This is a genomic window from Bacillus sp. Xin1 (genome assembly GCF_013314535.1).
Taxonomy (GTDB): domain Bacteria; phylum Bacillota; class Bacilli; order Bacillales; family Bacillaceae_G; genus Bacillus_A.
Genome location: NZ_JABUAE010000014.1, coordinates 57,672 through 112,689, shown reverse-complemented (window position 1 = coordinate 112,689; position 55,018 = coordinate 57,672). Strand labels below are relative to the sequence as shown.

Sequence of the window (55,018 nt, the reverse complement as noted above, 5' to 3'; positions counted from 1 at the left end):
ATTATCAAAGATTCTTCTTCGCCTGTTTAAACTCCTACAGTGAAACGGACGAAAATCTCATCGATACAAGAAAAAACAGTCTTTGATATATTAGGTGTCGTTTATAATTGTACCATATCTAAAGATCTAGTTATTTAATTGAAAAAAGACAAAACCCATTAGGGTTTATTTCGTATGCGAATTTTTAAATAATCTACACTGATCCCCTATAAAAAGAAAAAAACTCTCTTGAAAATTTCGTAATGCAGTCTTAGCTTTATAGAGATGGGATAGAACCAACGAACCATAATTTTCGTACGCTAAGGCATTATTCAGAAACTAAAAACCTTTATTTGCTTATGATAATTAGAATAAGGAATTCATTATTCTAAGAAGGGCAAAATTCAAACTAAAAACTTACTGATTTATATACTTTTGTTCGTTACGGCTGGTTTTGAACCATTGCAAACAAAAAATAAATATGAGAATAATATCAATTGCATCCCCACCATAATACATTAGCATTCCACCCAGTTGAGCCTGGTCCGTGGGGATGCCGTTAGGTGGGTTCGCATAAATATATTTTGATAAAATACCATGACTTGCCAAAGCAATCACTAACACAATTGCTCGGTATATAAAACTAGACTTATGTGGTGTTGGATCAATATAAATCATCGATATGGTAAACAGGTAACTTGCAATGAAAACATGAAAGTGTACGAACAAATGAAGAAGTATGTTTTGATGCATCATAGAGTACAGTTTTGTCGTATAAAGAACCCATAGTCCACCCAAATTGAGCAGGGTTGCTACAATTGGATCACTAAGAGTTCGTATGGGCCAACTTCTTAACACACTTGAAAGACGTCGAGCTGTTTTAACATTGAGTGTTCGTAAGACAAGGGTCATTGGTGCAGCTAGTACCATAAGGATTGGGGCAAGCATTCCAAGGAATAAATGGCCTAACATGTGCGCCGCAAAATCAATATGGGCACGATTTGCTAAAGGTCCTACAAGTGCCGTAGCCGCACAAAGAACCCCTAAAATCCAGAAGGTAGTTCGATATAATGGCCATTTTTTGCGACGATGACTTGATAAAACTACAGCTACAATATAAAGAATTAATATCATGGCAATCAGGAACAAAAGTATAAACTTTAAAGGATTTCCATCTCCATGATAAATATGGTCATTGTTCATCTACAATTTTACCTCTCAATGTTTTTGATTCTCTTCGTGTTCGGAAAACTATTAAAATGCCAATTAAAGTGATTACACTAGCAAGTATATTCCATATCAAGTCGTAAATAAGTACATTTTCCACGTAGCGAATTTGATGTATTTTCATTACCTTGTGTTGGATTATGCCATCGTATAGCTGAAATCCACCACCACCAACCATTATCCCACCCCACCATCTTTTCAACCAAAATGCGTTTTTACGACGAAGGTCAGCAAACATAAATAACGAACTGATTGTTGCAAACCAACTAAAAGCATGAAAAAAACCATCTGAGACCAAGCCAATATCTGTTGTGGATTTGTCATAAAAGTGATGCCAATGCAATAGTTGATGAAAAATAGTTTCATCTATAAAAGCGACTAGGCCTAGTCCAAACAGGATGCCTGACCATAAATTACGGGTTAAATAGATAGAGTGAGCTATATAAAGTGAATTTTTAGTTTCAGTAGCCATCAAATCATATCCTTCCTACACATGCACGTTCTTAGCTTTTCCAAGATAAATAACTACTAAACATGCCCTGTTGGTTTATAACCTTTATTCGTAATTGAGAAAATGGAGGTTATAATAAGGTAATACAATCAATTTATTTTTTAATTTGAACGAACATACGATACACAAAATAGATTATAAATTTATTCTAACTATGAATAAAAAAGGGAGAGATTATTTATCTCTCCCTAATACCCATTTACTATATCAAGTTATCGAGTAACTCCACCGCCAAGTTGTTGTTCAGCTAATGCTACTAGGCGTTTTGTGATTTCACCACCAACAGATCCGTTTGCACGAGCTGTTGCGTCTGCACCAAATTGTACACCAAATTCTTGTGCGATTTCAAATTTCATTTGGTCAAGAGCTTGTTCAGCTCCACGTATTAATAATTGATTGCTGCTTCCACTGTTATTGTTTGACATGCTATGTCACCTCCTTCACACTTTTTAATATGTAAAAAAGCTTTCGAAAATATATAGTCCTTTTTTGGGTTTTAATTTTTTTTGTTTTAACACATAATTAATACTTATATTCCACAAAATAATATTGTGTAGGAGAGCGAAAAAATTCCTTGCCATATGAGTATCATGTAATGAGCAAATCTCCTGAACACGATGAAATGGGTTGTGCTTTATGAAAGTGCAACCCATTTTTATTGAAAAGTACTTTTCCTACATGAAAGTTAAAAGATAGGAGAATCATTTATGAAGCATATTGTTGCATTATTAATTAAATATACCGCTATTAGTGCCGTATTATTGATGATTTTAGGGATTTCCCAGGATATTTCGCTTCCAAGAATATTACTTATTTCATTAATAATTACAGGATCGGCCTATTTAATAGGAGATTTATTTGTTCTACCTAAGTATGGGAACATGGTTGCTACAATTGCAGATTTTGGGTTGAGTTTTTTAGGAATTTGGTTGTTAACTTATCTTCTTACAGACAACGATTACACTGGTAATATTGGCGCACCTTCATTTTGGGCGGCGCTTCTTATCAGTGTGATAGAGGTGTTTTTTCACATTTATATAAAAAAAGTGGTTTTACATGGAGACAATGATTCAAGAGAATCAACTAACATACATCATGATAGATATGCGATGGAGATCTCACATGAATATTTAAACCGTTCTGAAATAGAAAAAGTACGATCCATTCAAAAGGAAAACGATACAAAGAATAAAATGAAATAAAAAAGTGGCTTTCAGCCACTTTTTTATTATGCTTGTTCAGTATTTTTAACATGTAATGGCGGAAGAACTACCCAGCCTTTTTTCTTACTTAGACGTAGTAAAGTTGCCCCAGCTTGTGCTTTTTTCATATGAAATTGTCCAAAGAGCATTCCTACATCTTCTCGAAGACATTTTCCCATTACTTGACTACAAGTTACTAATCCAGCCGCAAGACCTGCAGAAACAGCTGCTGCAATTTCAGCATCATTGATGCGTGCCCCAGGTGGAATATCTTCAATAGATGCAACCGGTCTTTCTGGAGGTGCTGGTGGTAATTCCACTCCATTCACCTTTAAAAGAGCTTTTAGTTCTTCTATTTCAGAATTCATATCATTCTCAATTAGATTTTCTAAGAACTTCTTTAAATCTTCATCACCCGTGTGGTTAATATAAACTTGGTGGCCAGCAACTGCTCCTTGTGCTGCAAGAAGATAACTCCAAATATCAAATACTTCTCCATAATGTAAAGGTTCATTTTGAGGATTTCCACTTAGTACACCCATTTTAAGATGCCTCCCTTTTGTAAATATCATAGTTAGTATGCTTTTCAATATTGAAAATAAATTTTTAAGTATACTTGTTCCTATAAAAGACTTTTTAACATTCATGGGGAACACCTTCCCCATAAGATATGTGTTTGTAATCTAGAAAAATTTTTCAAATATAATACTCAAAGATTATTATTTTAAATTATCAACAATCTTTGAGTACAAATGCATTCATTATGAGAGTTTATTTTATAAATTAAATACAAACAACATGGAAAGATTTATATGCTAACTACTGTAATCTGCTATGTTTTCATTAATCAACAATACCACTTTCCCTAACCTTTTCTATTTAAGGGTGAAGTTAACGAGTAAACCCACCACCAAGTTGTTGTTCAGCCATTGCTACTAAACGTTTTGTGATTTCACCACCAACAGATCCGTTTGCACGAGCTGTTGTATCTGCACCAAGTTGTACACCAAACTCTTGCGCGATTTCATATTTCATTTGATCAAGTACACTTTCAGCCCCTTGAACCAATAATTCATTACGATTTCCACTTTTATTGTTTGCCATATGTATCACCTCCTATGTTTTTAATATGCTACGAAACATGAAAAAACAATTATTCCTTTTTATAGAAATTTTCTTTTCGGGATTTGAGTATAAGTTTTCCCTTTCTCCTTAAAATATAGTTGAGAGAGCAAGAAGAGGAACTGTTCTAATAGCTTTTCATAACAAGGTTGGTTAGAAATGATTGCGTTATCCTCCTAATCCTCTTCTTTTCTCTACTTGAATTCATATGTAAAAGGAATGGTAAGCAAGTGGAACCTTATACATAAGGTGTTCATGAAATAATGAATCAATTTATACAAAATATCACAGGTATAGGACCTATAACAGATCAGGTTATCACAATAAATCTATTACTTGGTTCTAAAACAGCTGTAAGAATCTATACATATGCAAGTACAAAAGTTACATCTGATCAAACTCGCGAAGTATTACATCAACATTTACAGGATGTAATCGAAACACATAAACAAGTAAGTTAATATATGGTTAATAAAGAGTATTACTAACCAACTAATGTACAAAAACAACTACAAGTAGGTTTAGTGTCTACACAAAGAGCTCTAGACGTAGCACAAAATCAACAACAATCCCTTTATAAACTAAAAATACGAACGAAATTCTATTTGATGCATAAGAACATACTCTGCTTTTTACAAAAAACAGAGTATGTTCTTTATTGATTATCTTATGTAAATAAATAATTAGAATATAAAAGCAATATAGTAATAAATCTCCTGACTTTGGGAAATATAAAAATTGTTGTTCATTCCAAAAAGAGAGGTATTTTCTATGTATTATTACAAAGAAGAATTGATTAATATTATTAAGCCAGACAAACCAGATCCCGCCGCTGCGAAGGTCTTACAAGAAATACTTGGCGGACATTTTGGTGAAATGCGTACGATGATGCAATATTTCTTTCAAAGTTCAAATTTTAGAGGAAAAGCGAAGCAATATCGTGATTTACTTCGAGGTGTTTTTCTTGAGGAAATTAGTCATGTAGAGCTCGTCCAGAATACAATTAATCAATTATTAAATGGATCTGGTAAGCCTACGCCAGGTAATGCTGGTATGGATAAAGCACCGCTTGATGAGGCGGTCAAACATGCAAATCCTCACCATTTTATTGTAGGTGCTCAAAGCTCATTGCCAGTAGATGCAGCCGGTAACCCATGGAATGGATCGTGGGTATACAGTCATGGAAATTTAATTAGTGATTTAATGGATAACCTAGTTCTTGAATCAACTGGTGTACTTCAAAAGACAAGGATTTATGAAATGAGCTCAAATCAAACTTTTCGTGAAACACTTGCCTTTTTAATTGTGCGTGATAATGCACATCAAAATGCATTTGCGAAAGCATTAGAAACTTTAGGCGTTGAATGGGGGAAACTCTTCCCTGTACCGAACTACGATATCAATAAATATCCTGAGTGTAGAAAGTACGTAGAAATGGGATTTCATAATGCACAATTTAATTTCAGGTTAGATGAAACAAGAATCGGGGAGATCTTCCAAGGTGAATCACCAAGTAGAAACAAAGGAATGTTAAGTGTAACGGAGCCACCAAAAGGTTTTCCTGTACCAGAACTTCCTGAAATGCCAAATGAGCATAGTCCGGGATTAAAAGATATGGAGCTTTGAAATTATTATGACCAACCATTTATAAATGGTTGGTCATAAATCTAAATTAGACAATCTCAATATGGATTCAAATAAGCTAGGATGTTTTCAAAAAGGAGGATATTCATTTTGAGTACAATAGAAAATACACTATCCATTTTTGCTTTAGGTGGAGTTAATGAAATAGGAAAAAACATGTATGCAATACAATATTCAGATGATATTGTGATCATTGATTGCGGTTCTAAGTTTCCAGATGAAAGTTTATTAGGAATAGATTTGATAATACCTGATATTGCATATTTGCAAGAAAATAAGGATAGAATTCGAGGTTTAGTCGTTACACATGGGCACGAAGACCACATTGGAGGTATTCCGTATCTATTAAAACAATTGAATGTACCAATTTATGCAACGAAATTAACCCTAGGATTAATTGAAATCAAATTAAAAGAACATAAACTTCAAAATCAAACACAGTTATTTGTTATTGATTCTGATTCATTAATTGAGTTTGGACAAATAAATCTAACATTTTTTAAAACCAATCATAGTATTCCAGATTGCCTTGGAATTGCTTTTCATACCCCAGAAGGTACAGTAGTTCATACAGGCGACTTCAAATTTGATTTAACTCCTATTAATAATCAATATCCAGATATTCATAAAATGGCTAAAATCGGATGCAATGGTGTTTTAGCTCTACTCTCGGAAAGCACGAATGCTGAACGTCCTGGATTTACTCCTTCAGAACAATCAGTAGGTGGGCGAATTGAAGAAGCGTTTACCAAGGCGCGTAGAAAAGTTATTATCTCTACCTTTGCATCCAACGTGAATCGTGTACAACAAATAGTAGATGCTGCTTTAAAAACAGATAGAAAGCTTGCTTTATTAGGGAGAAGCATGGTAAATGTAGTTTCTGTTGCATTGGAACAAGGTTACTTAGATATTCCTGACGGAATGTTAATTGAAGCAAATGAAATCAACCAAATGGCTCCAGAAAAAGTAGCTATTCTTTGTACTGGTAGTCAAGGTGAACCTATGGCAGCTCTAGCTCGTTTAGCCAGTGGAAGCTATCGGCAGGTAGATATCTTACCTGATGATACTGTCATTTTATCTGCAACTCCTATACCAGGAAATGAACGCAATGTTTCAAGAATTATAGATAATTTATTTCGCTTAGGAGCTAATGTTATTTATGGAATAGGAAGTTCAACAGGAATGCATGTTTCTGGGCATGCCTATCAAGAAGAATTAAAATTAATGCTTACTTTAATGAAACCTAAATATTTTATTCCTATTCATGGCGAATTTAGAATGTTACATCATCATAGTCTATTAGCAGAATCCGTAGGTGTTAAGAAAGAGAACATCTATATCATTAGCAATGGTGAAGTTGTCGACATTAAGAATCAGATTGCTCATCAAACCAGAAGAATACCTGCTGGTAATATATATGTAGATGGATTAGGAATTGGTGATGTAGGTAATGTTATATTACGTGACCGTAAGCAACTTTCTGAGGATGGTATGCTGGTAATAGTTATTACTCTTAGTAAAACAGATGAGAACATAATTTCTGGTCCAGACATCATTTCTCGTGGATTTATATATGTTCGCGATTCAGAAGATTTTTTAGAGAAAATCAATCAACTAACAGTTGAAACTATTAATAATATAAAAAAGACTAATATTAACCAATGGAATGTTTTAAAAAGGGAATTAAAGGAAACACTGGGCCACTTTATATATTCACATACAAAAAGAAAACCAATGATTCTTCCCATCATAATTGAAGTTTAAAATGATGATTTTCTGTGCCGATTAAGTAAGTTTTGCGATGCTTTCATCCCATGCCTAAAGGTAGATTAAAGTCATGCAGGGGCTTTCTTGTATCGCAAAATCTTTTAGTCTAACGTCAGTTCTACAAGCAGATTCAGTTTTAGGCATTTGTTGTACTTTTGTTTCGATAAGGATAGATACAAAATATTTACCACTCGGTTACGTCGAATCATTGCATGCAAGATGCGCACTTTTACTTTACGACTTTTAGCAAAGCGAACCAAGCCAAGTTTAAGTAATTTCATTTTGTTGTCTATAATAGCAATATTTCCGTTCGTTTTCTTGGTCGTGTAGGATTAAACTTTATTCTTTTTAGACTTGAATCGTGGAATAGCATCTGTGAAATTTTTCGATGTTGATTGAAGAGTAATACTATCGACTTCTTTTAACCAAATTGTATCCAGTTGCTTCTTTAATTGAGCTAGCCGGGTAAGACATGTATTAATGATTTAAATTATATATATTTATATTAAAAATTTATTCAGTATTTATTTTCAAAGTAAAAAGATAAGATCTTGGAATTGAATCTTATCTTTAGCATAAAGAATAATTAAAAAGGATTAATGAGAAATGACGGATTTTTAAGGTTTCAGAATAACTTTTATACAATTATCCTCACGATTATTAAAAATTTGATAACCATAACTCGCTTCTTCAAGAGGGAGTTTGTGTGTAATGATCTCCTTTGGATCAAATTCATTTTTTGTTATTTTTTCAAACAATTCGGGCATAAAATGAATGACCGGTGCTTGTCCCATTCTAAGGTTAATATTCCTAATCCAAAATGCGCCTAGTGGAAATGCGTTATAGTTGCCACCATAAACACCTGTCATTTGAACCGTTCCATATTTTCGTACGGCTTTTGTAGCAATTTGTATAGGACCGAGGGTTCCCCCTTGTAATTTTAATTTTTGTTCAACAAATTCCAAAGGCGATTTCTTTCCATCCATACCTACACAATCGATGACGACATCCGCTCCACCATGCGTAATTTCTTTAAAATGTTCTCCCATATCCGGGTATTTTGTAAACTCAAATATCTCAACATTGTTAATCTTTTTTGCATAATTCATTCGATAATCCAAATAATCAACTGCGATTACACGCTTGGCACCTTTCATCCAAGCAAATTTTTGTGTCATTAACCCAACAGGTCCACAACCAAGCACGATAACAGTATCGCCTGATTTTACACCTGCATTTATTACACTCCAATAGGCTGTTGGTAAAACATCGGATAAAAAAAGTAGTGACTCATCATCAAGCTCGCATGATTCTGATATAACAAAGGGAGTAAAGTTACCAAAAGGAACTTTTAAATATTCAGCTTGACCACCTGGATGGTTACCAAATTTCTCTGTATAACCAAAGTATCCACCAGAATCATAATGAGGATTTGAGTTATCACATTGACTTTCCATTTCATGTTGGCAATAAAAACAATGCCCGCAAGCTACATTAAAGGGGACGACAACACGATCTCCTTTTTTTACTTTAGTGACATCAGGACCCACCTCTTCAACAATTCCCATTGGTTCATGACCGATAATGTATCCTGGGGGTAAGGGCATATTACCTTGATATAAATGTAAATCGGATCCGCAAATAACAGTTGAAGTAATCTTTACAATAATATCATCTTTTTTTCTAATCTCGCATCATCAACTTATTTAACCTGTACCTGATTTGGCCCTTGATAGGTTACAGCTTTCATAATCACATGCCTCCAAAAATAGCTTTTATATTTATTTGTACTACAGCAATCATTTTCCTAGTTAGTGAATGAACCCTCCTTAACACTCTTACAAGTTGTTTGATTATAAATTGCTTAATAGTTCCTTCTATCGGTCGGTGAAAAAGGATTTCTATTTCTCCCAATCGTTTATTGTATAATTTTCCGTTCTCTGCAAATGACATCGCCAAGCAGTGTTTTCCATTTGGTTTGAATCCAAATTGAGGGAAAGCAAGAATATTATAGTCTTTATATTTTTTCAGTTTTGGATAGTTAGCTTCCCCACGAAAAAAGCCATCAAAGGCCTTTTTGAATCGTAAAAATACTTCTTGCTGTGCACGACCAACATGCATCCCCTTCCTAACACATGGACTATATCCTCCACGGGCTTGAGGAAGGGGATGCATGTTGGAAATACTGTTAAATATATCTTCCGTAATCAGGAATAGCTACTTTATCAAAATTTTTTACTAAATAACTTAATCCATTTCTTAATTCTTCCCCAAACATAGGTAGGCCATGCCCTGTCACTACAGATTTAGGATTCAACTCCTCAAGTTTTTTTACAGACTCCCAGGCGTTCTCCCAATCGGTAGTAAGATATCTTGGTGGACCATTTAATTCTTTTTGTTGAATTAATACTTTATATAATGAATCTTGCCTTACGGTAACAAAAGCATCTCCAGCGATTAAAAAATGGTCCATATTTCGAAACAGAGATATATGTCCAGGAGTATGCCCTGGCGTATGTATCCAACTCCATCCAGGCATATGAGGAACACTACCATCCGGAGGCAACTCATGTATACAGTTACCTAAATCAATGCCCTCATTTGGAAACAAAGGAGAAATTTTCGCTACAAATCCACCCTCCACAGAGCCATCTGGATCCGGATAGTCTTTTTCACCATTTAAATAGGGGATTTCTAGCTTATGTGCATAAACTGGAACATCCCATTTTTTTACTAATTCAATTACAGAACCAACATGATCAAAATGACCATGAGTCAATATAATTGCTTTGGGTTTACTATGTTTACCAAATTTTTCTTCTGCAAAATCTATGATGAGATTCATCGATTTTGGCATTCCTGCATCAATTAGAACCCATTCGTTTGGCTTTGTAGATTCACCAACAAAACATACATTAACAATTTTTATACATAAACAATAGATGTTGGATGCAACTTCGATGCTACTTCCATTGTCAAAAGAAGTTAAAGGTAAAATTGTTTCATCTAAATTACTTTTCAATTCTTGATTCAACTTTTCATTCATAAGAGCAGACTCCTTTTTACATTATGCTCTTTAGTATGTAGAATTAATAAAATAATATTACCTTCAAGCTGATTATCAACGTATGCTTTTGTATAGACTTATTCTTGTTCTGGTGCAAAGATAAAATAAAAGAGAATATAGCTCATATATTTCTAGTGAAATTCTATTTTATGTTGTAAGCCCAAACAATTGATGGATGAATTCTTTTTGGTTTTGGACAGACTGATCCCGTAAATCAATCTGTTCTTTTTTAATCATATGCATAGCTTCGTGTGCGGAAAAACAGGAAAAAGTTCGGCATATAACCGAACCTTTTTCATCTGTTTATCACTTCAATAAAAGATGTATTCCCATTGTTCCTAATTGTAGAATGGAATTTTTGATTTTCTAATGTCTCAGCAACTTGTTCTAATTTTTGTACATCAGTGATAGCCAAGGACAGACAATCCCCGCTGCAGCATCCGTTGCCTGCCCTAAATCTTGACGATCAACCAATGGAACTCGAGCTCCTGCTTTTGCAAGATGATAAGCAGTAGATGCTCCGAGAATCCCATCCCCAACTACAATATACGTTTTCATTTCTAACACCTTTTCCTTTTTCATTCTTTCATACGTTCCAAAAATTTGATCTATAAATGATCAAACACACTTTTATCTTTAAGATAAATTTCTTTATTCAGTATACTGGAAGGGGATTTTTTTCAACTATATGTAGTATGTAAGGAGATTTTCTCATGGGTTATTTACAAATGACAGGTGGGGAATATTTGACGCTTACAATCAACAAAACTTCCAACTTCCTCTTATACAATTCATAAAAAACTCTCCAAATTGAAGAGTCTCATTTTATATACTTACATCTATAGAAACACTTTTTCTAGAACTACATTTTAATAATTGTTCCTAATGACCATTCTCGTTACATCTATGAATTGCTGCAAGGGCGAAGTGATCCATTTATCTTTATGCCACGCAATTTGTGTAAAAATAGGAGCGATTGTATTCTCTAAAACTAACTCCTTCATTACACCTTGTTGTATATCTTTCTCCACTACCATCGCTGGTAAAATCGCTATACCTAAACCCGCTATAACACATTGCTTAATTGCTTCCACACTAACAAACTCAATTTTATTTGCAGGATATACATCTTCTGCACGGAATAATTCCTCAAATATAGTACGATAAGAACAACCAAGTTCTGTTAAGAGAAGTGTTTCACTTTCTAACTCCTTTGTAGAGATGATGGATTTTTCTAGCAAAGGATGATTAGGGAACGCTACTATTTTTATTTCTTCTTGAACTAACGACTCTACATGTAAAGCCTCTTCTACTTTGCATTCGTCTAAAATAAATGCTAAATCTAGTTTTCCTTCCAATAGTTGCTCTTTTACAGCTTCATTTGAATGAGCAGGCTTAAATATTAGTTTTATTTGCGGAAATTTTGTCTTAAATTCCTTTAATATGGAAGGAAGTCGATATGTACATTGACTTTCTTGCGCACCAATCACTAATGTACCAGATGTTGTTTCCTCATCTTTCACAACCAGTTTCGCTTCGTAACTTAACGCAATCATTTTTTCTGCATATACTTGAAACTTTCTTCCTGCTTCCGTTAGAAAAATACGTTTTCCTAATCGTTCGAACAATACTGTTCCTAACTCAGCTTCCAATGCTTTTATTTGTGCTGTTACACTTGATTGAGCAAAGTTCAATATTTTTGCAGACTGTGTAAAGTTCAAGTTTTCAGCCACTGTTTTGAATGTAATTAATTGTTTTATCTCCAAATCCCTCTCCTCCTTATAATCGATATTTTCGATTGATTCCATCTAAATAATTCTCTTTGACGATTGATATATGTATTGTATGATAAGAACCAATAACAAACAATATCGGTGTACTACTGGAGGTATTTCAAATGAAAGCACTTTGTTTCAAAGAATTCGGAAATGCGGATGTATTACAGTATCAAGAAGTATCTGATCCAGCTATAAAACCGAATGAGATTCTTCTTCGCACAAAAGCAATTGGCTTAAACTTTGCTGATATATATAGACGTAGAGGTAACTATCATCTTGTTGGTAACCCTCCCTATATATTAGGATATGAAGGTTCAGGAATTGTAGAGCAAATTGGTACTGAAGTTACCGCTGTTACGATTGGAGATCGCATTGCATTTGCTGATGTACCATTCGCAAATGCGGAGTTAGTAGCTGTTCCAAAAGAAAAAGCGATTCCACTCCCAGACTCAATTTCCTTTGAGACAGCCTCTTCCGTTTTATTACAAGGGTTAACAGCACACCACTTAACACAAGACAGCTATAAAGTAAAAGCTGGTGATATTGTATTAGTTCATGCAGCAGCTGGAGGCGTTGGCCAACTTCTCATACAAATCATTAAAATGAAAGGCGCACAAGTAATCGGTCTTACTTCATCTAAAGAAAAAGCAGACGCAGCCTCTTCAGCTGGAGCAGACCATGTATTTTTATATTCAGAATCATGGTGTGAAGAAATACTACAAATCACAAAAGGTCATGGCGTAGATGGTGTATACGAATCAGTAGGTTCTACATTAGAAGAGAGCTTTAAAACCACAAAAATTGGTGGTACCGTCTTATTTTACGGAATGGCTGGTGGCGATCCTGCCCCTGTTGATCCACGAATGCTGATGGACACTTCGAAAACTTTAACTGGCGGGGATCTTTGGAATGTACTCACAACGTATGAAGAACGAAAAACACGTTCACAGCAACTATTTGATTGGATTACTGTTGGAAAATTACATATCCAAAATCCAACTACATTCTCTTTAGAAAATGGTGCTGACGCACATCGATTATTAGAAAACCGAAAAAGTACAGGGAAGATTTTATTAATACCTTAACGATTTCAAATCAAAAAGGTAGCTAGAGGATTTCTTCTAACTACCTTTTTGTATTACTCAGAAAAAGCTTCCGAATACTGCACAATTCCTTGCACATTTTGAAGAGCGTTTTCCTTTAACTCCATTGCCATAAATACTTCATCCGGCACATCAAATGGTGCACGTATATGCCATAGGCTAGCAGGTTTAAAGCCAAATTTCGGATAATAATCTTTATGCCCTAGTACGATTACAGAATGATATCCTAGCTCTTTTGCTTTTCTTAACACACTAGAAATCAACAAACTTCCAATTCCCTTTTTCTGATACCCTGGTGCAACAGATACTGGAGCAAGTGCTAGCGAATCTACAGATTTATCACCATCTACTATTTGAATTTTAGATAAAAGGACGTGACCGATAATTTCTTTATCCACCGCCACTAATGATAACTCTGGAATAAATGCATCACATTTTCTAATACGATTTACAAGTTCATGCTCTTTCTGATCGCTAAACTCTTCATGTAAAAATGCTTGTTGTACAACTTCTTCTACCTTGCTATAATCTTTCTCCATTTCTTGTCTAATCTTTATATTCATAGCTTCTTATCCTCTATTCTTTCTTATTTCTTTTTGAATGTTACGAAGCGCTTTTTTCGATCCTCGCTCTATGTCGTGCTGCATTTTCCGCTCTTTATAATCCACAAACAAAGTTTCTACATCATACCCTTCCGGGTATAATTCCTTTGCCTGTACTTCTAAAGAAATTCGCTTCACGTTTACTTCAATGAATTCACCATTATAAAATACAACGACATTGGAGAAATTGTCTTTTTCTTTATATACAATACCGAAGTCATCATAGTCTAATAATTTCACACGGTCTCCCTTTTCATATTCATGTTTCTCTTCTATTTTCTCTTTCACAACCTTAGGCTTTCTTATTCTACTGTCATTCAGTCTCTCTAAACGATACTCTTTATTTTCCATATAACCTTTTGCTCTTTGCAGTACAGTTTCTTTCACATTCATTTTTCTAGAAATCCATAGAGCGTTACTCTCCCCCGACTTCCCAATCATTAACTTATACATCGGTTCCAATGTTTCACTATTAAATTGCATCGCTGCATTCATAAAGTCACTATGCATTTCTGAAAAACGCTTAATTTCACCATAATGAGTAGTCGCAACGGTAATACAGCCCATATGATAAAACTCTTCTAAAATAGAAATCGCTAGCGCAGCTCCCTCATTCGGTTCCGTACCGCTGCCTATTTCATCAAATAATAAAAGCGTGTTATTATTTGATACTCTCATAATTTCTGAAAGATTTTTCATATGAGAAGAAAATGTACTTAGTGCATTTTCAATACTTTGATTATCACCAATATCTACAAAAACATTTTCAAAAACCGCAATCTCCGTTTCCTTATCTGCTGCAATATGAAACCCAGACATTGTCGCTAACGTTACTACACCTATTGTTTTCAAAACAATCGTTTTCCCACCAGCATTAGGCCCTGTAATAATTAAACTTCGGTAACCTTTCCCAATTTCAAATTGAAGTGGTACAACATCTCCCGATAAAAGTGGGTGCTTGCAATTCACTAACTTTACATACCCATAATCATTTAATTTCGGCTCTATCCCGCCAATATGTTTACTAAATTTCGCTTTCGCAAACACCATATCGTATTGACTAATTAGTTCCATATTAATCTTGATGTTATAAATGTCCTCTAAAATCATTCCTGATAAAGTGGCTAATATTTGATATTCTTCCATCGCTTCTTCCGCTTTTAAACTTGCTAACTCCACATTTAATTTTGTCACTGTATGTGGCTCTATAAAAACGGTAGAGCCTTTAGAAGAAACTTCAACAATCGTTCCAGCAACTTGATTTTTATAGGAAGCTTTCACTGGAATTGTATATCGATCATCTTTTTTACTAATAAAGAACTCTTGAATATACTTTTTATTTGTACTACTATTTAAAAATTTATTTAAACGTTCTTTAATTTTTCCTTCTACTGATTCAATGCTATTTCGGATTCGTTTTAATTCTTTACTTGCAGAAGAGTCTACGCTATTTCCTTTTATCGAATAATTAATTTCCTCTTCTATACTTTTAAATTCGGACATGGAATTCGCATATGATGCCAATACTGGTGCAAAAAATTCTTTATCGAGCATAAACTTCTTAACCTTTCGGCATCCTCGTAAAAAATCTGATACACTAACTAGCTCGGCCGGATCTAGAATCATTCCCTTTTCCAATTTTTGAATTGTACTATCGATATTAGAAATTCCGAAAAAAGGTATATGCCCTTCTGCATCTAATATCGCTCGCGCTTCCGTTGTTTCATTCAAACGATTTTTCACTACTTTGATACTTGCGCTAGGCTCCAATTTATCTAATAATTGTTTTCCTAATCCACTCACACAATACGATTTAACTATTTGCTTCAACTCGTTATATTGCAACTTTTCAAAAGTCATTTTATTCAATTTCTATTCTCCTCACTATGATTTACTCACATCAAAAATGAAGATACCTACCCATTAGATTTCAATGAGTTGTAAATAATTAAACTTTCATATGATAAAAACAAACACAAAAAAGCTGCGGAGACACCGCAGCTTTTTACATTTACAAGGCCTGTGCAAAATATAAGGAAAGAAACCATCTCCAAAAACACATGGCTATTCCATCATCATTACACGCTTTATAAAGTATTGTAGGTATCTTCATAGGTATTCGAAATAAATCCATGACAAAGTTAGGGGTATGAAGTATATAAAAATCCCCTGTTCTCATCAGATTTATTTCATTAAATTTTTCCTATTTAGAACCTACCGCACTCACAAAAAGCACCTCTCATTAATTTATAATTATGTTCATTGAAATCTAATTTATTGAAATCATCATACTATATGTTATAAAAGATGTAAAGGTGTCATGACTATAATACTTTAGTCGTAAATATATATATGGATTTTCTATTCAACGTATTGCGGATGTTTTCTTGATTGATTTCGGTACAATGATTACATAGATAAGTAAAAACAAATAAGGAGTGATCCACATGACAGATTTCCAAAAACAATTCTTCTCTAGATTAAATATAGAACCAAAAGATCCTATTTCATTTGAAGATTTAAATGAAATTCTTTATGAGATGGCACAAGCGGTTCCATTTGAAAATTTGGATATTATTCAAGGTACAGTGAAAGAAATATCAAAAGAACATCTCCAAGAAAAAATCTTAGTTAATAATCGCGGTGGTCTTTGCTATGAATTGAATCCAACGATGTATTACTTCCTTAAAGATTGCGGTTTTGATGTTCACTTAGTATCAGGAACAGTTTATAATACCGCTTCCGGTACCTGGGCTGTTGATTCAGGGCATGTGGCAACCGTTTTAAAACATAATGATGAACTTTATTTAATTGAAGTAGGTTTCGGTTCATACCTACCCGTTTCACCCGTCCCTTTCTCAGGTGAAACGGTTCACTCTGTTACCGGAGACTACCGTATCCGAAAAGAAACAACTGAAAAAGGAAATTATATTTTAGAAATGAGAAAAAACAATGAGTTTCTAGATGCCGCTTCCTCTCAAGACTGGACATTAGGTTATGCATTTTATAAGGAAGCAGTTGACGAAAGAAAATTAAATGAAGCACAAAAAACAATTGTAGAACATACAGACTCTCCTTTTAATAAAGTACCTCTTACCGTAAAACTAACTTCTGATGGGCATGCTACTTTAACAAAAGATCATTTTACAGTAACAAAGCAAGGAGAACAGAGTAAAGAAGAGATTACAAAAGAGCAATATTCAAACCTATTACACTCGACATTCGGTATACTATTATAATCGACACGATAAAAAATCTTGCCAATGGTGGCAAGATTTTTTATTTCCTTCTATTCACACAGTTTTTTTATCTCGAATTCTACCATTGTTAAAATACAGAAAGATAGGTAGCGGAATAACGATAAAACCTAAGCTTTTAATCATTGTATTTTTCGCTTCCTGCTTGACTGTTTCTTTTCTATCTTCTACATTCCGATCATATTCTGCACGAATTTGCTCTTCACTTACCGTTTGTTGTGAATCTTTCGCTTCTACTAATTTCATCTTTTGAAATGAATCATAAGATTCGTAGTAAGAAGGTGGACTGATATAATCTGATAGTCCCATAAATATGCCAATTCCGCCTCCAATCGATAACATCAAAGTCGCAAATAATACTAAATGTACATATAATTGTCTAAACACATCTTCCTCCCCCTCTTTTTTCCATTTCATGATCGCTAACAAAATAAATACGATAATCGCAAGCGGTAAACCTAACAGAATGAATGGGATTAGAATCAATACACTCTCCTCCTTACTTAAATATATTTTCCGTCTATATATACATGCACAATCCTTTAACAAATAATTACTTATGATATAACTACACCTATGTTCTCTATTTTTCTATAGTGCAGCAGGGATTCTTTGCAATTTGTTGTATTTCATAGTTAGATAGAATATACAAAATACATATTTGGGGAAGGAAATGATTATGACAGAATTTAAAAATAGAATGGACGTACCTAATCAGGAAAAGTGGGATTTAACAGATATTTATAAAACAATGGAAGACTGGAAAAACGACTATGAAAAAATTGAAAATTTAACAGAGGACTTAAAAGAATTCAATGGAAATATCCATGATGGTCAAAGTTTACTTGCTTACCTTACAAAAAGTGAAGAAGTATCCAGTTTGTTCAGCCTCGTTTATGCCTATGCAAGGCTGCAAGCAGACCTTGATACACGTGATACGGAAGCGCAATCTCTTGTAGATCAGACATCACAATTACACGTTAAAATAAGCGCGGCTCGTTCCTTCTTTTCTCCATTTTTACTAAGTATCGATGAGAAAACATTACATTCTTATATAGAAGAAAACGAAGGCTTACAATATTATAAAGAAGACTTATTAGAATTATATCGATATAAGAAACATGTGTTAAACAAAGATAAAGAAGAAATTTTATCACAAATGGGCGAGGCTCTCTCCTCTCCTCAACAAACATACGGAATGCTCAATAATGCAGATATAATATTTGGAGAAGTGACAACCGATGATGGAAATAAAGTAAAGTTAACACGCGGCATGTACGCAAAATTAATAAAAGACGAAAATAGAGAGAAGAGAAAAGAAGCTTACAAAGCATACTATCAACCATATGTGCAACTAAAAAATTCTATCGCTTCTACTTTAGCAGCGGCTATTAAAAATAATGTTACCATTTCCAAAATTAGAAATTACCCATCTGCTTTAGAAAAATCTTTATTTGGTGATATGGTTCCGAAAGAAGTATATGATAATTTAATTCATACAACGAAAAAGAACATTACATCTCTACATACATATAATCATTTACGAAAAGAAAAACTGCAACTAGATGAATTAAGACAGTATGATCTAGGCGTGGATTTAGTAAAAGGTGTAAAACAAGATATTCCATATGATGAAGCCTATGAAATTATGCTTTCAGCCTTAGCTCCATTAGGTAACGACTATATTCAAGTACTTCGAGAATTTAAAAACAAACGCTATATAGATGTGAGAGAATTACCTGGTAAACGTTCTGGGGCTTATAATTTCGGAGTATATGGCATTCATCCATTTATCCTTTTAAATCACCATGATGACTTAAATAGTCTATTTACACTAGTTCATGAATGTGGACATGGCATGCATACTTATTATTCGCATAAGTTTCAGCCAAGAATTTCTGCTCACTATACAATCTTTGTAGCAGAAGTCGCTTCTACGGTGAATGAGGTTCTTTTAATTCACCATCTATTAAAAGAAGCAAAAGAGGTAGACATACGCAAGCATTTAATCAATCATTTCATTGAACAATTTAAAGGAACGTTCTTTACACAAATTATGTTTGCTGAATTTGAAAAGATTATGCATGAAATGGCGCAGCAAGGAAAACCACTAAATGTGCAATCCTTTAGTGATGTTTATGAAAAATTATTTAGAGAATACAACGGTGATACACTCGTATTCGATGAAGAAGTAAAATATGGATGGGCTAGAATCCCTCATTTTTACAGACCATTTTACGTTTATAAATACGCTACCGGATTTGCTTCTGCAATCCAAATTGCAGATCAACTGTTAAGCGGTGACCCTATCGCTAAGCAAAATTATATCGAATTCTTAAAAGGCGGAAGTTCAGATTATCCACTCAACCTTTTAAAGAAAACAGGTGTAGATTTAACAACACCACAGCCAATTGAAAGTGCACTAAATCGTTTTAATAAACTAGTTGAAGAGTTTTCTTCACTGTAATAAAAAAGGCCTCTCACGCTAGAGGCCTTTTCAAATTCATTTTTCTTCTAATAAATCTTTTGTCATCTTTCGAAACTCCTGATTAAATGCATCATTCATTCCGTTTTGGACATTCGAGAAAAGAATGACAAAAATTTGCTTATTCCAATCGAAATTATTAAATGTATTCCATCCAGCTAATACACCATGATTATGATAATAATCTGGATAAATATAAAAACTAAATCCATATTTCCTTGCGGGTGATACAGTGAACATATATGCTAAACTTTGTTTTGAAAGAAGTTTTCCTGTCATAATCGCTTCATCTAACCTTTTCATATCTTCTACAGTTGTATACATTTCACCACAACCATATAACCAGTTCATTCTTAACTTAGGAGTAGATACGAATTCATTATCTTTCTTTGTATAGCCTTCTGCAAAAAATATATCTCCAGGGAACTTTGCACCCATACCAGATTCATACATTCCAACTGGATTAAAAACATGTTCTTTTACATATTCAGCTAATGGTTGCTTCGAAATTTGTTCTACAATATAAGCAAGTACCATGTAATTATAGTCTGTATATCTCCAGCCGGTCCCTGCAGGGAATTCAAGGTTTTGCGAACCAATCCATGCCACTAATTTTTGGCGCGATGCTGCATCTACTTTTCCTTTCCCTTGCTCTGGTAGCCCGGATGTATGTGTTAATAAATGTCTCAAAGTAATATTTTTATCCACTGGGAATGAAGGGATATATGTATTCACATTATCTTCTATATTCAACTTCCCTTTTTCTTGTAACTGCAATATAGATACTGCCACTACTGTCTTCGTTATAGAACCGATACGATATTTCGTTCTTGGTGTTGTTAAAACTTTATCCTCCATATTTGCATACCCATAGCCTTTTCGTAAAATCACCTTATTTTTATCAGTTACAAGTACCGTTCCGTTAAATCCTTTTTCTTTTAAATATTGATCTAATTTTTCCGCTGCAACCTCATAACGGGTACGCTGCTCTGTATTTACTTTTAGCTTATCATTTTCTGTTTTACTATTAAAATCTGAAAATACTTTTAATGTCTGTATCTTATTTTTATTTGTTTGCATGAACATATATACACTTAAACAAAAAATTGCGATAATAAAGAAAATGGTTACATATTTCTTAAACATACAAGAGCCCTCTTTTTATTCATTTTGTATTGATTATCATTCTCATATATATATTCATTCTACCTCTATTCATTGAAAAGAAGACCTTAATTTTTGCTTAATTCTATAAATGAACGAACCTACTTCTCTACCTCCCAAAAGAATTAACCATATCGGAAAGTTGTTTAAGGTTAGCTTTCCATATTCAAATTTTTCACCACTTTTTATTGTATTTACTTTCTTTTAAAATTTCCAACCTACAATCTAATTCGTCTAACTATAATTTCGTTTTTTTATGTAACATTCATTACAATTAGTATATAAAGTAAAGCTTTCATCACCGGAAGTATACTACCCCACAATAGCGAGATAAAGGAGGAACTCTATTGGGAAACATCGATAAACGAAATCGACTAGATCTCGAAATGTTCAGTTATCGAACAAATAAAAATAACATAGTTTTTATTGAATATTACGGAAAACAAATTATGATTTTAAAAGGGAAAGAAGCAAGTGCTTTTCTAAATAAAATACATCTTGCAAATAATGAAAAAGAACGACAGCTCATTATGGCCAAGATAACAGGGAATTTCAAAAGAGGAAATGAGCGGAAAAGAAATACTACTAAGGATTAAGTTTATTTATTTCACTATTTATCAGTACTCCCATTACGACAAAAGTTTCTATTGATATGTCGTGATATCATTCCTTTCAAAATTGATTATACAGCATATTGTAAAAAAATGTCACTTGAATAGCATTTTTTTCAATAAACTTATCACTGAAGTAAACAGCAATATCACTAACCCTATCCATGCCCACATATATCCTTTTACATCGACAATGAGTCCAAAAATAGGCGGAGCTAACATGATTGCAATTTGATTAAGCGTAAGTGCAAAACTAACCGTCATTCCTACTGAATCCTGCCTTGCTGTTTCAGCAATCTCAACCATAAAAAGACTAAACCATCCAATGCCGAAGAACCCTAATAAGCCACTGAACAAAAACAATCCCCATACCGAAAAATTATGTATGTTCAGTATCAAAATAAAGATTAAAATAAACGAAGCAACTACAGAAATAAATAGTGGTTTCTGACGGTTACCTTTATAAAAAGAATCACTAATTACCGCTAACACAATTCGTCCTAGCATTCCCAAAAACAACGTAACCGAAAATATTTGTCCTGCCAAAATTGGAGATATAGATTCAGCAGTAATCAAAAAGTTTATAAGATGTCCAATCAACACCATTTGTAATGAAATCATACAAACCCCTGTAAACAAAACAGGATATAATTCCTTGTTACTCATTATCTCTTTTAACTGTTGCCAAAAAGAAATTCCTTTATTATTTAATGCAGGCTCATGATGAACAACAGGCTCTCTATAAAAAATGAAAAACAGTACTCCTCCCGCAATACATATACTTGAAAGAACATATATCACGAATGACAAACTAAACTTTACAGAAAGAATCGGAATCATAGCTCCCGCCACTGCACCGCCTATTGGAATGCCAGCTTGCCTAATCCCCATAGCTAGCCCTCTATTTTCTTTCGGGAACCATTTTAAAATCACTTTGCTCCCTCCTGGTTGTGCAGTACTATAAAACACTCCCATTGCCACAAGCACAAATAACAATCCCATAAATCTATCTACTACATGAATAAACAATATAGATCCACCAAGCAATATAGAACTAACTCCGATTAATAGCCTTTCATTATATTGATCAAGTAATCTCCCTACAAAAAGCATGCAAAAAAACGGCCCAATATTAACAGCGGTTAACAACATTCCCATTTGCATATTAGTAAGATGATATATTTCCTTCCAAAAAAACGCTAAAGGTCCTATCCCATATGTTATTAACGTTGCACTTGCTTGCACTGCTGTTGCTAGCATAAGCACAATCCATTTATACGAACTACTACACTTCATTACCTTTTCTTGACTTAACAATTTTATCCCCTCCATACATTTTAATTGTATCGAAATTCAGATATCATGTGAAATGAGCATTAATGATAAAAGACATCAAAATAATTGATATCTTTAGGAGGGGATTGAACTGGATATAAAAGATTTAACTGTTTTTTATGAAGTAGCTAAGGAAGGTAGTATCTCACATGCGGCCCGAAATTTAAATTATGTACAATCCAATGTGACAATGCGCATTAAACAATTAGAAAATGAATTAGGCGCGCCTTTATTTTATCGAAATGGAAAAGGTGTGACTTTAACTTCAAATGGGGAGGTTTTATTAACGTATGCGATACAAATCCTCTCTTTAATGGAGCAATCTATTCAAGCTGTCCAAAATAACAGTACACACCCAAAAGGAACATTAAAAATTGGATCTACAGAATCTACAACTGCAGTCCGTCTTCCTTCTATTCTGACATCGTACTATGAAACGTATCCTGAAGTTGAATTCATTTTAGAAACTCATTCAACAGAAAAATTAATTCAACTTGTTTTAGAAAGAAAACTGGAAGGCGCATTTATTGCTGGCAATAGACATCACCCTGACCTCAATTCAATCTTATTTCAAGAAGAAGAATTATTGCTCATTAGTAAACACCCTCTATCCTCTTTCAACGATTTAGGAGAGATGAACTTGTTGGCCTTTAGTCAAGGTTGTTATTACCGCAACCTATTAGAAAACTGGCTTCATGAAGAAGGAATTTATCCAAAACGAGTATTAGAGTTTGGAACAATTGAAGCGATACTTGCGTGTGTAAAATCAGGTATGGGCATCGCTATCATGATAAAATCAATTATACGAGATCATGAACATTCTTTAGCACTAACTCCTTTACCCGAGAGCTTTTCAAGGGTACCCACTACTTTTATTGTTCGGAAAGATATTTTTTATTCGGGCGCTTTACGTAGGTTTATTGATAGGGTTACAAATACATCCTACTTAATTGATAAAAATCACATTCACCCTCATGATTATTTAAGTTAGATACAGCTATATATAACAAATATATTTCTTATAATAAATTTCCTAAACCAAAAAAACCTAAGTCATTTTAATTTGACTTAGGTTTTTTAGAAAATCATAATTCGCTTACTTTCAAGTTAGTTCTTATTTTCCTTTTAGAACACTATGTAATCGATCTGGGTAATTTGTAAACATACCTGTAGCGCCCCATCCAATTAAAAGTCTCATATCTTCTTTCTCATTAATCGTATATGGATGAACTAGCAATCTATTTTCCCTAGCTTTTTTAATAAAAGTTTTATCAATAATTAGTTCTCCATTATCGTCACGTAAGTTTGGTCCAATACCAACCGCGTACTCTTTAATCGTTTGGAAATCTTGAGTTGCTACGCTTTTAGGAGCATGAGTAAGCCCTGACCATTCAATAATCTCATTGTTTTCATTTGGATAATACCAAAGCAGTTGCACCAGTGGAATATTTTTATTCATACTATGAATCTTTTTTAAACTTTCTTGACTAAATGATTGAATCATAACACGACTTGAAGACATATTTCGTCCAATTAAATTATATTTCTCTAACAATCCTAATAATTTTTCTTCCATTCCTGGATATACATCAGGCGATTTCGTTTCAATATAATATTTCATACTTCTTCCATACTTTTGAAATATCTCTTCAAGTGTTGGAACTTTTTGTCCCACATATTCTTGCTTCGCCTTCTCTGGATAAGCCTCATTGAACCAAGACCCTGCATCTAAACTTTTTATTTCACTTAATGTTTTTTCTCTTACTTCCCCAGTTCCATTTGTAGTACGATCCACTGCTGTATCATGCATTGCAATCAATTGGCCATCTTTTGTTAATTGAATATCTAATTCTAAATAATCCGCTTTCATTTTTTTCACAAGATTATATGAAGCAAAAGTATGCTCAGGGGCATGTCCACTCGCTCCTCGATGAGCAATATTTAAAAACTTATTCGCATTGAATTCATGTTTCTTTTCTGTTTTCGCATTAACTGTTCCCCCGTAAAAAGAACTCCCTATTGTAAAGAAAATAACTAAAAAACTTATTATCTTTTTCATGCTTTTTATTCCTTCCCACGTTGCAAATTTCAACAAGCTAATGAGATTTACACAAAATAGAAGAAATACCCTATATACTTTTTATAAACCTATAATAAAATTGCAATCTTGCATCAAAATTTGAATCTACTACTCTATTACTGCAACTTTCTCTATGTAACAAAAAGCTACTTATTCAAGATTTTCTTTTTTATATCACACCTTTCCTTATCGCAATCGTATTCTCTATTGTGCTTTTTGACCCCAACAAAAAAACCATAAAACATTTTAAAATACACTACTAGTATCCTAAAATTGTCTTATGGCTTTTCTCAAAATCTCCGGCCCTCTATTAACTTGTTGGATTTCATCATACCAAATCTATGAAAATTTGTGAATATTTTTCATCAATTAATAGGAATTTTTCATTTTAAGAAGATTTACATAGTATACACTTCAACACCTCTTCAAGTACTAGATCGGGTGTTAATACTTCTTCTGTACGCCACCCAATAAATCCATCTGGCCTTACTAATACAGCTCCTTCAGTATTTATTTCATATAACATCTCAAATATGTTATCTTGCACAATAAAATCACCTTTTGGACAAATTCGATATACATCAATACTTATTTTTAAACGTGCAGCAACAGTATGTGCAGCAACTAACCAAAAATCGTGTTCTGAACCCGTAAATAACACAAAATTCCTTCCCAATAAATCAAGTATTGAAGTCCGCTTCCCTTGATAAATCCCCCACATATGTGGAGCTCGTGTTCCCGGCCTTCCCTTGAGCTCTAAAATATCCATTCTGTGCGGATTCTCATCTTGATCTATTACTGCCGCGGAACAGTACTTATAACCCACAGTAACAGCTAAACTATCCATAGTATTCAAATTAGCTTCTTCTCTATTCGCAGCCCGCAGTAGAATGCTGCTTGCGTAATCCGTGGTTAATTGTACAGCAGGATGCCTCTCCACATGATAAGTTTCTAATAACTTGGGATTCGCTTGTCCATGGATAACAGCAGCTAATTTCCAAGCTAAATTATGAGCATCCTGAACACCTGTATTTGAACCATAGCCTCCTGTGGGCGGCATAAGGTGAGCTGCATCGCCAACTAAGAAAACACGATTATCTTGAAAACGTTCAGCTGTACTATCTGTTGCTTCCCAAGGTGTGATACTTAATATTTCCACATTTAGATTTGATTTTCCAATGACTTTTTGAATAATTTCTTGACAGTGCTCCACAGAAAAATCTTCTGGAGCTTCTCCTTGTAAAGGATTATAGGCTACATGATAAATCCAGCAATCCTTATTATTGACCGGAATCAATGCACCAAAAACTTCAGGATTTGTAATCATTGTGAAAGCAAAAGCATCCCCTTTTATGAAATCACTCAAATCTGCTTTAAAGTAGATGTTTATATAATGGCCCCCTATCGTACCACGACCATTAGTAGGAATGCCAGAATGTTTACGTATCAGACTTTTTGCACCATCTGCCGCAATCATATACTTACTATATATAATTTGTTCCTCTTTCGTCTCACAATTTCGCACAATAGCAGTTACTCCCAGTTCATCCTGTTTGTAAGAAACAAGTTCATGATGAAACCATAACTTTCCACCTAATCGCCTAGCCTCTTGCAGTAACATTGGTTCTAAAGTAATTTGGTAACACGAAGTCGGTTTTGATGGACTAATGTTTTTAATCAACTCGGACAAACTTTTATCATTTTCATCCTGAACCATCTTTACTCTTTTTAATTCTTCATAGTCTGCTTCAGCGATTGTATTTACATTAACCCTTCCACGACAGTTCTCCAGCATCTTTCCAGCAGTGCGAATATCCTTTTCTAAACCTAATTCCCGAAATAATTCCATCGTCCGAAAAGTAATCCCTCCTGCTTTTGGGTGAATAGCAGTTGTTGGATGTCTTTCAATGAGTAAATAATCCACTTTACGACGAGAAAGAAATAATGCAGAAGTTAACCCCGTTAAACCTCCTCCAATAATTAAAACTGGAACATGAATGGATTTCATGCGTATTTCTCCTTTCATATAAAACACACATAAATTTTACTGAGCTCAGTAGTTTAACTATAATAAGGAAGTTCAGAAAAATATAGACTTATTTTCCCGAATCATTTATCATATAGATAGAGTACGCCCCAAAAAATGTATTCTGTCTATATGATACATTTCTTTTCATAAAATAAAGCATAATCACAAACTATATACTATTAACTTAAAAATTAAACGAGCTATAATAACAAAAAAGCCACACTCATTATAAATGAGCGTAGCTTTTTCTTTTCTTAATACTCCACCCCTATATGTTAGGGATTGTTCACCAAATATAAATCTTCATTTTATTATCAACCTTTTTATGATGAGCCTTAAAGTTTTCAATTCCTGAAAATTTACCCCGCATTCACAAACCGTAGAAATCCCACTGATTAACGTTTCACTTTATCTAGAGATTCTATATTTCAACTTGCTGTCTTAATGTTCCAACATCGACTAAAGACATTTACCTAATGAAAAATGTTTACGTTTTGGTTCTGCAAATAAAAGTGTTACTATATATATCAGGACCATTTGAATACAACTCAATTACTAGTGCATTTTTTATTTACCATTGATTAAAGTTGTATCATACATATTTACAAGTAGATCACAAAAACGAAGGACAAAGACGCAACAAAATTAAACCCTTTCCTTCTATATCCCACAAATAAAATGGAGAATATTATGAAATACTTTTTATATTATGCTTTAAACTAGAATGAACAAGAAAAGGAGATACAATGGAAAAGAAAAAAGAAACACAAGAAACTGGATGGAACTTTGACAACAGTTATGCTCGTCTGCCAGAATCATTTTTCACAAAAAATTCTCCAACGCCCGTACGTTCACCAAAGTTAATCATTCTTAACGATTCTGTAGCAACATCTTTAGGGTTAAACGTAGAGCTACTTCAAAGTGAAGAAAGTGTGGCAGTATTTGCTGGGAACAAAATACCTGAAGGCGCTTCACCACTTGCCCAAGCATACGCTGGACACCAATTCGGGCATTTTAACATGCTAGGGGACGGACGTGCTCTACTAATTAGTGAACAGATTACACCTTCAGGTAAACGATTTGATATTCAACTAAAAGGGGCCGGCCGAACACCATACTCCCGCCGAGGGGATGGACGCGCTGCACTTGGTCCAATGCTCCGTGAATATATTATCAGTGAAGCAATGTATGCACTTGGTATTCCTACTACTCGTAGTTTAGCTGTGGTAACAACGGGTGAGTCAATCTTGCGCGAAACAGCTTTACCCGGTGCAATCTTAACACGTGTAGCCAGCAGTCATATACGCGTCGGCACATTTCAATATGCAGCAGCAAGCGGCTCAGTTGAGGATCTTAAAGCTTTAGCTGATTATACGATTAAACGTCATTTTCCAGCTATTCAATCAGATAAAAAACCATACTTAGCGCTACTTCAAGAAGTGATGAAGCAACAAGCAAGCCTAATTGCAAAATGGCAACTCGTCGGTTTTATTCACGGAGTCATGAATACTGACAATATGACCATTAGCGGAGAAACAATCGATTACGGCCCATGTGCTTTTATGGATGAATATGATCCAGCAACTGTATTCAGTTCTATTGACACACAAGGACGATATGCCTATGGCAACCAGCCTTATATTGGCGTTTGGAATCTTGCCCGTTTTGCGGAATCATTATTACCACTGCTACATGAAGACGAAGAACAAGCTGTCCAATTAGCCCAAGATGAGCTTTCAAATTTCGATGCATTGTATGAAAAGCATTGGCTTACTGGAATGAGAGCAAAACTAGGTATATGTAATGAAGAAGCAGAAGATAAAGCGCTTATCGATGAGCTCCTTAAATTGATGGAGAAATACCGCGCAGATTATACGAACACCTTCCTTGCTTTAACTTTTGATACTGATAAAGATACCGATTTATTTACAAGCCAAGAATTTACGGCTTGGAATGAAAAATGGCAAAAACGACTAAGCAGGCAGCAAGAATCAAACTCTTCTTCACACCAGTTGATGAGAGACAACAACCCTGCGATCATTCCACGAAATCACCGTGTGGAAGAGGCACTAGAGGCCGCGGTGAAACAAGGGGATTACAACGTGATGAATCGACTTCTTGCGGTTCTTTCAAACCCGTACGCCCATTCACCTGAACAATGTGAATATGCTACATTGCCTGCCGCTTCATCTCGTCCTTATCGAACTTTTTGTGGTACGTAAGAAAAGATGCAGTTAACACTTTCTCATGATTTACTATTTATATAACATAATGCTATCCCTCAAAATGGAGGGATAGCATTATGTTATGAAAAAATCATTCCTCATTCTTTATAAGATTTTCTTTCATCAACATAGCAATCGCTTTATGATTCTCACTATCCATTTGTTCAAGTTGCTTCACCACTAATTCTTGCCGCTCCGCTGAATGATTTTGACTTAGCTTCCATTTCCCCTCAATTCTATTAATCTTTATTTTGAATCCGACAATTCCTTTACTTAACCCTTCAATATAACTAGGTTCTACTTCATCTAGTGAATAGGAGCTCGCCTGATCTTCATATTTATTTACTAAATCACGAAGAGAATCGATTAATTCTTGTTCATCGACTACAATTTCCATTTCACCATATACATGAACTGCTACATAGTTCCACGTTGGTACTGCTTTGTTTGTTTCATACCATGACGGAGAAATATAGCAGGGTGGACCTTGGAAAACCACAAGTACCTCTTGATTCCCCATGTCTTTCCATTGTTCGTTCGGGCGCGCAAAATGACCATATAAGGTGCGCTCATTTCTATTTAACAGCAAAGGAAGATGCGTTGCATATGGTGCTCCATTATGCTGAGAAAATAACGTTGCAAAGCTATTTTGTTCAATCATTTCATATTTTGTTGCTTCATCTTTTACATCGAAGTATTTAGGTATATACATATTCTTTCCTCTTTTCTCATCATTTTATCTTCCCATTATATTTAGAAGAAAGCGAACCCAACAGGGACAGATAATGATTATTTTATAAGGGCAGTACTACTTCTATACATCATAAAACGCCTTTCAGTATTTGAACTGAAAAGCGTTTGAAATAGGTATGCACTCACCTTTCTACACTCGTTTGAATACTTTTTCTCTGCAAAATATCCGCTGGCTTTTTCGACCAAAACGTAGCAAGGATAGGTCCTGCGATATTATGCCATACCGCCGCTAAAACACTCGGTAAAGCTGCTAATGACCCAAAATGTGCAGTGGCTAGTGCTACACCTAAACCAGAGTTCTGCATCCCCACTTCAATCGAAATCGCCCGTCTCGTTCCTTCATCAAGACCAAGTACGAATGCCGTTAAATAACCGAGTAAAAATCCAAAAGCATTATGGAGCATCACTGCTGCAAAAATGAATAATCCGGAAGAAGCAATGCTACTTACATTCGCTGAAATAACCGCTGAAACGATAATAATAATTGCTAACACTGAAATAAGAGGTACGACTGTAATCCCTTTATTCACTACCGCTGGAAAGAACTTTCTCACTGCTATCCCTAAAGTAATTGGGACAATAATGACTTGTACGATAGAAAGAAACATCGACATCGGATCAACTGGCATCCATTGCCCTGCTAATAGTAATAAAATAAAAGGGGTAGCAATCGGTGCAAGTAATGTCGATAATGATGTCATCGCAATAGATAAAGGCAAGTTTCCTTTCGCGAGATACACCATTACGTTTGACGAGGTTCCACCTGGCACTGAACCTAGTAATACTAACCCCGCTGCTAGTTCTGCTGGCAAATTCATCATATAAGCCAGTGCATATGCAACGAGAGGCATAATAATAAACTGAGCGCACACTCCAATAGTGACTGGTAACGGCTTCGTTACAATCATTTTAAAATCAACCGCTTTTAGCGTCAGTCCCATTCCAAACATAACAATACCTAGTAAAATTGTTATGTACCCATTGAACCAAATGAATGGTGTTGGAATAATAAAAGCGATAACTGCGATACAAATAACCCAAATGGCAAAATATTTCCCTGCTACATCACTAATTGCTTCCAACGTTTTCATCGAACCACCCTTTATTCTTTGATTTTAAAAATCTTATTCGGATTCAAAATGTTTTTTGGATCAAGAGTTTGTTTTATATTTTTCATCACAAGAAGTGCTGCACCGTGCTCTTTTTCTTGATATTTCCGTTTACCAACCCCTACCCCGTGTTCACCTGTACATGTACCGCCGCGCTCCAGAGCATACATTACAATTTTTTCATTGACCGCTTCCGTTTTATGTACTTCCTCTTTATCATTTGGATTCACCATTAATAAAACGTGAAAGTTCCCATCTCCGACATGTCCAAGTATTCCCCCAATGATTCCTATCTCATCTAACGTCTCTTTTGCATATTGTATTGCATCCGCTAACTCTGAAATAGGTACACAAATATCCATACTCATTAGTTTCTTCCCCCGATTGCTGTGAACATAGGCGTATGCTAAATTGTGTCTTGCTTCCCATAATTTATTTCTTGCTGCTGTTTCTGTTTCAAATGAAATACCGTTACATTTATGATCCTTCACAATTTCTGTTGTGAAATCAATATCTTGTTTTAACCCTGCTTCATTACCATGGAACTCTAAAAACAACGTCGGCTCTTCTCTATAGTTTGTTTCACTATATTTGTTAACCTGTTTCATAGATAGTTCGTCAACAAGTTCAATTCTCGCGATTGGAATGCCCGCCTGTAAAATATCAATCACAGCTTCTACCGCATCATTCACTGTCGGAAAAGATGCTCTCGCTGCCATCGTATGCTCAGGTATTCCATATACTCTAAGCGTCAATTCCGTAAAACAGCCAAGTGTTCCTTCTGATCCAACGAAAATACCATTTAAATGATAACCAGATGATGACTTTGCAGCTAACGTCCCTGTATGTATAATCGTTCCATCTGCCAATACAACTTCTAAATCCCGAACTTGATCACGCATAACGCCATACTTTACTGAAGTTGTTCCACTCGCATTTGTAGCAGCCATTCCCCCTAATGTAGCATCAGCTCCTGGATCGACACTAAAAAACAACCCATGCTTTTTTAATTCTTTATTAAGCTGTAAACGAGTTACCCCAGGTTGCACTTTAACTAAAAAATCCTTTTCCCTTACTTCTAACACTTGATTCATAAGTGAAAAATCGATTGTAATCCCATTTTCATACGGAATCACATGCCCTTCCAAACTTGATCCTACTCCGAATGGTACAACCGGTATTTGATACTTGTTTGCTAGTTTCATTATTTCACTAACCTCTTTTGTCGTTGTTGGAAATACAACAACATCAGGTAAACTTTTAGGATGGTAAGATTCATCTTTACTGTGAAGTTCTCTCACCGTTTCATTTACTACTACTCCTGTTTCAGGAAGCACCTCTTTTAAGGCAATTATCAAATTTGCAGTTTCAGCTTTCATTTCATTCTCTCCCATCATTCTGTTACAGATTTGATATACAATTTAGGATCGTTTTATAACGATTCATCTGATGAACTATTTCATACATAATAATCTGAAAAGTTGAATAATTCAAGGTTTAATTTAGAAACAACTCCAAATTCTTCCTATCATGAAAAACGAAAAAGAGCCCACTCATATTGGACTCTTTTGTATTTATATGAAAAAAGTTTATTCATTTAGAGATTTTGGAATTCCTTTTCCATTTATATATATCTTGACTGGCAGCAATACTTCCAAAAGCACTCCAATTAAACATGCAAACCTTTCTCTTTGAAATAGCTTAACATTTTCCGGTAATTCTCTCCGTACTTCTCTTGAAATTCTTTTCCAAAATCTTCTTCGATATGTTGCATCATCATATCATGGTAAAAAGCATTTTTTATTACTTCAATTACTGCTGGGTGATTCGTCTCTAATGCCGATGGCTTCATATCTCCTTCGAAACTACCAATTAAAGCTAAACTAGAATCACAGAGAATCGAAAATTTCTTTTCTTCTGTAGGCCATTCTTCATCCCTATAATGCTGAAATACATGTTTAAGAGATGTTTTACATGCTCCCATTGTAATTAAGATCACACTAATCCCTTTACTTTCCGCTACAAGTAACGCTTCCTCTATACGATACAAATCTTCTGACCAAATATCTACAACTATAGATGTTTCTGCATTTGCAATAACGCGACGTACAACCTTATCTAGCGCATGACTTCCTTGCCAATTATAAAAAGCAGGTGTAGGTCTAGGTGGAGTTTTTAATTGATTCATAAGATCCTTCGAATTTTGTTCAAATTCAGCTTGAAAAAGGCGGATTAATTGCTCAATTGGAACAGCATTATAAAGAACGGTCTCCCCTTCCATACTTCGGCAAGCTCCTTTGTCTGTTAATGACCATAATGCAGCATATACATTTGTTCTTGAAACAGATACCCGTTTTGCAACTTCATACCCGGATAAATCTGACTCTTCATGTAACGCCAAATAGCATCTTGCTTCTAAATCAGACAAACCTATCTTTTTCAGTAAATCAATCATGCGAATCCCCCTTACTAAACAGTCAAATTAAATATTCTTTAAGTAGTATTTATCAATACTCCTAATTTGATATTACATTTAGTTTAAACGAAAACAAACAAAATTTCATCTGCTTATCTTCATTAATTAACATGGTAAAATATTGAAGGTAAGTTTCAAATGTAGAATCACAGTATTACGTACAGATTCATTAAAGCAATGAACAACATTTGGACATCCCAATCTATAGTCTCTAAATCCATAAACGTTATTATCCGCAAGTACTTTATTCCTCTAATATCCAAATTATGTTAGTATTATTTTAATATTTTAAAAATTTTATAAAGGAGTTTAATTAAGATGAATGTCTACTTAACTGAGCCTACAATCGACTTACAAGAAGAATATCTAGAATTCTATCAAGAATGGAAAAATAGCGGTGAAACAATGGTTCCTTGGGTTATTGCAAAAGATCCTTCTAATTTTCCAGAAATGATTCAAGAGCTACTCGATGCATCAGAAGGAAAAAATCTCCGTAAAGGTTGGGTACCTGACTCTACTTATTGGCTTATTGCAAATAATAAAAAAATTATTGGAGCCGTAAATATTCGCCATCAGTTAACAGAACATCTATTCAACGCTGGTGGACATATTGGTTATGGCATCCGCCCTTCCGCAAGACAAAAAGGGTTCGCTACAAAATTATTAGCATTATCATTGGAAAAAATAAAAGAATTAGATGTTACAAAAGTACTTGTCGTTTGCGACGAATGGAATGTTGCTTCTGAAAAAACAATTTTACATAACGGAGGTCTTCGTGACAACGACTTTGTCGAAGCAGATGGGAATGTTGTAAGGCGGTATTGGATTGAACTGTAATCGTCCATTCATTAATGAAAACGGAGGAATTCACATGTCTACATTAGCAACTCAACTAGAAAATACAATTCATACAGCTTCTCAAAAAATGATACTCATTTCTGACATGGACATAAAACTTACCCCAACAAAATGGTCTAAAAAAGAAATATTAGGACATCTTTGCGATTCCGGTACAGTCAACCATAAACGTTTTGTTGATATTCTTACTTCAAAGAAAACTATTACACTCACTGGTTATAATCAAGATTCGTGGGTGTATGCACATAATTATCAACAATCTTTTTCATCAAATGAAATTCTAAAATTATGGGAAGCTATTAACACACAGATTATAAAATTACTAAACAATGTAAAAAATGAACAATGGCAACTTACATGTAAGTTAGAAAACCAACAGGAAGTAACTTTAGAGTGGCTTATCAAAGATTATATTGATCATATGAATCATCATCTTACTCAAATATTTGCAACTCGAAAAAAATAAATCTCTTTTCATCCTTTGCTGTCCTAGATTACATATCAAAAATAAAGAGGAAAGCTCACCGTCCGCTCTCCTCCTTATTTTTACTATTCTACCTCTACTTCAAACTGCACCGTAATTCCACTGGGGTCCACAACTGTAAACCCATTTACTTTCTCTGTTAATTCATGATGTTTTCTCTACTAATCTTTCTCTCACTTCATTCAATGCCTCTTTATACGGTAATACAATTGTATTTTATAACAGAAATGAAATTTAACTCTAACTATACGAATGGATATTTAATTTTCTCAACTTGTAAATCAGCATCAAACTCTATAAACAACTTGACGAAGCGAACGTTTGTTTGTATTATGAAATTAATTCAAAATAGAAAGGGGAACTGTAATGAAAAGCTGGACAGAAGAAATTATCATTCACACGCCTATTGAGCACCTATTTTCTTATTTAGATGGTTCATTATCTCAAATGCAAAAGCTAATGCCTCAAGTGATAGAGAATACACCGCTCAAAGAAACCGATGCAATCGTTGGGAATGTTTATCGCCAAAAATACAAAGAGGGCGAAGAAATTCAAGAATATGATGTAGAAACTCTTGATTACATCAATTTACCAACTCGAAAAAATTTGAAGTTCGGTTTTACTCTTGCTAATATGTTTAATATTACTGCTACATACGAATTAAGACAAATAGATGAAAATCAAACATTATTTAAATATACCGCTACAAATCAGCCATTGACTGAGCAAGCTGAATTATATATGAAATCTGCTACAAATCAAGTTGTAGTTGGCTTTGTTAATCGTGTTAAAACGATTGCTGAGTCTGAATATAGTAAATAGATTGTTACTTAAGTAACATAATAAAACATTAAAGGAGTGTTACAAATGCAACAACAAATTACCCCATACTTAACATTCAACGGCAATGCAAAAGAAGCACTTGAATACTATAAATCGGTATTTGAAGGAGAAATTCAAGGAATCCAAACTTTCGGTGATGCTGAATTCCCAACGCCACCAGAGATGGATAATCGCATTATGCACGCTCGTTTCAAGAAAGATGGTTTATTTTTCATGGTATCCGATGCATTTTTAGGTCAATCCGTTGAAGTTGGAAATCATATTTCATTAGCTCTTGAATTAGATAATGAAGATGAGATTCAAAACATTTACGATACATTAATCGAAAAAGGAACTGTACTTATGGAATTACAAGATACATTCTGGGGAGCAAAATTTGCAAAAGTGAAAGATTACTTCGGTGTTATTTGGGATTTAAATTATACAAAAGCTTAGTCTCCATAGAAAAAGGTGCCTCTATACATAAGCACCTTTTTCTATATTATTTTACAATACGATTTATTTATCTTCTTTCTTCTTCCTTCTATTGACATCTTTTAACGTTTTACTAAATCCTAAAACCACAATGATGAATATCATCCCAGAAATTGCCACGGTTTCCAAAATGAATTGCACAGTTCCTCCTCCTTTGGTTAGCACTACATGTCCATCAAGTTACTATTTCAAAGTATCTATCACCTTCAAGCTGAGAAAAATAGCTATTTTTTCACTTTCTAAATTTAAGAAAAACATAAGTAATACTATAATTGATATTACATATAAAATGTGAAAAATAAAAACCCTATAAAAAATGGAAAATCAGAAAATTCAACTACTCACATATTCCTCCTTTAGAATACCATATATTTCTAAATCAACAACTCCTTTTCCAGACCATAATGAAGCTTGTCTTAACAATCCTTCTTGTATAAAACCATTTGTTAAGAGGACCTTTTTTGAAACCTCGTTTGCAGGCATGACCTCTGCTTGAATTCTGTTTACATTTACTTCTTCAAATAAAAATTTTACTAGCCTACGAACGGACTCAGTTGCAATCCCCTTCCCCCAATAATCCTCTGCTAAAAAATAACCGATAGATACCATGTTCACTTTTTTGTTAAAATCCATAGATTCTATAATTCCTACCAATTTATTAATTTCATTCTTCTGAAAGATTCCCCACTTAACTCTACTTTTTTTATGGTAATCCCTATCAAAATGACCGATCATTTTACTTACCGTTTGTATGTTATGCTTAGGAATGATCCCACAATATGCAAATACATTTTCGTTATCGTAGATTGTAAATACTTCCTGTAAGTGTTCCTCTTCAATTTTTCTTAAAACTAGATTCGTAGATTCTAATACTGGAAAATCTTCAAAAATCATTTCTAGATTCATGTTATTCTCTCCTTAAGTTATTCTTTAATAGATATGTAAATTTTCATTTTCATCTCCTTATTTTATAATGTAAACAAAAGATTTTTTTGATAATTCTCGCTAATTTCCATATTTATATGGTAATCTATGCATTGTTTTTCTTTATGAGGTTTGAGCGTAGTAAAAAAAACAGTTCTCCTTTAGCGTACGGAAGGCCTTCTTTTTAATTTCATCAAAGCAACTACAAACAAGAAAATTCCCATTACTGATTTATCCCGCATTAACGGGCAGTAATACTCCCACCTCAAAATTTTGCGGGAGCAAAGAAGTTAGGTGGGAGTATTACTGCCCGTAAAAGCCCGATTGGTTCAACTAATAATCAGTGGGGGATGAACCCCCCACTGATTAAAGTTTCACTTTATGTGTATACAAAAAGCCATCCTTTCTACAAAAATACTAGAAAGAATGGCTTAAACAATGATAATGCGAAACTTCTATTAGTGATTATTTTTCTCCCACCACTAATAGCTAGTTGAAGCAAGCTGGCTTTCTTGAGCGGTAACACTACTCTTATCTTGCTGCACGTACCTCAGCAACAAGCTTTCCACCTTCTACACTCATATAAAGCTTCACAGGCACATCATTTGTATTTTCAAATACTAAATCTAAATATGGATATGCAATTGTAGCATCTCGACCTTTTGGAACGTATCCTACTGTTTTAGAGTGTGTTGTTCTCTCTACCATTTTTAAACCAGCTTGATCGGCTGCATTATAAAGAGTAGAAGATGTTTGACATACTCCACCACCATAACCATCAACTAATTTCCCATCAACAATTTCTTTCCCTAACTGATACCCTTTATCCGGTGTTGTATCTCCGATTAGCGCATTAAAAGAGAAGCGATCTCCTTTTCCTAGTACTACACCACTAATGCTATTTGCAGACAAACGGATATTTTCAATTCTACCACCTGTAGAACCACCTAAGTTTGTTTCATATCTCCCTAAAACTGCACCACTTCCACTTGCATCAGCCGGTGTCGCTACTGGTTTTTTCTCAACAATCGGCAATTGATAAGAAGAATCCCACATACCTACGTTCATCAATTTGTCTACTAGTTCTTTTTCCATTAATTCATAAGAAGGCTTACCTTCTTGCCATGTTCCATCACTTGCCATACGGGACGGAACCATCTTTTGATCAATGCTTTTTCCTACTTCCTTAGCAACCTTCGTTACTTCTTTTTTAAATTTATTTTCATCTTCAAAATAACCTAAGCTTGCTAGATTCACATTTTTTACTTCTTTCCCACTTCTAGCATCAACCAAACTTACACTTTCACTGACACCAGTCTTAGCTTCTACGACATGCTCTCCTATACCGCTTACTAATGAAACTTCACTTACCTTTGTACCACACCCACTCACTACCCCTACACATAGAGCCCCTATTACCACACTTTTTACTTTACGTAACAATACACTCTCTCCTTTACCCTACTATTACTCTTTGTTTTTAAAATTATGTATGTATAATTACATGACTTTGCAATATGACTACAAAATATTACAATCTGATTTCCACTATATTAAAATTACTCTTTTCTTTACGAAATGTCTACACATATTTACTTAAAAACCTTAAGTTTGTTAAGAATGTAATCTTCCTCTTATTTAACCAGTATATACCAAACGATAATCCAAAAACAATTTTAATACATTGATAATTTGGAATTTTTTATAACAAATTAAGATTCATAAAAAATTCTTTACAAATTCTCTTACATACGTTTGATGAAACGCTCTATTCAAAATAGGTATTTGCCGTGCCACCCATCCGCTCTTACACATACATTATGATGAATTCAAACAAATTTAAAGAACGGAGGATGTTTATGTATCCCTACAATTCATATGATCCATACAACCCTTATGTATACCAACAACAATATGATGTACACCCGCAACATCAACCATATATAGAACAAACAGAACAACTCGATCCATATGATCCAAACAGACAATTTCAAATTCCAATTTCATTTCCTGGTGGTGGCGGCCGTCAACTAGAAAGACGAGTAAATGAGCTAGAACAACGAGTAAATCAATTAAATCGGCAAGTAAATCAACTTCAAAACACAGTAGAACGGCATACACGTAGACTCAATCGATTAAATCAACGTTTACGTACTGTAGAAAATCGACTCAACATTCCATTTTCAGCACTTGAGGATGGATTTTAATTCGTAATACAAAGAACTATAGGAGGGGACTCTCCCTTCCTATATTCTGAATTAGCAGATAGCAAATCCCCAATATTCGTTTTACTTTATAAAATTGACGAAAGTTTTCTCCATCTCTATACTGATAAGAGTCAATGAAATGAAACAAGGTGATAAATATGGATTTTGAAATAAATTTCCTCTCCTTCTATGTCGTACAAGTAGAAGGAAAAGGCGAACAAGCAGATAAGCGATATAAACATTTCCAAACGTTAGATGCCGAAGAATATGAAGACAGCTCTTTAAAGGAATTCTTAGATGGCGAATTACTAAAAATATCTAAGCGAAAAGTAGAACGTCACGCAAAGACCGAACAAGCCCCAACAAAGATTGGTCGATTTATTGTAGAAACTGGGCACGAATTCGATTCAAACCCTCATTATAATTTGTTTAATCGTATCCGCTTTGCAGAAACGAAAGAGAATTTTAAAGATATGAGTGAACCTCTCGTTTATACATATATCGATACAAGTGCAATACGTGGTGGTGTATTTTTAGTTGCCCAGGCAAAACTACGTAAATATTTTGACGATCCATTTGTATTCGTTATGAAGTGTGACTTCGAACCAAAAGTTGCTTCCATTTCTGACGAAGCAACACTTATTCATAATGTTGAAATGGCAATTACGACAAAAAACATGAAATCCATTCAATACCCATACATGCCAGAAGAAGGCATGGTCGAAGTTGGCGAACTAAAAATCCACCAAGCATCACACGCCCGCTACTTCGAGGATTTCTTAAAATTTGTTGAATATGAGCGCTCTATGCCCGAAATTATGAAAACACAAGTTATGGATATGGTATATGACCAAATTGAAGATGTCTTCGAAGAAGGTACAGAAGAACGCGAACAATTCGACCAAGTAATGGAAGTATGGGCGGCAAGTCCGAAGCGTGAAATTATGGAACAATTTACAACAGAAGAAGTAATGGAAGCAACAGCACAAATTGTGGAGCATGCTCCTGAGGTTGAGCTCAAAGTAAAAGCAGACCATATTTCTGTGAAGGCACTACTTGCGGATTTTGGTGACCAGATTCATATTGCGAAGGTAAATGATCGATATGTACTCATGATTGAGGCGGATACACTGACGTTTGAGAAGGGATTCTCTCCGATTGAGTTTTTGAAGCCAGATGAGCTGCAAGATGTGATTGAGCGGATTGAGAAGAAACAACAGTATGGATATGGTATACAAGAAGATGCATAGGTCACAAAAACGTGATTTAAAACGTTTTTGTAACCTATATCTATGAATAAAGGTTTCCGTTTTCTTTTTATTTATCTTAAAGAAGATTTAGTCCTGTTTTGGATTTCTTTTTTAAAAGGGCATATTAAATATATTGTTCATTTCTCAAAAGTCAGTGAAACCGACTTTTGAGAAATCCCTCTTTTCACTTACAAAAAAATCGCTTTCTACTTCTAAGTAACCAAACCTACAAAAACAAACTACCAGGATGTTTTAGATTGTTGAATTGCATCAGTTGTTTTATCAATATCTTCCATCATCTGTTTTAATTGAGATAAACCATCTTGTAACTGATTTTGACATGAGTCAATACGATAAGCAAATGCCCGGATTGACTCTCGTGATGGTGGATTTGTTGACTGAGACACGTCAATGATTTCTTTCTCGATTGTGTCGAATCCCTTCAGGGCAGACTCTAACATTTGAATGGCAAGCTTAGCCTTGTCGGCCACATGATCAATTTTAAGAGCTGTTGTTTTTGTATTAGATGTCCCCCAATCCGAAGACATATAATTTGGTGATGGGTTTGGTGTATATGACATAATAAATTCCTCCTTACTTTTGATATTTATCAGTAATTTCATCGATTTTATTTGTTAATTTATCAATTTCATCTGTTAGCTGATCAATTTCATTGGTAAGAATATCTACATCTTTAATATTTTTTTGTACTTCTTGTAAGTTATCCATTGAACTACTTACTTTAGACATAATTTCTGTTGTGATTGAACCAATTAGAACTTGTACATGGTCTGGCGCATTACCACCAATTTGCTGAACTAATCGATCTACTAATGGTTTGATTTGACCAAGTGTACTTTGAGCGCTGTTTAGCTCGCGTCCACAAGAATTTAATTCTGCATCAATTTTATCTGACGTTCTATCAATCTTAGATTGCGTAATCTGATCAATATCACGAACCACCTTATCAATTTCATTACAAACCTCACGAACTGCACCTTTACCTACGATCATTTTAAATTCCTCCCAATTTGATTTTATCAATGAATCTCTTTACATTTACAATTTGTCCGAATATAGGATATTATCAAATCTCCTTTAGTCACTCATTCGCAAATGGGTTCATTTACTGTGCAGCCAGTCAACCTCTTTTCGTGATATCTGGGATAACCAACTATCAGCTACTTCAACTGCCATCAACTTTATATAGACTACTCTCTTTTTCAAATAACACCCGTGCGTTATCACTGTGTTTGCATATCCATAAGGAGTAAATAAAATGTTTAGACTACCTATGTGGAAAATTTAATTTCAAATCATGTTTATTAATCAATCATTAATAAGCATCAGCTTTTGATTAATAATTTCTATAACTTTTTCTTTCCGTTTTTTGGATAAAATCAAAATCCCATAAAATTCTCTCATAAAAAAACTAATACTAATAAGACTACTACATGAATTAACGGTGTCAAAGTACATTCTCTACTCTAAGGAATATGTGTGATGCCAATGATATCTTTTAAAATTCGAACAAAACTAGTTAAATATATCCATATTATTATAATTAATTTCTTAATCTTTCGCAAACTAATTATGTTAGAGTTTGTAATGATTTAACAAGCAACTATACAGCTTATATTCTAAAGAAAACAAGTCAATCATTTTATCAATGAATCCAAAAATATCAAGTTTTTAACACGCGTCTATATCGGCTATGTACATTCACTTCTAACAGAAGTAAATTATGGCACTGAGATAGGGCGATATAGACTCCAAGAGAAACATAATTTATAATGTCGAAGTTGGCGAACTAAAAATTCATCAAGCATCACACGCCCGTTACTTCGAAGATTTCTTAAAATTTGTTGAATATGAGCGCTCTATGCCCGAAATTATGAAAACACAAGTTATGGATATGGTATATGACCAAATTGAAGACGTATTTGAAGAAGGCTCAGAAGAACGAGAACAATTTGACCAAGCGATGGAAGTATGGGCTGCGAGTCCAAAGCGTGAAATTAAGGAACATTTCACAACGTAAGAAGTAATGGAAGCAACAGCACAAATTGTGGAGCATACTCCTGAGATAGAATTAAAGCTAAAGGCAGATTATATTTCTGTGAAGGCACTACTCGCGGATTTTGGTGACCAGATTCATATTGCGAAAATGATAGATATGTACTCATGATTGAGGCGAATACACTTACGTTTGAGAAGGGATTCTCTCCGATTGAGTTTTTGAAGCCGGATAAACTGCAGGATGTGATTGAGAGAATTGAGAAAAAAGCTTCGAATCCACATGAATATTAAATCAATCACTAAAAATTACAGTCCTATTCACAAAGAACGTTATGTTCTCTCATTCAATTTAATAATGTTCAAAGACGTCCATACCCTATTTTTTGTTGAGCGCTAATCTGTAGCGCTCTTTTATTTTCACTCATAATCCTGCGCTCATACTTTAGTTACGAATCATATCCGTATTTAAAATGGACCAACATGGTTCGACCTTAAATAAAAACTAAAAAGAGTACCAAGAATAAAAGAAAGGACTATGACAAGGAAATAGTGTTTTTTTCTCATCTTCACAACATGTAGAAACTTTCTGTTCGTAAAGATGATTATCGGAAAAAGAATAGCACTCATGATCAAAGTAATAACTGTCCCCACCATAAGACCTACCCATTCTTCCCCTACCATATCTGAACAACCATTAAATAGACAATCGACTGAGTAAACAGCTACTAACACACCTAAAAGAGCATACGTAAAAAGAAAACCAAAAATAAAATTTAAAAGTACACTTATTGCTAAGTACATTCTTTTCATCTGTTCCCCCAAAAAACTGTAGTAAATTGAGTTCTGAAAAATACATGTACGTATAATTATTGTTAGTCTAGTTAAAGAAGCTTGATCAAGAAATAACTCTTTACAAATTAACCCTTTTTAACTTTTTACTACGATTACACATCATTCATCTTGTTATTCATTTCCTGTAACACTCGTAATTGCTGCTCCCCTTTCTGTACAGCAATAGTAAAATAATTTTGTAAAAGTCGTATCGTGTTATTATCAATATAATATCGTTCCGTTATATTCCCCCATGTCTTGCTATTTTTAAAATCTCCCCAAGTAAATTGAACATATTCTTTTTTCTTTAATTCTTTAAATACCCATCTCTTCATTTTCTTTTTTGCTTTTTCAGTTAATACACCATTCTTTGTAAGTATGAGTTCTTCATTTCTTTTATATCGCTTATAAATATCTTTTTCCTTGGATACTTTAAGAAAGATATTTACGGTGTTCTTAGCGTCTGCATAAGCACGGTGCTGTTTCCCTTCCCATTCTAAAGCGAATTGTTCCACCGCGAATTTCAAACTTGGTGTATGTATAAATAATTGCTCATATGCTTGAAATACAAATTTTTGCAAATCAAATTTTCTTTCATTCTCTATATTAGGACATTCGATATTATGCAGCTTACAATCTTGCGCGAGAAATTTGTAGTCTTCCTTCCCCCATGTTATAAACATGCCATCATCTCCAGCGAATTGAAGGAATCGCTCCATTACCTTCGGAAACGTTTCCACCTCTTTTAAATCTCTCTTTGTAATTCCTGTTAATTTTGTTGTATGGCGGGTTAGAGGTGCAGTTGGTTTAACAAGTGAAGAAAATCGTCCTATAATACGCATTGTACTTACTTCTACTTTGATTGCTCCAATATCAACTACTTCTAACGGATCTTGTGATTTATAGGGTCGAAAATTTCTCTCAACATCAAATACAATATAACATTTAGGTTCATTCAATTCACATACCCCTTCCTTATTTGATTATATTTATAACTATATAGTCTCCACTGTACAAATGCACAAAACAAAATTCCTAAAAAAGATTATAGATTATTTTTTGAATATTAAGACAAATACAAAAGACAAAAAAAGGAGAAGGGCAAGCCCCTCTCCTTTTAATTCAATTACTTCTTAACTACGTTAGTAGCTTGTGGTCCACGGTTACCTTGTTCTACTTCGAAAGTAACTTCTTGACCTTCTTCTAAAGTTTTGAATCCTTCGCCTTGGATAGCTGAGAAATGAACGAATACGTCTTCTCCGCCTTCAACTTCGATGAATCCGAAACCTTTTTCTGAGTTAAACCATTTTACTTTACCGTTTTGCATGAAAAAATCCTCCTACAATGTACCTATATGTACATATTCATTTTCGACCACTTTACACAATAATAAAGACATTAAAAAACTGCAACCGCAGAGGAGATTTAACATTGCTATCCTCCTCTGAAGTTACAGCTCATTTAAATCTCTATATTATTAAAAGTAAAATGGTTTATAACCACTATATCATATCAATATAATAAAAGTAAAGCGATTTTTATTTTCTACACATTTTACACAATATTTCTTTGCCACTCCATCAATTTTGATTCTCCTGATCCAGCCAGCCACAACATAGCCTTCCTCCTGATTAACAATGCGCCACCCGTGACCTTTAATAGATCCCCATACCGTTACCGTGCCTTCATCAAGAAGGACACGACATACTGTACTAATTCCAGCTTTATTCTGTGTAGATGTTGTATATAATACTTGTTGATCAACACTCAAATCTAAATAGCTACTTGCTTTTTGTTCACTTTGACATGTATGCCAATTTAATTTTTTCTTTTTAATAATCTCATCTACCATACAAAAAGAAATATTTCCACTTATTCCTCTGCAAGATCCACTTGCTGCTACTAAGTAGGAGTTATGTAATGTCAACGCAGAAATCATTTGGTTTGTGGCTATTTTGATTCTTTTTAACTTACGCTTTTGCAGATCAAAAAGCCAAACACCACCATACTTCGCATGAATTTTGGTACCAATAAATAAGTAATGCTTGTATAAAAATAGCGAACGAATAGACGGTGCACCACTACCATAACAAAGAAATGGATGAATAGTTTCCCAAGTAGAACCGAAGTTATTAGAAAGATATAACGTTTTATCTCCATGTGCAATAACTGTCCCACTCTCATTACTACATACATTCCAACTTGTTGCCTTTGTTGGAAAACGTTGAATCGTCCAATTGTCACCACAATCCATACTACGAATAAAAATCCCTTCGTCACCTACACCATAAATTACATTACCACTACTCTGTAAATCCCGAATTCTTTTTTGAAACCCGCTTAAAATCCGTTTCCATTTCCCATTTTGTTCAATGAATAATCCATCATATGTAGTTGCTAACATGAGTTTCCCATCTTCTAATTTCGTTACGGCAGTTGCACTTAACATTGTTTCCACGATGACACTCCCATTCCTAGAACTTTTCAGCAAATGCGATTGCAAAGTTACTGCATTTCTCGATGTCTTCTTCCTCTTCTGGAGCTAACTCAATTTTCAATCCTTCTTGTACAAGTTCTGCCCCGCATTCTACAAGACGTTCTTCAAAAATTGTTACTGCCTCACAAAATTGCTCATAAGCCGTATCACCAGATCCAAATACAGCAACTTTTTTTCCGGCTAAATCTACACTTTCTAAATCATCATGAAAATCTTCTGCTTCAAATGGCAGTTCCCCATCTCCCCACGTATACGATCCCAAAATGATACCATCATACGCTAATAACTCTTCTGCATCCATTCCTTCCATTTCCTTTAATTCCACTTCATGATTAAATGCATCCAAACTCACTTTAATTAAATCAGCAATACTTTCTGTATTTCCTGACATACTTGCATAAGCTATTAAAATTTTCGCCATATCAACATCCCCTTTTGCAATTGATTCTTATTCTCATTATATTAATAATGAGAATCAATTTCAATTATATTTTTGTTTTTTCCTTGCTTCAAATAAACCTTTCTATCAATATTGGTACAATCAAAAACTCAGCTATCCATTTGTATAAAAAAACACGAATGACCATTCTTGTCATTCGTGTTTTTCATTCTTATTTTTTAAAAATGCCAAACGGCTTTCCTACTGGTAATACAACTTTTCCAAAATGAACATTTAATACAGCTGCTGCTGAACCGTAGAAAGATAGTAATGAAATACATAGTTCCGAATACGCTGCTAAGTTATGCATAGCATGTGGCATAACACCTAAAGTACTAAATGCAAGACCAATAAATAAGAAATCAATAAGTACAAAAATCATAAATAATACTTTATGTGTTTCCATTGCGCCAATTGTCATAAAAATCGTAAAGATTAAATATCCAATAAAGGCTACACCAAGCTGCTTCGGATCTACAGATTGGGCTAATTTTTCGCCAAATACTCCTAGTTGAATTAACCAAGACGTTCCAACACCTAACCAAAATAGGCCATATGCACCAAATGCAGTTGTACCGAACGTATTGTTATGCTTCGCATCGTGAATACACGCAAAGAGTTGTGCAAATCCTCCTAAAAAGATTGCCCACGGCAATACAAATGAAACACCATCCGTTAATCCTAATTTTTGTGATGATGCTACAAGTGTTACCATTGCTAATCCAAATAGACCAATTCCAGATGGATCCGCTGTTGTCATTTTCACATGATGTGTAGTTTGATTACTCATAAAAAACCTCCTGATTTTGAACACATACTTAAATACAATACTGAAATCAGAAGGCCCTGTCAATGGTTTTTATTGTATGTCGTCAGACTTTATGCTTTTGTAAAAATGAACGATCATTTTTGCTATTTCATATGGCTTAATATTTAGATTAAATAGCTCTTGTATAGGAATCCAAACTGGAATGTATTGTCCTCTATCAACCGTTGTGAATTCTTCAGCTTTTCCTGTACCCAAAACACCACCCATGATACGTGCTTCATAGAAATATTGCGTGCCTTTATATTCATACTTCGTAACAAGTTTTTGAATTTCAATATGCACGCCTAGTTCTTCGTATGCTTCGCATACGGTTGCCTCTTCTGGTGTTTCATCTTCTTCAATTCCTCCACCTGGAAATACAAAGTATACTTCATCGTTTCGAATACGTTTTATAAGGGCAATTTTATCACCCTGTATAATAATACCCGCGCCACGATTTCGAATCATGCTATCACTTCAATCCCAATTGCAACGGTTCCCCACTTCTGCTCTTGTTCTTTCATATATATTTCATATGTACTTGCTAACATTTCTTCTAGACTCCAGTTGGCACAGTCCATCAGCTTTTTATTAATATCCTTATACATTTCTTCAAATGTTTTATAACATTTCAATTCCGTTACCTTTACACAAATTGTTTCTTTTGTTGCTAAATTTGTAAATTCGATTTCATCTTCTATTTGTATATTTTGACGCTTCTTATCATATAAGCGTCAAACACTTTTTTCCAGATTGAATAGATTGAAACGGTTCATTATATAAACTCATTTTATGTTTCATTTCCTCACCACCTTGAGTCATTATAACATGAACATTTCAAACGCTTTTTTTCATTTGCTACTGAAAATCCAACCAAATTTATCCCGCATTAATGGATAGTCCCCCACACGTACAAAACATTCATGAATTCTTCACCATATTTGTGATTATAATCACTTCCATCTTTTTTCTAAAACATTATGCTAAAAACATACAAATGAACAGAGGAGTGTTTGATATGGCTATACCTTTTACAAAAACATCTATTGTAGGTGAAATTGTTACCGTTTTTCCACAAGCAAGTGATTTATTTAAGAAACATCGTATCGACTTTTGTTGTGGCGGAGACAAGACAATTGAAGTAGCGACACAAACAAAAGAAATTTCTCCTGATGAACTTTTAAAAACATTAAATGAACAATATACTTTATATCAATCGAAAAATAATGAATCTACAAACTGGAATGAAGTTAGTTTTTCTACACTAATTGATCATATTATCCAAACACATCATCGCTATGTTCAAGAAGAATTACCACAACTGAGTCCGTATGTAACAAAGGTATTTCGCGTACATGGTCAAACAGAGTCGCATTTAAGTGACGTGCACAGACTGTTTCATGAATTAAAATTAGAACTTGAACAACATATTATCAAAGAAGAAACTCTTGTATTCCCGCTTATCAAAAAATATGAACAAAATCCTACTCAAGAAAATTTAGTTTTAGCAATCGAAAAACTTGAAGAATTAGAACAAGAACATGATGGAGCTGGCGATCTTATAAAAGAATTGCGAAGTATTACAAATGATTTTACTCCTCCAGAGCATGCATGTCGCACATATCGTATGGTTTATAATCGTCTAGAAGATTTTGAATCTGATTTATTCCAACACGTACATCTTGAAAACAACATTTTATTCAAGCGATTACTTTCTATCAAATAAAATGAATAGGCAGCGAGGACTATTTCTCGCTGCTTATCTTTCTCCTTAACTCCAACTATAATCTGTTACTAATTACTCCATTTCTACAAAAGAATCCTCTATACTATATAAGTAGATTACGCACACCGCATAATCAAAAAAATATACATAGGAGAGGAGTTCAACAAACGATGCGCTATGTTATTGTAACAGGTACTTCGCAAGGATTGGGCGAGGCAATCGTCATACAATTACTAGAAGAAAATACAAATCTCATTTGTATTTCTAGAAGACAAAATGAAAAACTTATTGAAAAAGCAACACAAAAAGGTATTTCTTTTATTTTTCACTCAATTGATCTCCAAGATGTACATAATCTAGAAACTCATTTTGAAACCATCTTTTCATCCATTGAAGAAGAGAATGTCTCATCTATTCATTTAATTAATAACGCAGGTACACTTGCACCTATGAAACCGATTGAAAAATCAGAGAGTGAACTTTTAATTGCAAATGTGCAAATTAATTTAATTGCCCCAATGATTCTTACCTCTTCTTTTATGAAACATACGAAAGATTGGAAAGTAGACAAACGTGTAATCAATATTTCCTCAGGCGCTGGTCAAAAACCTTACTTTGGGTGGGGGGCTTATTGTACAACGAAAGCTGGTGTAAATATGTTTACACAGTGTGTTGCTACAGAAGAAGCCGAAAAAGAGTATCCAGTAAAAACGATTGCCTTTGCACCAGGTGTTGTGGATACAAATATGCAACAACAAATCCGTCAAACGAAAAAAGAAGACTTCACAAACTTAGAACGCTTTATCACCTTAAAGGAAGAAGGAAAGTTACTTTCTCCTGAATATGTCGCTAAAGCTGTTGTTCACCTATTAGAAACTGAGGACTTTGAACAAGGTGGCGTCATTCGGATTGATAAACAGTAGTTTCATAACAAAAGGCTCGCTTGTATGCGAGCCTTTCATTACATCGGTTCTAAAAATAGTAAGACAGATTCCATTATGAATTCATACCCTACTTCTTGATAAATCTTATTCGACGTTGGATTTGCTAAGTCCGTATATAATGTAGTTGTTTTATAACCTTGATCTAACATGTACTGACTAAGGGCAGCTACACAGTTAGAAGCGTACCCTTTCTTTCGTGCTTCTTTTGGCGTATATACAAAGTTAACTGTAATATTACTCTTAGTCGGTCTCGTTATGGCAGCTACCGAAACTAATTCTCCATCTACTTCCAAGCCGAATAACCGCTTTGTACTTACTAATGCATATGCCGTTTGTTTCGCATCTTCTGCTGTAGTAGGTAAATAAACATCTTCACAAAATTGGTACACCCATTTTTCGATTAATGGTAGTTCTCCGTTATCTATTTGACGGAAGACACCATGATTATCCCATTTTTTCTTTACTTTTTTTAATTCATAAATCCCTTGATTCATACGGATAAAAAATTTCTTTTGTTCTATCTGCGCGATTTCTTCAGCTAGTTGTGTTACAACTCTCTTTTCCCCGATTAATCCAGGTATATTTGGATACACCTTCACTAATTGTTTCGCTATTTCTTTTATGTCCTTCTTCGATGCTTCAGATTTAGCAACAATCATTTGCTTTTTCTCAGTTTGAAGAAGTATAATTACAATGTTTTCATTCTGCTTTGCCGCTGCCATAAATTGTGGACTTTCTACGGAGTGTAGCACCCCTAGTATTAAATTATTTTCTTGTTCATTCATTTCTAAAATTGGAACAAAATCCTTCTTAAAATGAGAAATATCTTCATACACCTGCAATTGAACCATCAACATTCTCTTCCTTCTATTTATATTTTTGTAGAATATTGGCGATTCATTCGTAAAATCCTTCTTTTACGATTCAATAATATTCAACACTGTCGTCATTACTTCTTTTTCAGATTGCTTGATTCGCTGTTTCTCCATTTTAAATTTAACTTCTTCTTGCTTAAAACGCTCTCTTCTCTTTTGAATCATACGTATCATTTCTTTTTTACTTGTTCCCCCATATACATTCCTTTTCTCAACAAATGCTGCCGGTGATATAATATCATCCCACTCTTTTTCTGAAAGTATTACGTGCAAATTTTCTTGTAAGTACTTATTTACTTCTATGAGTTTTAATTCATGCAGTTCTTTTTGTTGCCTCATAGACACTTTTGCAATATCACTTGCAGCATGATGAGCACGCCGGAAAGGAATATTGTAATTCTTTGTTAAGGTATCCGCAAAATCTGTTATCGTAATCGAATGTTTAAACGAGCGATTTCTTAAAACCTCATCTTCCACCTTCATTGTTCGAATCACTGCATTCATTATACAGAACACACGAATCGACTTTTCGATTCCTCCATACAAATAAGGCTGCAAATCATCTTCTGTATCAACAATATCTCCAAACGGTGTATTATGGATCATTTGAAATGCAGTGAAAGCTTCACCAAATGCACCGCTAGCGAGCGCACGAGCATGTTCAATTGAAACAGGGTTCCGTTTTTGTGGCATTATACTGCTGATTTGTACATATGGGTTTGCAACGGTAATTCCATTGTATTCCTTTGTTGCTAGGAGTAAAAAATCATGAAGCCATCTACCCGTATTCGTCATTGTCATCATCAGTACGGAACTGACTTCTAGTAAATAATCAACACCTGCGACTGCATCATATGAATTTTCAATAACACCTGAAAATCCAAGTAACTGAGCAATTCTCTTTCTATTAATGGGGAAACTTGTTGTAGAAAGAGCTGCCGCGCCCATTGGCGAGCGATTCACAAGATCATACGTTTTCCAAATCCGCTCAAAATCTCTTTTCATCACATCATAGACAGCTAACATATAATGACCAAATGTTGTTGGTTGAGCAGGCTGCGTATGTGTATAAGCAGGCATAATTGTTTCCATATGATCATCAGCAAGTTGCAATATACTTTCTTGCAATAAGATATAATGCTCCATAAAACGTAGTAGGTAACGACGTAAACTCATTCGATACATTGTCACTCCCATATCATTACGACTTCTACCAATATGCATATTACTTACTAAATCATCATTCGCTTCTTTTACAATTAAATGTTCCATTAAAAAAAAGAGATCTTCATGTTCCTGCTCATACAATAATCGACTTTTTGGAATTTGCGCCACTTTCTCTAACGCTGTTAAGATAACTTTTGCATCTTCTTGCTTCATTAATTTTTCTTCCATAAGCATGATAATATGGGCACGATGAATCATAAACATCTCTTGCAATAAATAATCTCGCTGAAATTGAAACACATGCTGTAACACGCAGTTTACATAGGTTTTTCCAGGGAAATCAGCGCCTTCACTCTTAATAAATTCTTCCTTATTCCATTTCATCACCTTTTCCCCTTTCGCCCAGTTATTTACTAACCATCATACCCAGAGCTGCTGAAAAGGTGCTTGTATGAAGTGAAACTTTCATTGACGAAACAAAAATAAACCCGCTGCCACGCGCATCGGGTTTATTTAATAACAGTTGCATCATATTTTTCACTTTTTAGTACCTGGAAATGTAAATTACGCAAGTGCTTACGAAGCTCTGTACTATCATCTTCATCTAATTCGTTTGCTAAAAACACAATTTCTGTACAATTCCCAAGTTTATCAGTAGCATAAACAGCTTTTGCTAACGTCCACGGCGTATATCCATTTTTTTGCCCAGCATGTCTAAATGACTTACGATACTTCTTTGCTTTCATGTCCGTTTCAACGAGGTTTGCCCATTCTTTTTCTTCAGCCTTTGTAAAACCTTTTTTGTGGTTCGCTTTTTCTAGAAGCACCATATAATCATTCGCAGATGCAGCTGGAAACTTATCTGACCATATTTTTTCATATTTTTCTTCTAAATACAGCGGGATTTCTTTTTGTAATAACGGCCCTTTCTCTTTTAACCGTTCATGTATTAACATCGCATACCGACGATATTCTTCTTGAGACATTTCTTTTAACTTTTTCTCTAATTTAGATTTTGGAACATGCAATTCCTTATGCAAATATCCCGGAATATATAGAGAAGAAACGATAGGAAATAACGGTTGATGTGAAGGAAGTGATAGGTTTTGTAAATTTTGATTAATATGCTCTAGCCCGAGTCGTTCCATTAAATATTCTGTATTTGCATTTGAACTAAACTTCACCATTCCTTTCGCAACTTCTTCTAATGGTACTGCATTTCCATCTATTTTATCAGTTTTTATTAAATACTTTTGCCAACGATCCTGTGCACTACCATCTGTATTTGGAACATAATAGCGATTTACATCATCAATTGAAACATAACTATTCGGGTCAATTCTCCCATCTACAACTTGTTTCGTAAATTCAAATGCGACAATTAACTTCATCGTGCTCGCAACTGGCAACATAACATTTGAATTTACAGAATAAACAACTTTATCATTTCGCTTTATAAGTAAGGCACTATTTTTTTCATCTTTATGTTCTTCAACAAATGAGGCAATAAACTGAGCATCATCATTATTAGAGCTCCAAACTTTTTTCGCTAAAAAGTTACCGGATATAAGTAAAATGAATACACCAATGATTCCCGCACATATTATAACTTTTCTCAAGTGAATTCCCTCTCCTAATTTATATCTTTCATCTGTTATATATCGTTATACACAAAATAATAGAGACGATTTTCTAAATAATCGTCTCTATTATTTTAACTTGTCATCTATTATTATGTCTATGTCATAATTCGAACAAAGTTTTCAACAAATTTCTTATAATTTAATTTCCATCCAATCCTCACCCAATCTTTAAGAGCTTTTGCATCAGGTTGTGGCCTAAAATCAGCAATACTTTCACCTTTTGCACTACCTTCTAAATCAACATCTACTTTCCGATATACATATTCAATCATAGAAGGATTTACAACTGCCATCATCGTAAGCACATCATGAATGGGGCTTCCGGTAATTTTCGGATTTATTTTCTTATATGCTTTATAATAATATTGAAATATAGGTTCAATTAATTTGTTAAATGCAGTTTGTGAATGTTTTTTTATATATTGTACAGTTTCAGGTGTAATGATTGATTCACTTGTAACATTAAGAGGGATTAATGTTACGTTTTTTGCATACTGCATGACTAAATTTGCAGCAAGTGCATCCCCATGAAAATTTGCCTCCGCTACAGGTGTTACATTCCCTGGAATAAGGAAGGCACCACCCATGATGTAATATTCTTTTACATCCTGCATTACATCTTTTCCTAATATAAATGCAGTTGCTAAACTTGTTGCCCTCCCTGCATCAACAATAATAATTTCTTTTTTATAGCGTTTAATAATGTCAAATATTGTGCAAAACGATTTAATATTTGGTTGAATAGTTTTTGGAGGGCGAATTGGCCCCAACCCTTCCGCTCCATGAATTTCAGGATAATATGTTGTAAATTCACCCGACAACGGCATTTTCGCTCCATTTATAATCGGTATATCTTCTCTACCTGCTAGTTGCATTAAATACGCAGCATTACTTGTTGCTTGCTCTTGTGTTACATTTCCATACCCAGTTACAACCCCAACAATTTCAATTTCTGGATGTAACAGCCCATACATGATTGCTAAAGAATCATCAATACCAGGATCCCCTAAAAAAAGCACCTTTTTCATGATACTTTCCATCCCTTCACTCCTTATTACCAAAAGCACATTCTTTATCGTTTATACCATACACATGAAATACGAAATTTGCGCACTGATTTTTGAACAAATAATGAATCATACAAAAAAAACAACCAAATCAAACTATTTGTTCAAATTTCGTTCATTGTGATTCGATTCACAAAAATACATAATAAACTTGTAAATACATTTTATTATGTATGGGAGGAATTTATTATGTTTATTCATTTTTTACGTAGTAACACGAAAGCATTATTTATCCTTTTGCCTCTTCGCTTATATTTAGGGTATGCTTGGCTAGCTGCTGGATTAGAGAAAATTTTCGGTCAACAATTTGATGCAAGCGGCTTTTTAAAAGGAGCAATCGCAAAGGCGGGTGGAGATCATCCAGCTGTACAAGGTTGGTGGGCTGATTTTCTACAACATGTCGCTCTTCCACATGCTGATTTATTTAGTTTTTTTG

51 protein-coding genes and 8 pseudogenes (1 of these 59 running past the window's edge) are annotated in these 55,018 nt (G+C 34.3%); 20 read left to right on the top strand and 39 right to left on the bottom strand.

The annotated features are described in order from the left end of the window. Nucleotides 1–396 precede the first annotated feature (396 nt). The 3 genes from HRG09_RS14655 to HRG09_RS14645 all read right to left on the bottom strand — a co-directional run bounded on the left by HRG09_RS14655 (nt 397) and on the right by HRG09_RS14645 (nt 2,142). Nucleotides 397–1,182 (bottom strand): cytochrome c oxidase assembly protein, encoded by a 786-nt coding sequence (locus tag HRG09_RS14655; RefSeq protein WP_174101487.1) that lies wholly within the window; start codon nt 1,180–1,182, stop codon nt 397–399. Further along, complete coding sequence (locus HRG09_RS14650; RefSeq protein WP_174101486.1) at nt 1,172–1,678, bottom strand: DUF2243 domain-containing protein; 507 nt, start codon at nt 1,676–1,678, stop codon at nt 1,172–1,174. The genes HRG09_RS14655 and HRG09_RS14650 overlap by 11 nt, the downstream gene beginning before the upstream one ends. 251 nt (nt 1,679–1,929) lie before the next feature. After that, nucleotides 1,930–2,142 (bottom strand): alpha/beta-type small acid-soluble spore protein, encoded by a 213-nt coding sequence (locus HRG09_RS14645; protein WP_174101485.1) that lies wholly within the window; start codon nt 2,140–2,142, stop codon nt 1,930–1,932. Nucleotides 2,143–2,424: 282 nt separating this feature from the next. On the opposite strand from HRG09_RS14645, the gene HRG09_RS14640 reads away from it, so the two are divergent. Beyond that, complete coding sequence (locus HRG09_RS14640; protein WP_174101484.1) at nt 2,425–2,919, top strand: YndM family protein; 495 nt, start codon at nt 2,425–2,427, stop codon at nt 2,917–2,919. Nucleotides 2,920–2,945: 26 nt separating this feature from the next. Here HRG09_RS14640 and HRG09_RS14635 read toward each other — a convergent pair whose 3' ends face one another. Together HRG09_RS14635 and HRG09_RS14630 are read right to left on the bottom strand one after the other, a co-directional pair. Continuing rightward, entirely contained in the window at nt 2,946–3,461 is a 516-nt protein-coding gene (locus HRG09_RS14635; protein WP_174101483.1) for a DUF3231 family protein, read from the bottom strand. A gap of 349 nt (nt 3,462–3,810) precedes the next feature. Beyond that, complete coding sequence (locus HRG09_RS14630) at nt 3,811–4,023, bottom strand: alpha/beta-type small acid-soluble spore protein (RefSeq protein WP_174101482.1); 213 nt, start codon at nt 4,021–4,023, stop codon at nt 3,811–3,813. A 281-nt stretch (nt 4,024–4,304) separates the two neighbouring features. On the opposite strand from HRG09_RS14630, the gene HRG09_RS28955 reads away from it, so the two are divergent. From HRG09_RS28955 to HRG09_RS14615, 3 genes are all read left to right on the top strand, one after another. Further along, entirely contained in the window at nt 4,305–4,502 is a 198-nt protein-coding gene (locus HRG09_RS28955; protein WP_254610086.1) for a spore coat protein, read from the top strand. A gap of 310 nt (nt 4,503–4,812) precedes the next feature. Next, nucleotides 4,813–5,667 (top strand): manganese catalase family protein, encoded by an 855-nt coding sequence (locus HRG09_RS14620; protein WP_174101481.1) that lies wholly within the window; start codon nt 4,813–4,815, stop codon nt 5,665–5,667. Between the two features lie 81 nt (nt 5,668–5,748). Further along, on the top strand, nt 5,749–7,449 hold the full coding sequence (locus HRG09_RS14615) for a ribonuclease J (protein ID WP_375335759.1): 1,701 nt from the start codon (nt 5,749–5,751) through the stop codon (nt 7,447–7,449). A gap of 90 nt (nt 7,450–7,539) precedes the next feature. On the opposite strand, the pseudogene HRG09_RS28950 reads toward HRG09_RS14615, so the two are convergent. The 7 genes and pseudogenes from HRG09_RS28950 to HRG09_RS14585 all read right to left on the bottom strand — a co-directional run. Continuing rightward, nucleotides 7,540–7,928: pseudogene (locus HRG09_RS28950) on the bottom strand (IS200/IS605 family element RNA-guided endonuclease TnpB); the annotation flags it as partial. Between the two features lie 141 nt (nt 7,929–8,069). Beyond that, nucleotides 8,070–9,202 (bottom strand): annotated as a pseudogene (locus tag HRG09_RS14610) (zinc-dependent alcohol dehydrogenase). 2 nt (nt 9,203–9,204) lie between these two features. Beyond that, on the bottom strand, nt 9,205–9,573 hold the full coding sequence (locus tag HRG09_RS14605) for a hypothetical protein (RefSeq protein ID WP_254610085.1): 369 nt from the start codon (nt 9,571–9,573) through the stop codon (nt 9,205–9,207). 67 nt (nt 9,574–9,640) lie between these two features. Continuing rightward, complete coding sequence (locus HRG09_RS14600; protein ID WP_375335760.1) at nt 9,641–10,486, bottom strand: MBL fold metallo-hydrolase; 846 nt, start codon at nt 10,484–10,486, stop codon at nt 9,641–9,643. Between the two features lie 180 nt (nt 10,487–10,666). Beyond that, nucleotides 10,667–10,771: pseudogene (locus HRG09_RS14595) on the bottom strand (IS6 family transposase); the annotation flags it as partial. Nucleotides 10,772–10,924: 153 nt separating this feature from the next. After that, a pseudogene (locus tag HRG09_RS14590) lies at nt 10,925–11,077 on the bottom strand (FAD-dependent oxidoreductase); the annotation flags it as partial. Nucleotides 11,078–11,388: 311 nt separating this feature from the next. Then, nucleotides 11,389–12,285, bottom strand: coding sequence for a LysR family transcriptional regulator (locus HRG09_RS14585; RefSeq protein ID WP_174101478.1), 897 nt, complete (start codon nt 12,283–12,285; stop codon nt 11,389–11,391). Between the two features lie 131 nt (nt 12,286–12,416). On the opposite strand from HRG09_RS14585, the gene HRG09_RS14580 reads away from it, so the two are divergent. Then, on the top strand, nt 12,417–13,382 hold the full coding sequence (locus HRG09_RS14580; RefSeq protein ID WP_174101477.1) for a quinone oxidoreductase family protein: 966 nt from the start codon (nt 12,417–12,419) through the stop codon (nt 13,380–13,382). A 53-nt stretch (nt 13,383–13,435) separates the two neighbouring features. Here HRG09_RS14580 and HRG09_RS14575 read toward each other — a convergent pair whose 3' ends face one another. Both HRG09_RS14575 and HRG09_RS14570 read right to left on the bottom strand, forming a co-directional pair. Continuing rightward, nucleotides 13,436–13,963, bottom strand: a complete 528-nt coding sequence (locus HRG09_RS14575) for a GNAT family N-acetyltransferase (RefSeq protein ID WP_174101476.1) — start codon at nt 13,961–13,963, stop codon at nt 13,436–13,438. Between the two features lie 6 nt (nt 13,964–13,969). Then, the gene (locus HRG09_RS14570) at nt 13,970–15,871 is read right to left on the bottom strand and encodes an endonuclease MutS2 (RefSeq protein WP_174101475.1); all 1,902 of its coding nucleotides are present in this window, start codon (nt 15,869–15,871) and stop codon (nt 13,970–13,972) included. A gap of 578 nt (nt 15,872–16,449) precedes the next feature. Between HRG09_RS14570 and HRG09_RS14565 the strand changes: the two genes are divergently transcribed. Then, nucleotides 16,450–17,241 carry an arylamine N-acetyltransferase family protein gene (locus HRG09_RS14565; protein WP_174101474.1) on the top strand — a complete coding sequence of 264 codons (792 nt, stop codon included), beginning with the start codon at nt 16,450–16,452 and terminating at the stop codon, nt 17,239–17,241. A 54-nt stretch (nt 17,242–17,295) separates the two neighbouring features. Here HRG09_RS14565 and HRG09_RS14560 read toward each other — a convergent pair whose 3' ends face one another. After that, on the bottom strand, nt 17,296–17,745 hold the full coding sequence (locus HRG09_RS14560) for a hypothetical protein (RefSeq protein ID WP_174101473.1): 450 nt from the start codon (nt 17,743–17,745) through the stop codon (nt 17,296–17,298). Between the two features lie 193 nt (nt 17,746–17,938). On the opposite strand from HRG09_RS14560, the gene pepF reads away from it, so the two are divergent. Continuing rightward, complete coding sequence (gene pepF, locus HRG09_RS14555; RefSeq protein WP_174101472.1) at nt 17,939–19,726, top strand: oligoendopeptidase F; 1,788 nt, start codon at nt 17,939–17,941, stop codon at nt 19,724–19,726. A gap of 36 nt (nt 19,727–19,762) precedes the next feature. Here pepF and HRG09_RS14550 read toward each other — a convergent pair whose 3' ends face one another. Further along, entirely contained in the window at nt 19,763–20,890 is a 1,128-nt protein-coding gene (locus tag HRG09_RS14550; RefSeq protein ID WP_174101471.1) for a serine hydrolase domain-containing protein, read from the bottom strand. Nucleotides 20,891–21,255: 365 nt separating this feature from the next. On the opposite strand from HRG09_RS14550, the gene HRG09_RS14545 reads away from it, so the two are divergent. Then, nucleotides 21,256–21,504, top strand: a complete 249-nt coding sequence (locus HRG09_RS14545; RefSeq protein WP_174101470.1) for a hypothetical protein — start codon at nt 21,256–21,258, stop codon at nt 21,502–21,504. A gap of 111 nt (nt 21,505–21,615) precedes the next feature. Here HRG09_RS14545 and HRG09_RS14540 read toward each other — a convergent pair whose 3' ends face one another. Next, complete coding sequence (locus tag HRG09_RS14540) at nt 21,616–22,836, bottom strand: MFS transporter (RefSeq protein ID WP_174101469.1); 1,221 nt, start codon at nt 22,834–22,836, stop codon at nt 21,616–21,618. 109 nt (nt 22,837–22,945) lie between these two features. Here HRG09_RS14540 and HRG09_RS14535 point away from each other — a divergent pair, with 109 nt between their 5' ends. Next, the gene (locus HRG09_RS14535) at nt 22,946–23,845 is read left to right on the top strand and encodes a LysR family transcriptional regulator (RefSeq protein ID WP_174101490.1); all 900 of its coding nucleotides are present in this window, start codon (nt 22,946–22,948) and stop codon (nt 23,843–23,845) included. Nucleotides 23,846–23,968: 123 nt separating this feature from the next. Here the strand turns inward: HRG09_RS14535 and HRG09_RS14530 are convergent, their stop codons facing one another. Beyond that, entirely contained in the window at nt 23,969–24,913 is a 945-nt protein-coding gene (locus HRG09_RS14530) for a glycerophosphodiester phosphodiesterase (protein WP_174101468.1), read from the bottom strand. A gap of 409 nt (nt 24,914–25,322) precedes the next feature. After that, a complete protein-coding gene (locus HRG09_RS14525) occupies nt 25,323–26,942 on the bottom strand; it encodes an FAD-dependent monooxygenase (protein WP_174101467.1) in 1,620 nt (539 codons plus the stop codon). A gap of 767 nt (nt 26,943–27,709) precedes the next feature. Between HRG09_RS14525 and HRG09_RS14520 the strand changes: the two genes are divergently transcribed. Beyond that, nucleotides 27,710–29,185: a protein adenylyltransferase SelO gene (locus HRG09_RS14520; protein ID WP_174101466.1), complete on the top strand. Its 1,476-nt coding sequence runs from the start codon at nt 27,710–27,712 to the stop codon at nt 29,183–29,185. A 94-nt stretch (nt 29,186–29,279) separates the two neighbouring features. Here HRG09_RS14520 and HRG09_RS14515 read toward each other — a convergent pair whose 3' ends face one another. The 4 genes from HRG09_RS14515 to HRG09_RS14500 form a co-directional block, all read right to left on the bottom strand. After that, the gene (locus HRG09_RS14515; protein WP_174101465.1) at nt 29,280–29,900 is read right to left on the bottom strand and encodes an FMN-binding negative transcriptional regulator; all 621 of its coding nucleotides are present in this window, start codon (nt 29,898–29,900) and stop codon (nt 29,280–29,282) included. 163 nt (nt 29,901–30,063) lie between these two features. Beyond that, complete coding sequence (locus HRG09_RS14510; protein ID WP_174101464.1) at nt 30,064–31,032, bottom strand: bile acid:sodium symporter family protein; 969 nt, start codon at nt 31,030–31,032, stop codon at nt 30,064–30,066. An 11-nt stretch (nt 31,033–31,043) separates the two neighbouring features. Continuing rightward, on the bottom strand, nt 31,044–32,429 hold the full coding sequence (locus HRG09_RS14505) for an FAD-binding oxidoreductase (RefSeq protein ID WP_174101463.1): 1,386 nt from the start codon (nt 32,427–32,429) through the stop codon (nt 31,044–31,046). 290 nt (nt 32,430–32,719) lie between these two features. Next, nucleotides 32,720–33,505 carry a TrmB family transcriptional regulator gene (locus tag HRG09_RS14500; protein ID WP_174101462.1) on the bottom strand — a complete coding sequence of 262 codons (786 nt, stop codon included), beginning with the start codon at nt 33,503–33,505 and terminating at the stop codon, nt 32,720–32,722. A 339-nt stretch (nt 33,506–33,844) separates the two neighbouring features. Here HRG09_RS14500 and HRG09_RS14495 point away from each other — a divergent pair, with 339 nt between their 5' ends. Together HRG09_RS14495 and HRG09_RS14490 are read left to right on the top strand one after the other, a co-directional pair. Continuing rightward, complete coding sequence (locus tag HRG09_RS14495) at nt 33,845–34,363, top strand: GNAT family N-acetyltransferase (RefSeq protein WP_174101461.1); 519 nt, start codon at nt 33,845–33,847, stop codon at nt 34,361–34,363. 34 nt (nt 34,364–34,397) lie between these two features. Beyond that, the gene (locus tag HRG09_RS14490; protein WP_174101460.1) at nt 34,398–34,850 is read left to right on the top strand and encodes a DinB family protein; all 453 of its coding nucleotides are present in this window, start codon (nt 34,398–34,400) and stop codon (nt 34,848–34,850) included. Between the two features lie 83 nt (nt 34,851–34,933). Here the strand turns inward: HRG09_RS14490 and HRG09_RS14485 are convergent. Next, nucleotides 34,934–35,081 (bottom strand): annotated as a pseudogene (locus HRG09_RS14485) (VOC family protein); the annotation flags it as partial. A 153-nt stretch (nt 35,082–35,234) separates the two neighbouring features. Between HRG09_RS14485 and HRG09_RS14480 the strand changes: the two are divergent. Together HRG09_RS14480 and HRG09_RS14475 are read left to right on the top strand one after the other, a co-directional pair. Continuing rightward, nucleotides 35,235–35,690 carry an SRPBCC family protein gene (locus HRG09_RS14480; protein WP_174101459.1) on the top strand — a complete coding sequence of 152 codons (456 nt, stop codon included), beginning with the start codon at nt 35,235–35,237 and terminating at the stop codon, nt 35,688–35,690. Between the two features lie 45 nt (nt 35,691–35,735). Beyond that, entirely contained in the window at nt 35,736–36,146 is a 411-nt protein-coding gene (locus HRG09_RS14475) for a VOC family protein (RefSeq protein WP_174101458.1), read from the top strand. Between the two features lie 372 nt (nt 36,147–36,518). Here HRG09_RS14475 and HRG09_RS14470 read toward each other — a convergent pair whose 3' ends face one another. Then, on the bottom strand, nt 36,519–37,091 hold the full coding sequence (locus tag HRG09_RS14470; protein WP_174101457.1) for a GNAT family N-acetyltransferase: 573 nt from the start codon (nt 37,089–37,091) through the stop codon (nt 36,519–36,521). 549 nt (nt 37,092–37,640) lie between these two features. Then, nucleotides 37,641–38,552: a VanW family protein gene (locus tag HRG09_RS14465; RefSeq protein ID WP_174101456.1), complete on the bottom strand. Its 912-nt coding sequence runs from the start codon at nt 38,550–38,552 to the stop codon at nt 37,641–37,643. A 416-nt stretch (nt 38,553–38,968) separates the two neighbouring features. Between HRG09_RS14465 and HRG09_RS14460 the strand changes: the two genes are divergently transcribed. Together HRG09_RS14460 and HRG09_RS14455 are read left to right on the top strand one after the other, a co-directional pair. Then, nucleotides 38,969–39,316, top strand: coding sequence for a hypothetical protein (locus HRG09_RS14460; RefSeq protein WP_174101455.1), 348 nt, complete (start codon nt 38,969–38,971; stop codon nt 39,314–39,316). 158 nt (nt 39,317–39,474) lie between these two features. Continuing rightward, nucleotides 39,475–40,566, top strand: coding sequence for a DUF3900 domain-containing protein (locus HRG09_RS14455; RefSeq protein ID WP_174101454.1), 1,092 nt, complete (start codon nt 39,475–39,477; stop codon nt 40,564–40,566). A 239-nt stretch (nt 40,567–40,805) separates the two neighbouring features. On the opposite strand, the gene HRG09_RS14450 is transcribed toward HRG09_RS14455, so the two are convergent. Beyond that, a complete protein-coding gene (locus HRG09_RS14450; RefSeq protein ID WP_174101453.1) occupies nt 40,806–41,147 on the bottom strand; it encodes a hypothetical protein in 342 nt (113 codons plus the stop codon). Nucleotides 41,148–41,160: 13 nt separating this feature from the next. Continuing rightward, a complete protein-coding gene (locus HRG09_RS14445; RefSeq protein ID WP_174101452.1) occupies nt 41,161–41,580 on the bottom strand; it encodes a kinetochore Spc7 family protein in 420 nt (139 codons plus the stop codon). Nucleotides 41,581–42,361: 781 nt separating this feature from the next. On the opposite strand from HRG09_RS14445, the pseudogene HRG09_RS14440 reads away from it, so the two are divergent. Further along, nucleotides 42,362–42,876: pseudogene (locus HRG09_RS14440) on the top strand (DUF3898 domain-containing protein); the annotation flags it as partial. Between the two features lie 653 nt (nt 42,877–43,529). Here the strand turns inward: HRG09_RS14440 and HRG09_RS14435 are convergent. The 7 genes and pseudogenes from HRG09_RS14435 to HRG09_RS14405 all read right to left on the bottom strand — a co-directional run bounded on the left by HRG09_RS14435 (nt 43,530) and on the right by HRG09_RS14405 (nt 47,961). Then, nucleotides 43,530–44,375 carry an exonuclease gene (locus HRG09_RS14435; RefSeq protein ID WP_174101451.1) on the bottom strand — a complete coding sequence of 282 codons (846 nt, stop codon included), beginning with the start codon at nt 44,373–44,375 and terminating at the stop codon, nt 43,530–43,532. Nucleotides 44,376–44,542: 167 nt separating this feature from the next. Next, nucleotides 44,543–44,743: a cold shock-like protein CspB gene (gene cspB, locus HRG09_RS14430; protein WP_003198964.1), complete on the bottom strand. Its 201-nt coding sequence runs from the start codon at nt 44,741–44,743 to the stop codon at nt 44,543–44,545. A gap of 227 nt (nt 44,744–44,970) precedes the next feature. Next, a pseudogene (locus HRG09_RS14425) lies at nt 44,971–45,874 on the bottom strand (WD40/YVTN/BNR-like repeat-containing protein). Nucleotides 45,875–45,890: 16 nt separating this feature from the next. Continuing rightward, the gene (locus tag HRG09_RS14420; RefSeq protein ID WP_174101450.1) at nt 45,891–46,334 is read right to left on the bottom strand and encodes a flavodoxin; all 444 of its coding nucleotides are present in this window, start codon (nt 46,332–46,334) and stop codon (nt 45,891–45,893) included. A 190-nt stretch (nt 46,335–46,524) separates the two neighbouring features. After that, nucleotides 46,525–47,142 carry an acetate uptake transporter gene (locus HRG09_RS14415; RefSeq protein WP_174101449.1) on the bottom strand — a complete coding sequence of 206 codons (618 nt, stop codon included), beginning with the start codon at nt 47,140–47,142 and terminating at the stop codon, nt 46,525–46,527. Between the two features lie 69 nt (nt 47,143–47,211). Further along, nucleotides 47,212–47,628 carry an NUDIX hydrolase gene (locus tag HRG09_RS14410; RefSeq protein ID WP_174101448.1) on the bottom strand — a complete coding sequence of 139 codons (417 nt, stop codon included), beginning with the start codon at nt 47,626–47,628 and terminating at the stop codon, nt 47,212–47,214. Next, nucleotides 47,625–47,961, bottom strand: a pseudogene (locus tag HRG09_RS14405) (ASCH domain-containing protein). Before HRG09_RS14405 ends, HRG09_RS14410 begins: the two are co-directional and overlap by 4 nt. Before the next feature lie 217 nt (nt 47,962–48,178). Here HRG09_RS14405 and ric point away from each other — a divergent pair. Then, a complete protein-coding gene (gene ric, locus HRG09_RS14400) occupies nt 48,179–48,886 on the top strand; it encodes an iron-sulfur cluster repair di-iron protein (protein ID WP_174101447.1) in 708 nt (235 codons plus the stop codon). A gap of 170 nt (nt 48,887–49,056) precedes the next feature. Beyond that, the gene (locus HRG09_RS14395) at nt 49,057–49,809 is read left to right on the top strand and encodes a (S)-benzoin forming benzil reductase (RefSeq protein WP_174101446.1); all 753 of its coding nucleotides are present in this window, start codon (nt 49,057–49,059) and stop codon (nt 49,807–49,809) included. Nucleotides 49,810–49,847: 38 nt separating this feature from the next. Here the strand turns inward: HRG09_RS14395 and HRG09_RS14390 are convergent, their stop codons facing one another. From HRG09_RS14390 to HRG09_RS14375, 4 genes are all read right to left on the bottom strand, one after another. Continuing rightward, complete coding sequence (locus tag HRG09_RS14390) at nt 49,848–50,687, bottom strand: GNAT family N-acetyltransferase (RefSeq protein WP_174101445.1); 840 nt, start codon at nt 50,685–50,687, stop codon at nt 49,848–49,850. A 60-nt stretch (nt 50,688–50,747) separates the two neighbouring features. Beyond that, nucleotides 50,748–52,256, bottom strand: coding sequence for an argininosuccinate lyase (gene argH, locus HRG09_RS14385; RefSeq protein WP_174101444.1), 1,509 nt, complete (start codon nt 52,254–52,256; stop codon nt 50,748–50,750). Nucleotides 52,257–52,381: 125 nt separating this feature from the next. Continuing rightward, on the bottom strand, nt 52,382–53,491 hold the full coding sequence (locus tag HRG09_RS14380; protein ID WP_174101443.1) for a serine hydrolase: 1,110 nt from the start codon (nt 53,489–53,491) through the stop codon (nt 52,382–52,384). 119 nt (nt 53,492–53,610) lie between these two features. Continuing rightward, the gene (locus HRG09_RS14375; protein ID WP_174101442.1) at nt 53,611–54,543 is read right to left on the bottom strand and encodes a nucleoside hydrolase; all 933 of its coding nucleotides are present in this window, start codon (nt 54,541–54,543) and stop codon (nt 53,611–53,613) included. 228 nt (nt 54,544–54,771) lie between these two features. Here HRG09_RS14375 and HRG09_RS14370 point away from each other — a divergent pair, with 228 nt between their 5' ends. Continuing rightward, a protein-coding gene (locus HRG09_RS14370) for a DoxX family membrane protein (RefSeq protein ID WP_174101441.1) crosses the window boundary here: on the top strand, nt 54,772–55,018 show its 5' end (the start). The gene runs 269 nt beyond the window's last position; 247 of the gene's 516 nt are visible here — the first part of the coding sequence; it begins with the start codon at nt 54,772–54,774; its stop codon lies beyond the right edge, outside the window.

What these genes read in the sequence shown, in the direction of transcription:
- HRG09_RS14655 (WP_174101487.1), bottom strand. Translation starts at nt 1,182, where the DNA reads ATGAACAATGACCATATTTATCATGGAGATGGAAATCCTTTAAAGTTT.
- HRG09_RS14650 (WP_174101486.1), bottom strand. Translation starts at nt 1,678, where the DNA reads ATGGCTACTGAAACTAAAAATTCACTTTATATAGCTCACTCTATCTAT.
- HRG09_RS14645 (WP_174101485.1), bottom strand. Translation starts at nt 2,142, where the DNA reads ATGTCAAACAATAACAGTGGAAGCAGCAATCAATTATTAATACGTGGA.
- HRG09_RS14640 (WP_174101484.1), top strand. Translation starts at nt 2,425, where the DNA reads ATGAAGCATATTGTTGCATTATTAATTAAATATACCGCTATTAGTGCC.
- HRG09_RS14635 (WP_174101483.1), bottom strand. Translation starts at nt 3,461, where the DNA reads ATGGGTGTACTAAGTGGAAATCCTCAAAATGAACCTTTACATTATGGA.
- HRG09_RS14630 (WP_174101482.1), bottom strand. Translation starts at nt 4,023, where the DNA reads ATGGCAAACAATAAAAGTGGAAATCGTAATGAATTATTGGTTCAAGGG.
- HRG09_RS28955 (WP_254610086.1), top strand. Translation starts at nt 4,305, where the DNA reads ATGAATCAATTTATACAAAATATCACAGGTATAGGACCTATAACAGAT.
- HRG09_RS14620 (WP_174101481.1), top strand. Translation starts at nt 4,813, where the DNA reads ATGTATTATTACAAAGAAGAATTGATTAATATTATTAAGCCAGACAAA.
- HRG09_RS14615 (WP_375335759.1), top strand. Translation starts at nt 5,749, where the DNA reads ATGTTTTCAAAAAGGAGGATATTCATTTTGAGTACAATAGAAAATACA.
- HRG09_RS14605 (WP_254610085.1), bottom strand. Translation starts at nt 9,573, where the DNA reads ATGCATGTTGGTCGTGCACAGCAAGAAGTATTTTTACGATTCAAAAAG.
- HRG09_RS14580 (WP_174101477.1), top strand. Translation starts at nt 12,417, where the DNA reads ATGAAAGCACTTTGTTTCAAAGAATTCGGAAATGCGGATGTATTACAG.
- HRG09_RS14575 (WP_174101476.1), bottom strand. Translation starts at nt 13,963, where the DNA reads ATGAATATAAAGATTAGACAAGAAATGGAGAAAGATTATAGCAAGGTA.
- HRG09_RS14565 (WP_174101474.1), top strand. Translation starts at nt 16,450, where the DNA reads ATGACAGATTTCCAAAAACAATTCTTCTCTAGATTAAATATAGAACCA.
- pepF (WP_174101472.1), top strand. Translation starts at nt 17,939, where the DNA reads ATGACAGAATTTAAAAATAGAATGGACGTACCTAATCAGGAAAAGTGG.
- HRG09_RS14550 (WP_174101471.1), bottom strand. Translation starts at nt 20,890, where the DNA reads ATGTTTAAGAAATATGTAACCATTTTCTTTATTATCGCAATTTTTTGT.
- HRG09_RS14530 (WP_174101468.1), bottom strand. Translation starts at nt 24,913, where the DNA reads ATGAAAAAGATAATAAGTTTTTTAGTTATTTTCTTTACAATAGGGAGT.
- HRG09_RS14525 (WP_174101467.1), bottom strand. Translation starts at nt 26,942, where the DNA reads ATGAAATCCATTCATGTTCCAGTTTTAATTATTGGAGGAGGTTTAACG.
- HRG09_RS14520 (WP_174101466.1), top strand. Translation starts at nt 27,710, where the DNA reads ATGGAAAAGAAAAAAGAAACACAAGAAACTGGATGGAACTTTGACAAC.
- HRG09_RS14515 (WP_174101465.1), bottom strand. Translation starts at nt 29,900, where the DNA reads ATGTATATACCTAAATACTTCGATGTAAAAGATGAAGCAACAAAATAT.
- HRG09_RS14510 (WP_174101464.1), bottom strand. Translation starts at nt 31,032, where the DNA reads ATGAAAACGTTGGAAGCAATTAGTGATGTAGCAGGGAAATATTTTGCC.
- HRG09_RS14505 (WP_174101463.1), bottom strand. Translation starts at nt 32,429, where the DNA reads ATGAAAGCTGAAACTGCAAATTTGATAATTGCCTTAAAAGAGGTGCTT.
- HRG09_RS14500 (WP_174101462.1), bottom strand. Translation starts at nt 33,505, where the DNA reads ATGATTGATTTACTGAAAAAGATAGGTTTGTCTGATTTAGAAGCAAGA.
- HRG09_RS14495 (WP_174101461.1), top strand. Translation starts at nt 33,845, where the DNA reads ATGAATGTCTACTTAACTGAGCCTACAATCGACTTACAAGAAGAATAT.
- HRG09_RS14490 (WP_174101460.1), top strand. Translation starts at nt 34,398, where the DNA reads ATGTCTACATTAGCAACTCAACTAGAAAATACAATTCATACAGCTTCT.
- HRG09_RS14480 (WP_174101459.1), top strand. Translation starts at nt 35,235, where the DNA reads ATGAAAAGCTGGACAGAAGAAATTATCATTCACACGCCTATTGAGCAC.
- HRG09_RS14475 (WP_174101458.1), top strand. Translation starts at nt 35,736, where the DNA reads ATGCAACAACAAATTACCCCATACTTAACATTCAACGGCAATGCAAAA.
- HRG09_RS14470 (WP_174101457.1), bottom strand. Translation starts at nt 37,091, where the DNA reads ATGAATCTAGAAATGATTTTTGAAGATTTTCCAGTATTAGAATCTACG.
- HRG09_RS14460 (WP_174101455.1), top strand. Translation starts at nt 38,969, where the DNA reads ATGTATCCCTACAATTCATATGATCCATACAACCCTTATGTATACCAA.
- HRG09_RS14455 (WP_174101454.1), top strand. Translation starts at nt 39,475, where the DNA reads ATGGATTTTGAAATAAATTTCCTCTCCTTCTATGTCGTACAAGTAGAA.
- HRG09_RS14450 (WP_174101453.1), bottom strand. Translation starts at nt 41,147, where the DNA reads ATGTCATATACACCAAACCCATCACCAAATTATATGTCTTCGGATTGG.
- HRG09_RS14445 (WP_174101452.1), bottom strand. Translation starts at nt 41,580, where the DNA reads ATGATCGTAGGTAAAGGTGCAGTTCGTGAGGTTTGTAATGAAATTGAT.
- cspB (WP_003198964.1), bottom strand. Translation starts at nt 44,743, where the DNA reads ATGCAAAACGGTAAAGTAAAATGGTTTAACTCAGAAAAAGGTTTCGGA.
- HRG09_RS14420 (WP_174101450.1), bottom strand. Translation starts at nt 46,334, where the DNA reads ATGGCGAAAATTTTAATAGCTTATGCAAGTATGTCAGGAAATACAGAA.
- HRG09_RS14415 (WP_174101449.1), bottom strand. Translation starts at nt 47,142, where the DNA reads ATGAGTAATCAAACTACACATCATGTGAAAATGACAACAGCGGATCCA.
- HRG09_RS14410 (WP_174101448.1), bottom strand. Translation starts at nt 47,628, where the DNA reads ATGATTCGAAATCGTGGCGCGGGTATTATTATACAGGGTGATAAAATT.
- ric (WP_174101447.1), top strand. Translation starts at nt 48,179, where the DNA reads ATGGCTATACCTTTTACAAAAACATCTATTGTAGGTGAAATTGTTACC.
- HRG09_RS14395 (WP_174101446.1), top strand. Translation starts at nt 49,057, where the DNA reads ATGCGCTATGTTATTGTAACAGGTACTTCGCAAGGATTGGGCGAGGCA.
- HRG09_RS14390 (WP_174101445.1), bottom strand. Translation starts at nt 50,687, where the DNA reads ATGTTGATGGTTCAATTGCAGGTGTATGAAGATATTTCTCATTTTAAG.
- argH (WP_174101444.1), bottom strand. Translation starts at nt 52,256, where the DNA reads ATGAAATGGAATAAGGAAGAATTTATTAAGAGTGAAGGCGCTGATTTC.
- HRG09_RS14375 (WP_174101442.1), bottom strand. Translation starts at nt 54,543, where the DNA reads ATGAAAAAGGTGCTTTTTTTAGGGGATCCTGGTATTGATGATTCTTTA.